This is a genomic window from Kangiella shandongensis, from assembly GCF_020005365.1.
Classification (GTDB): Bacteria; Pseudomonadota; Gammaproteobacteria; order Enterobacterales; family Kangiellaceae; genus Kangiella; species Kangiella shandongensis.
Genome location: NZ_JACNML010000003.1, coordinates 1 through 57,671, shown reverse-complemented (window position 1 = coordinate 57,671; position 57,671 = coordinate 1). Strand labels below are relative to the sequence as shown.

Genomic DNA, 57,671 nt, shown 5'->3' with positions numbered 1-57,671 from the left:
CTACGGCTTCTGGGTATTTCAGTTCTGTCACGGTTTTGCCTGCTGCGATTAGGAGTTCGCGCCGGTTTAGTAAATGCTGTAACTCGTCTTGAGCCCAGTCTGGGAGCTCCGAATGTAACGCACCAAATGCATGATACTTTTTAAGCTTGCCTCCGTCGTGCCACAGGCTATCAAACTGCAACGATTGGGAGCTGAGTAATGCATCCAAAATGGAACCAATACTCGGAGCTCTAAAGCCTATGGAGTAGGTTATACTGTTACCGATTGAAATCCCCCAGTGCGGTGTTGCTGGAGGAATATACAGAATATCACCAGGGTTGACGATAACATCAATGGTTGCCTCAAAAGGCTCAACTTGTGCTATGTGGGGGTGAGGGTTGATGCTACTAACATTCTGTCCCTGATAACCAATACGCCAGCGACGCTGTCCTTCCCCCTGTACCAGAAATACGTCATATTTATCGAGATGTGGGCCAACACCGCCATTATCGGTCGCAAAGGACACCATAATATCGTCCAGACGCCAGCGAGGCAGGAAGGAACAGGTTTTAGTTAGCTCCTGAAGAGGCGGGTGGAAGTAATCCAGTGATTGCACTAAAAGCGTCCAGTTGGCTTCTCCTAATTCCCGAAAAACTTTTTCGTCCAGAGGGCCGTGTGAGAGCTGCCACTGTTGCTGGTTATCATCGTGCTGAATTAATCGTGACTCGATATCATCATCCAGACTGTAGCCAGCCAGTTCTTCAGGGCTGATAAGCGCAGGATCGTCATCAAAACCACCACGAATCAGTAGCGGTTTCTTCTGCCAATACTCAGAAAGGAACTCTTCTGGACTGACTGAACCTAATATATTGGACTGATCTTGCGCCATAAGCTTTGTTTTACTAAATGGATTTTGCTTGTTCGACTGCATTACCAATATACGTCGCAGGCGTTAGCTGTTTCAAGCGCTCTTTTTCCTCTTCGGGAAGCTCTAAGCTATCAATAAAGACCTTCATGTCATCCTGAGTCACACGCTTACCACGTGTCAGCTCTTTTAGCTTCTCATAGGGATTTGCGATGCCGTAGCGGCGCATTACTGTTTGAATTGGTTCCGCCAGTAACTCCCAGTTGGAGTTCAGTTCATCAAGCAGTGATTGTTCGTTAACTTCCAGCTTGGAAACACCTTTTAATGTTGCCTGGTATGCGATCACGCTGTGAGCAAACCCAACCCCCAGGACGCGTTGAACCGTAGAGTCGGAAAGGTCGCGCTGCCAGCGAGAAATAGGTAATTTCATGGTCAGGTGACCAAATAAGGCATTGGCAATGCCTAAGTTACCTTCCGAGTTTTCGAAGTCGATAGGATTAACTTTATGTGGCATAGTCGAAGAGCCAATTTCGCCAGCAACAGTCTTCTGCTTAAAGTGACCCAGAGCTATGTAGCCCCAGACGTCGCGGTCAAAGTCGATAATGATCGTATTAAAACGCGCTACAGCATCAAACAGTTCGGCCATGTAGTCGTGCGGCTCAATCTGAGTTGTATAAGCATTCCAGGTTAAACCAAGCGAGGTGACAAATTTTTCAGCAAAGCCTTGCCAGTCAAACTCTGGATAAGCAGACAGGTGAGCATTGTAGTTACCTACTGCACCATTAATTTTGCCGAGGATTTCCTGGCCTTCAATCTGTTTCAATTGACGCTCAAGGCGGTAAACGACGTTGGCCATTTCTTTGCCCATTGTCGAAGGCGATGCTGGTTGGCCGTGAGTCCGAGACATCATTGGAACTTCAATAAACTGACCTGCCAGATCACGGATTGCAGTAACAACCTGCTTTTGGCTGTCTATCAAAGCTTCTGTTCCTTCCTTAAGCATCAGTGCATAAGACAGGTTATTGATATCTTCAGACGTGCAGGCAAAGTGGATAAATTCACTGACCTGATTTACTTCATTATTGTCAGCAACTTGTTCTTTCAGGAAGTACTCGACGGCTTTAACATCATGGTTGGTCGTACGCTCGATTTCTTTAATGCGTGCCGCGTTGTCTTCAGAGAAGTTTGCGACAATACTATCCAAAAGCTGGTTAGCTTCGGCAGAAAACTGGGGTACTTCTTTGATTTCAGAGGTTTGTGATAGAGCCTGTAACCAGCGTACTTCAACCGTGACGCGGTATTTTAATAGGCCGTATTCACTGAAAATAGGACGTAAATCGGCTGCTTTTGAACCGTAGCGGCCATCGACTGGAGAAATTGCAGTTAAAGCGGAAAGTTGCATCGTCATACCTTATCCGTGAAAGCTAATGATCAATTCTTTAAAGGGGCTGATCATACCTTATACTCGGTTTAAAAGTAAGCATAAGAAGATGGTGATGTAGGAATGAACGTAAGGTGGGCCGAGGCCCACCCTGTAGGAATAAAAAACAGGCGAAACTGGCTTTTTCTGTTGGAAGACTGCTAGAAGCCTATATCGAGAATGTCGATGATTTCTCGGGTGTTTTCCATCACACGAATAATTTTACCTTCAACCTCGATGATTTTGCTGCCTATCGGACCAATGGGTAACCGGCGACGCAGGTCGTAGGGGACTTCATGGCCGTGTCGGTAAATATCAATAGGAAGAACGTCGCCACGGTTTAACTTCTTAGCCCAGCCCGGAGGTAGCTGCCCTGTGCGTTCATACTTCTTCTGCAAGCCTGGCGGCAGGTTAGCGCGGTTAGCTTCGCGATAGTCACGATCATGGTAGTGACGGTCGTAATAGTCTGAAATGATGTTACGGTCACGATCATCGAAATAGCGTTCACGTCTATCGGGCTTAGGCTCCAAGCGATGTTGGGCGTCTTCGAGTCTGTCATCATAAGCTTCAGCAGCTTTTTCGTTTTGTTTTCCGGCGTGAGGGGGCTTTCCTTTGGCCAGTACTGCTGGGCCGCTTATAGCAAATGCCACTGCAATACCTATGAGCGTTACTCTTTGTTTATTCATCATTTATCCCCTAATTCTATATTAGTGTTGGTTTATAGCTTATTATAATCATGATGAATCACTCCTGAACAAGATACACCTCACATTCGTCGCATGCTGTGTTATAATCAGCCGCCAATTTTCAGGGGAGGTTGCTGAAAAGCGCCGGGAATGGCGTCGAAAAACCTTGAAATGCCTTGATTGATAGCTAAAGGCGGGTCATCGTAGCCTTCTTAGTAAAAACTGAATCGTAAAAGATTTGAATTTGCCAAAAATGAGGAATATAGCGTGTTAGAAGCATACAGAAAACATGTAGCAGAACGTGCTGAGCAAGGTATTCCACCTTTGCCTTTGAGCGCAGAGCAAGTGAATGAGCTTGTTGAATTACTGAAAAATCCACCAGCAGGTGAAGAAGAGTTCTTAGTTGAGCTTTTAACTGATCGTGTACCTCCAGGTGTCGATGAAGCAGCTTACGTTAAAGCAGGCTTTTTAGCTGCGATCGCTAAGGGTGAGGCAGAATCTCCGCTGGTTAATAAAGAGCACGCTGTTAAGCTTCTAGGCACTATGTTAGGCGGTTATAATATCGCAACATTGGTTGAGTTGCTTGATGATAAAGCATTGGGCGAGTTAGCTGGCGAACAGCTAAAGGACACCTTATTAATGTTCGACGCTTTCCACGATGTGGCAGAGAAAGCAGATAACGGAAACGAGATTGCAAAAGACGTGATTAAGTCTTGGGCAGAAGGTGAGTGGTTTACTAAAAAGCCAAAAATGGATGAAAAAATTACGCTAACCGTATTTAAAGTGCCGGGTGAGACCAATACTGATGATTTGTCTCCAGCACAGGATGCCTGGTCACGTCCAGATATCCCTCTTCACTCATTAGCAATGTTAAAAAATGCTCGTGAAGGTATCGACCCGGATAAAGAGGGTGAAATTGGCCCAATGAGCTTGATTGAAAAGCTTGAAGAGAAAGGCAACCCAATTGTTTACGTGGGTGACGTTGTGGGTACTGGCTCTTCACGTAAATCTGCAACGAACTCAGTATTATGGTTGATGGGTGACGATATTCCTCATGTACCAAACAAGCGTGCCGGTGGTTTCTGTTTCGGTAGTAAAATTGCTCCAATTTTCTATAACACGATGAAAGATGCGGGCGCTATGCCAGTAGAGCTTGACGTGTCAAAAATGGAAATGGGCGATGTTATCGATTTTTACCCGTATGAAGGTAAAGTGACTAAGAACGGCGAAGTCATCTCTGAGTTTGAATACGGCAGCAAGGTTATCTTTGATGAAGTCCAAGCGGGTGGTCGTATTCCTCTTATCATTGGTCGTGGCTTAACAGAGCGTGCTCGTGAATACTTAGGTTTGGACGCGACGGACTTATTCCGTAACGCAGAAGAGGTTACTGACTCTGGCAAAGGTTATACGCTGGCGCAGAAGATGGTTGGCCGTGCCTGTGGTGTTGAAGGTGTTCGTGCTGGTCAATACTGTGTCCCTAAAATGACGACGGTTGGCTCTCAGGATACAACTGGTCCTATGACGCGTGATGAGTTGAAAGATTTAGCGTGTCTGGGTTTCTCTGCTGACTTAGTCATGCAGTCATTCTGTCACACCGCGGCTTACCCGAAACCTGTCGATGTTGGTACGCAGCACACGCTTCCAGATTTCATCATGAACCGTGGCGGTGTTTCGCTTCGTCCTGGTGACGGTATTATTCACAGCTGGTTGAACCGTATGTTGCTTCCTGACACTGTGGGTACTGGTGGAGACTCGCATACACGTTTCCCATTGGGGATTTCGTTCCCGGCAGGTTCCGGTCTGGTTGCATTCGCCGCTGCGACAGGCGTTATGCCTTTGGATATGCCTGAGTCGGTATTGGTTCGCTTTAAAGGTAAGCGTCAGCCTGGTATCACGCTTCGTGATCTGGTCCATGCGATCCCTTATCAAGCGATCCAGGATGGTCACTTGACGGTAGAAAAAGCGGGTAAGAAGAATATTTTCTCTGGCCGTATTCTTGAGATTGAAGGTCTTGAAGACTTAACGGCCGAGCAGGCATTTGAGCTTTCGGATGCTTCAGCTGAGCGTTCAGCTGCGGGTTGTACCATTAAGTTAAGCGAAGAATCAGTGGCTGAATACTTAGAATCAAATATTGTATTGCTTAAGTGGATGATTTCTAACGGCTATGGTGATGAGCGTACGCTGTCACGTCGTATTGAGAAGATGCAGGAGTGGCTAGATAATCCAAGCTTGTTATCTGCAGATGCTGACGCAGAGTATACCGAAGTTATCGAAATTGACATGGATAATCTGAAAGAGCCAGTGTTGTGCGCTCCTAACGATCCAGATGACGCCCGTCTTCTAAGCGAAGTTGCTGGTGATAAGATTGATGAGGTGTTCATCGGTTCTTGTATGACTAATATTGGTCACTTCCGTGCAGCGGCCAAGCTGCTTGAAGATATCGAAGCTGGCACGTTAGAAACACGTTTATGGATTGCTCCGCCGACTAAAATGGACGAACACCAGTTGATGGAAGAGGGACACTATAATACCTTCGGCCGTTCAGGTGCTCGTTTAGAGATGCCAGGCTGCTCATTGTGTATGGGTAACCAGGCACGAGTTGCACCTAAATCAACGGTGGTTTCGACGTCGACGCGTAACTTCCCGAACCGTTTAGGACAGGGTGCTAACGTTTACCTGGCCTCTGCGGAGCTTGCTTCTGTTGCTGCGGTTATTGGTAAGTTGCCAACGGTTGAGGAGTACAAACAGTACGCCGATAAGATTGATTCCATGGCAGATGATATCTACGTTTATATGAACTTCCACCAGATGGAAGAATATAAGCAGCAGGCGAATAAAGTGACGATTCCTGTTTCCAATCAGGTAACCGTCGATGCTTAATTCGCATTGTTAATAAAAAGCCCGCTTCATGCGGGCTTTTTTGTAACTCTTCGATTTTATTTTTTCGAGTAGTCATTGAGGTTTATGACTGTACTACTGCTCTTGGCTTTTCGCTGAATTTCTGGAAAGTATTTTTCTTCAATTTGCTCCAAAGTGATTGGAGGATCAAAGTAGAAGCCCTGGAACATGCAACAGCGTTCCTTGCATAGATAATCCAGTTGCTCTTTAGTTTCTACTCCCTCGGCGATAACCTCTAAACCCAGGTCATGGCTCATGCCAATAACAGTACGGATGATGGTTTCGCTGTCGGGGTCGCCTGGAATATCTTTAATAAAGGAGCGATCTATTTTCAGCTTGTCCAGCGGTAGTTTTTTGAGGTAGGTAAGAGAAGAATAGCCTGTACCGAAGTCATCAATAGACAATCTAACCCCCAGCTTTTTAAGCTCCTGCAGAACATCAATAGAAATTCGAGCTTCATGCAATAATACGGTCTCCGTCACCTCGAGTTCAAGTAAATGCGGTGGAATTTGTGTTCTTTCCAGAAGCTCTTTAATGTAATTGACAAGATCCGAGTGACGAATTTGGACTGCTGAAAGATTCACCGTGATGAATGGTGATATGCCGTATTGTTCAAGCCAATGCTGTATTTGGAAGCAAACTTGTTTAAGTACCCATTCACCGATCGGAATAATTAAGTGGTTTTCTTCAGCGATAGGGATAAATTCTGCCGGGGATATAATGCCTTCGGTTGGGTGGTTCCAGCGTAGCAATGCTTCGGCGCCGATAAACTCATTATCGTCATTAGTAATTTGCGGCTGAAATCTCAGTAACAAACGAGACTCTACCAGCGACTTTCTTAACTCGCGTTCGAGCAGGTGGTTGCGAACCACAACCTTTTCCATTTCACGCTTAAACACAGCATAGCGATTGCGGCCCATTGATTTCGCGTAATACATAGCGGTATCGGCTCTTTGTATAATGGACTCTTCGGTATTGGCGTCGCGCGGGTAAATTACAATACCGATACTAGCTGTTGTAAATAGCTTATGACCATCAACATGGTATTCCTGAGCAAGTGTATAGTTTATATTCTCTGCGATTTTACAAGCTGCTTTTTCTGCTTCCAGCTGATCACTGTCTAGCTGGTTGAGTTGTATTATAAATTCATCGCCGCCAAGGCGGGCTACAGTATCACCTTCTCTAACGACATTCTTTAATCGAACCGCAACTTCTTGCAGAAGATTATCACCTGCCATATGACCCAGAGAGTCATTAATATTCTTAAAATAATCTAAATCAATGAATAGCACTGCGCCACTTTGATCATAGCGTTGCGTTAAGGCTAGCGATTGGTGGATGCGATCCTTGAGTAACAGGCGATTGGGTAGCTGGGTAAGTGAGTCATGTTGCGCCATGTGCTGAATTTGGCTTTCATACTCTTTTGATTCGGTGATGTCCACGCCGACAGTCACGACTGACGGTATGCGGCTATAGCGGGTGACAAAAGGGACTTTTGAAATCTTGAGCATGATTTTCTGGCCTTCAATGTTGTAGGCCTCTATTTCTTTTTGAATGGCGTGCGCGTCTCTTCTTAAGAGTAACTGTTCCTCCTCGAACAGACTTTTGGCTTTGGGCACGTGTGAAATTAAGTCCTTTTGGCGGTACCCTTCAATATCTTTCATATTAATACCAAAGAAATTGGCGGCGTAACGGTTTGCCAGAATAAGCTTACCGTTGGCATTACTGGCAAAAATCATGTGAGGCACTAAGTTGATGATCTGCCGAATTTGATCGCTTTTATCCTCCAGATCCTGGGTTTGTATTTTGACCTGCTTTCTTAAGATAAAAACGATTAGGGCTGCGAAGAGGAGCAAGCTGAGGATCACGAGTGACACATATAGCAGCCATGGAGGAAGAGGCTTTGTTTGAGCAATTTCAGTTAAGTATTTGTCTTTTAATTGATAATAGATGGATCTTTCGTCGAAACGCCAAAGCCGTGTATAGCGGTCAATCGTTTTCAGCAAATTGGTGTTGGTATTTTTTGCGGTGGCAAATAAAACCTTGCGTGGCTCGAATACAATAGGGGTTTTTCGTATTAACTCATTGTTATAACCATAACTGACCAAGTTACTGGTAACGATTCCGGCAACGGAGCGTTTTTCGAGTAGCTCGAATGCTTCCCGATAGGTCGCCACTTCAATGAAGTTGCACTCGATACTGAATAAGTCGCAGAGATTGGCTAGTTTTATACCATAGACTTCATTTTTGATAATGCCGAGCGTTCTTCCTGAAAGGCCGATGATGTTCTCCGGCATTTTTTCTTGATGGTGCACATAGACCTGTCCCCAACCTGTAAGGATGCCTTCTTCGTTAAAATCAAGAAGTTCGGCGCGGGCCTCGGAATAGGCGATAAATGGAATCAGGTCGATGTCATTATTGAGAGTTCTTGGAATTGCTTGAGGCCAGTCCATGTTGACCCATTCTATATCCCAGTCTTCTTCCCGAGCCATCTGCTCAAGAAGTTCAACCATAAAGCCTTGACGCTTGTTGTCTTCGGTAAGCTCCATAATAGGAGGAGCATTAAACATAGCTACTCGCAAAGAACGCTTAGGCTCTTTGGTCTGCTCGCTAGCCAGAATATCAGGTGTTAATAGCCCACAACATAAGAACACTGCTAAAAACACTAGGGTTCTTATCAAAAATTTATACAATTGGTTACCCCTCACTATGCATTTACCATAGTATTTTTCCGGGGTTTTGGCAATATAATTTGCTTAGCTAAGGTGATGACTGCCAGGTCTTGATGTTAACCACTCCAGAGCCTGTCCAGCGCTGGTAAATATACCGATAGGATAGAAGTTACTGCCGCTTGTTGGAGAGTTTTGTAGGTGGTTGGCGACCAGGTGTTCAAGATGATGCTGTTCAAGAACGGCCATATTACCTTGACTTAAGACATAGGCCACAGAGGAGTATAAAGCCTGATGGTGCTTGCTCTGGATATAGGAGGCTAGATCGCTGGAAACGTCTGAAATTCCATCTAACTTGATGAGTAGTTGGGGTAAGCGGTTATTCTGTTGATGGTAGCAGGACTGAATAAACTCGTCTTTTTGGCGCAGAAAAGCTTCGCAAAACATGACGTTATGAGGGTATTGCAGGGTAACCACGGGAACGTCAATTCTTGTGATAGTCAGCTCCTGGATAAGGGGTTTGTGAGCAGGTGCTTTCTGTTGTAACTGTTTTCCCGTACGCATTTAAACTATCCAGTTGTGTTAAGAGTTCAACACCATTATAAGGGAGTACTGGTCGGATGTTTGTCATATTGTTTAAAATCTATACAAAAAGAGCAGCGGTTAGGCTGCTCTTAAAGTTTTTACATTTTTAAATGAAAAGTTTTGTTAGCTCAATGGATTATCTGACAATTTTCATTTCTTTAATGAGGTTATCAGCGCCATCGACGTGCTCCATTACCCATAGCATATAAGCACTGCTGACATGGATAGAGCGATTTAGATCCGGATTGTAATCCCAGTCGCCAATAATCGACTCATAAACACCGTCAAATAATAAACCAACAAATTCGGCATTGGCATTCATGGTTGGTGAGCCTGAGTTGCCACCAGTCGTATCTACAGTAGATAAGAAGTTGACCTGGACACTGTTTAAAGCAGGATCTTTGTATTCACCAAACTCCTTACCTTTAATCAGCTCCAGTTGTTTCGCCGGTGAGATAAATGGGGCTTTGCCTGTATGTTTAGCTGCAAGACCTTCGAGCGTGGTAAAAGGTGTTGCATACATGCCATCCTTCGGTGAGTAACCTTTGACGTTACCATAAGTCACTCGAAGTGTACTGTTAGCATCAGCGTAAACCGCTTTGTCCTGTGACTTATAATAGTCGATGATTGCAGCCATGTATTGCGGGCGTAGTTTCTTGAACTTTCCCGACTGCTCTTTATCTTCCAGTTCTTTTTTGTGCTTCTCTTCATAGGTAGCAACGGCCAATTGGATAAATGGATCATTAGAGTTTTTAAACTCTTCGACCGAACGGCCAATCCAGCTCAGGCGAACCTGCTCATCTATAAGTTTTGTTTCGGCGAACATTCTATCGACTTTAGCATTGAACTGGTCAGCATTAAAATCAGACTCGATTCCCATGAACTTGTCATAGCTTTTAATGCGATCTTTTGCCGGAAGTTTGGCATATTCAGCAACGAAATGCTTGTAAAGTGCTTTTTCGACATCCGCGTCCCAGCGACGATTCATGCGTTTAAGGCTTTCCTTGATTCGTGTTATGTCACGCTCCTGGTAGCCTGGTTCACGCTGTGCATCAGGTTTTTCGCTTTCAATCGCTAAACGATATAACTTAGCAGCAGTACCCGTTAACGTATCACGACTCATGCCCCATCTTTTAAGCTCAATAGCCTGGTCTTTGAGAGCTTCTTTGATCAGGCTGTCTAGTTGAACTAGTGCATCACCGTGCTTCTCTTTCATTTCAGGGTTGTCTAGCAGCCATGCCTCTAAGTCAGCTTCAAGCTTTTGGCGGCGCTCCAGCAAATCACCTTTTCCATAGCTTTCGATCATGCTGCCCCAGTTTTTCTCCGCATTGTTAAGGCCGGCTAAAGTACTGGCATATTTAACACGCGCGTCGCTGCCCTCAGGCGCATTTTCTTTAATAATGTCGATGTATTTGTGCAAAATCCCGCGGAAAGTAGGGTAACGCCACTCGAACTCGTTTTCGACTTCGGCACTGGTGCGGTAACGGTTGGTACGCCCCGGGTAACCCGTAACCATAACGAAATCGCCTTTCGATACGCCGTTGGCGTTAACTTTTAGGAAATGCTCTGGCTCGTAAGGCACGTTATCTTTGGAGTAATCTGCTGGTTTGCCGTCTTTACCCACATAGGCACGGTAGAAAGAAAAGTCACCCGTATGACGTGGCCACATCCAGTTATCCACATCGCCGCCGTATTTACCGATATGTGATGATGGTGCATAGACCAGACGTACGTCGCGGATTTCCATTTGCTTGATTAAATAGTACTCAAGACCACCGTGGAAAGAATAGACGTTACAGCGATAGCCTTCTTCGGCTTCGCAGTCAGCGACCAGTTCTTTTTCTTTTGTCTCAACAGCTTTATAGCGCTCCATACCAGACATTTCACCGGTAAGGCCACTACTGATTGCATCAGTAACGTTTGTTAGTTCAGTGGTAACATAAACCCGAGACCCAGGAGCCGCCGGTAACTCTTCTGAGAAATCTTTAGCCAGGAAACCCTTCTCTAATAAGTTGTTTTCGGCTGTAGAGTTGAACTGAATGCTGCCGTAAGCGCAGTGGTGGTTGGTTGCAACCAAACCTTTCGGTGACAGGAAAGAGGCCGTGCAGCCACCGAGACTAATCACCGCGCCCATCGGGAACTCGGTTAGTTTGGCCAGATTATCCGGATCAATTTCCAGACCAGCATCTTCTAGCTGATCTTCGATTTGTGGGAGTTGACTTGGTTGCCACATACCTTCGTCTGCCATTAATGGCGACGCTGTAGCCGCTATTGAAATTGCCACGGCTGATAATACTTTCTTCATGGTTATCCCCTGAAATGTTCTGTCTTACTCGTATTAAAATTTTCCAGCAAACAATATAAAGGGATGGAAGACAATTTCTAGTGGAGGAGGGTAGTAAAATGTAAATAAGTGTTGCAGGGGGGGCTTGTCTTTGTTCCTTTTTTGTACCATGGGCATTCCCTAAGGTCGCTGAGAGAAAAGGAACCAAAAGAAAGGCTATACTGCGTATAACTTCCTTCGGATTTAATCAATCACTTAACGCAGGGTCTGCCCCATCGGGTACCGTGAAATACATCCCATCCATGGTCTGAATTTCGCTATTCAAAACGTCCTGTTTTAAATTGCTATTATTTTTGATACTCGAAAGGTCTTGTTTGGTAATTCTATATACTGAATTACTAGTTTTCATCAAACCTGGTAAGAAATGAAATTAGACTGCGACTCTCCGCACTTAGTAGAATATATAGATGGCATTTCACCATCATGGGGCTTTCCTACAATACCAGAATGTTGTTCTAGAGTAGCTTGGCTTTATAACGTTTTTTAATATTTCCATTATATTTAACGAAGCGAACGACGGTGTGACGAGGAAAAAACGTGACGAAAACGCGCAGTTTATAAGTTATAAATGAGCATTTCAGTCTGTTTTTAACAAAGTCACACCGAGTGCACCAAGTTAAACGTTCATTTCTGGAACGTTGTCTGGAATAACTAGATCCGCTTCTGTTTTTTCTTGTATTTCTTCTACCGATACGCCTGGTGCGCGTTCTACAAGGTGGAAGGCGCCGTCTTTTATTTCCATCAGTGCAAGTTCTGTAATTACTCGCTTAATGCACTGTGCACCGGTTAAAGGTAATGTACATTTTTTAAGGATTTTGGACTTGCCGTGCTTATTGGCGTGAGTCATGGTGACGATGATGTTTTCAGCGCCTGCCACTAGGTCCATTGCACCGCCCATGCCTTTGACCAGTTTGCCTGGAATCATCCACGAGGCAATATTACCTTCCTGATCCACTTCGAAAGCACCCAGTACGGTAAGGTCGACATGACCACCGCGAATCATGGCAAAGCTTTCTGCTGAAGAGAAGAAGGCTGCGCCTGTTGCGGCAGTTACCGTTTGCTTACCGGCGTTGATTAAGTCAGGGTCGATAGTTTCTTCGGTAGGAAATTCGCCCATACCCAGCAAACCATTTTCCGACTGCATCATCACTTCGACGCCTTTAGGAACATAGTTTGCGACCAGGGTAGGGATACCAATACCCAAGTTTACGTAGAAACCGTCTTCTAATTCTTGCGCCACTCGCATGGCGATTTGTTCACGTGATAGTGCCATGATTGCGCTCCTTATGATTGTTTAACAGTACGTTGTTCAATACGTTTTTCAAATTTGTCGCCTTTGATGACGCGTTGAACATAGATACCAGGCGTATGGATAAAGTTAGGATCCAGTTCACCCGGTTCAACGATTTCTTCAACTTCAGCTACGGTTATTTTACCGGCAGTCGCCATCATCGGGTTAAAGTTCATGGCAGTTTTGTTGAAGATCAAGTTACCCATGGTGTCCGCCTTCCACGCTTTAACCAGCGCAAAGTCAGCTGTCAACGAAGGTTCAAGGACATAGTCACGACCATCGATGTTACGAGTTTCCTTACCTTCGGCTACTTGAGTGCCGAAGCCTGTCGCAGTAAAGAAAGCTGGAATACCAGCACCGCCAGCACGGATTTTCTCAGCCAGCGTACCCTGTGGCGTTAGAATCACTTCCATCTCACCAGACAGTAGTAATTTTTCGAACAGCTCGTTCTCGCCAACATAAGAGCCGATCATGGTGCTGATTTGGCGCTTGTCTAACCATTTACCCAGACCAAAGCCATCAACACCGGCGTTGTTGGAAATCGCAGTTAGGCCTTTAGCGCCCAACTGGTGGACTTGCTCGATAAGGCCTTCCGGAATACCGCAAAGGCCAAAACCGCCAACCATGACGGTCATATCATCTTTGAAGCCTTCTAATGCTTCTTCGTAACTATTTACGACTTTATTAAAACCTGACATTTTAATTCCTCGTCATATTTTAAGAGTATTTTGTTTGACGCTAACGATATTGGTGCTGCTATTTTCTCTTTGCTAAAACAGCATTCGCCACGCGCGACACGGGTTTGCGTCCCAGTTGATCCGAAATATAAACCCCGGCATCAACCAGTTTGTCTAAATCGATACCTGTTTTGATACCTAAACCATTCAGCATGTAGATCACATCTTCAGTTGCAACATTGCCTGTTGCACCTGGTGCATAAGGGCAGCCGCCCAATCCTGCCACAGAGCTATCGATGGTTGAGACACCAAGCTCTAAGCAAGCATATAGATTTGCCAGCGCTTGTCCATAGGTATCGTGGAAATGACACGCTAATTTTTCCACGGGCACTACTGTAGTAACCGCTTCAATCATGGCTTTTGCTTTCGCTGGTGTGCCGACGCCGATGGTATCGCCCAATGATATTTCATAGCAACCCAGGTCGTATAAATCTTTGGCCACTTTGGCTACCTGCTCTGGGGCGATGTCACCATCGAAAGGGCAGCCGAGAACGCAGGAGACATAACCCCGGACTTTGATACCGTGTTCTTTTGCTGCCGCTACCACTGGCTTAAAACGCTCGATGGATTCTGCAATAGAACAATTGATATTTTCCTGTGAAAACCCTTCTGAAGCTGCTGCAAAAACCGCGACTTCCTCGGCATTACCCGCAAGTGCGCCTTCAAAACCTTTCAGATTTGGCGTCAGTACCGGGAACATGACTTCTGGATTCGCTTCTTTAAGCGGTGTAATCGCCTGCATCATCTCGTGATGATCGGCCATTTGTGGCACCCACTTAGGTGAGACAAATGCAGTGGCTTCGATATTTTTCTCACCAGCGTTAATTAGGCGCTTAATCAGCTCAACTTTAACATCAGTCGAAACGGGTTGCTTCTCGTTTTGCAGACCGTCGCGGGGACCCATCTCAACAATGCGCACCTCGCTTGGTAAGTTCTCAATATGATCGTCTACTAGAACCATTGGGTTCCTCCGGTATTTTAGTCTTCTCCAGCATCCAGTATCAATAACTCAGCACCATCATCAACCAAATCACCGGCTGAGTATAGGATTTCAGCAACGGTACCTGCCGTTGGCGCATTAATGGTGTGCTCCATTTTCATCGCCTCAAGGATGATCAGTGGTTGTCCGGCTTCGACCGTGTCGCCTTCTGAAACTTTCACTTCAATAACGGTACCCGGCATCGGTGCGGTTAAGCTACCACCGGCATCTTCGGAATCGCCAGCTAAACCACGTTCAACTTTCTCCAATACCTGATAGTTGCCATTCACGAATACATGGAGGCTTTTACCGTCATCTACCACTGTGGCATTGAATCGTTTGCCAGCTGCGTCTAAGCGTAAATTACTGCCGTTAAGTTCGGCAGCATGGATTTTTAATTCTCTCTCAGGCAACTCGAGTAAATACTCATCGCCACGGAAGTGGGTGGTAACCACAACATCGTTTGGAATACTATCAACGTAATCAATGTACTCAAACGCGTGGTGATTATCCGTATTCAATCTCCAGCCGCTGACTTGATTCCATGGTGAGTAAGGATCCGCACTTTGGCTGGCTGATTTTTTTGCTGCCTGCTCACGCTGTACCAGCTGGTAGACAGTGGCAGCAACTAAAGCGTCTTCATCCGCAGGCGCATCTTCCAGAATTAATTCATCACGGTAACGCTCAATAAAGTTTGTGTCTAAATCACAATCTTCGAAAGCTTGATTGCTCGCCAATGCAGACAGGAACTCTACATTGGTTGTCAATCCAACGACCTGATATTGAGCTAAGGCACCACGTAAGCGGGCGAGGGCAGCATTTCGGTCATGATCCCAAACAATAAGCTTGGCAATCATTGGATCATAGTGCACCGAAACGGTATCACCTTGGCGAACACCAGTATCAATACGGATATGGTTACTTTCTTCCGGTGTACTCAGATGCAGAAGAGAACCTGTTGCAGGCAAAAAGTCCTGTCGAGGATCTTCGGCATAAATACGAACTTCGAACGCATGACCGTTAATTCTCAGATCTTCCTGCTTTTCTGGTAACTCCTGACCAGCAGCCACTTTAAGCTGCCACTCGACCAGGTCCTGGCCCGTAATTTTCTCAGTAACTGGGTGCTCTACCTGTAGACGAGTATTCATTTCCATAAAGTAGAAAGAACCATCTTCGTCATACAGGAACTCAACCGTACCCGCACCAACATAACCGATCGCTTGAGCGGCACGAATAGCCACTTCACCCATCTTCTGACGGTTATCTTCAGCCATGCCTGGAGCAGGGGCTTCTTCGATCACTTTTTGGTGGCGGCGCTGCACTGAGCAATCACGCTCGAATAAGTGAACTGCGTTACCGTGCTTATCCGCGAACACCTGAATTTCGACATGACGCGGCTTGGTAATGTACTTTTCAACTAACACCTTATCATCACCGAATGAAGCCGCTGACTCGCGTTTACAGGAAGCTAAGTTTGATTCAAACTCTTCGGCCTTCCAGACAATACGCATGCCTTTACCACCGCCACCGGCAGTAGCTTTGATAATAACGGGATAACCGATATCGTCAGCTTGAGACTTTAAGAATTCTGGCTCCTGATTCTCGCCGTGATAACCTTTAACCAAAGGAACACCGGCTTCTTCCATGATTTCTTTTGCCGCTGACTTTGAACCCATGGCAATAATTGCTCCCTCCGGCGGACCAATGAATTCAATATCATTTTCGGCCAGCGCTTTGGCGAAGTCGGCATTCTCAGAAAGGAAACCATAGCCTGGATGGACTGCCTGTGAGCCAGTTTCTTTAGCTGCCTTAATGATCAACTCCGTTTTTAGATAAGAGTCTTTTGCCGGAGCAGGGCCTAGATAGATTGCTTCGTCAGCCATGGCCACGTGACGAGCGTTTTTATCGGCTTCGGAATAGACCGCTACCGTTCGAATGCCTAATTTTTGCGCGGTCTGAATCACACGACAGGCGATTTCACCACGGTTTGCAATTAATATTTTTGTAAACATAAATGCTTCCTTAACTGTCGCTGTTTTCAGAGTTATTGGAGCCGACTGACCAATCAGCAGGGCGCTTTTCTAAAAATGCATTCAGACCTTCTTTGCCTTGTTCGCTGGCTCGAATATCAGCGATACGCTTGGCTGTCTCATCCAATACGTCCTGCTCAATGGCTTTGCCAGCAACAGCTTTTATCAAATCTTTGGCTGCACGAACAGCTTCCGGACCATTGGCTAATAAGCCAGCAATCATTTCATCAGCTTTGTTGTGTAACTCATCTTCTGCGACGACTTCGTGGACCAGGCCGAACTCTTCTGCTTGAGGAGCTTTAAAGCGCTCGGCGGATAAGAAGTAGCGTTGTGCCTGGCGTTCACCGATTGCTTTAACCACATACGGGCTGATTACTGCTGGTATCAGTCCGAGCTTAACTTCTGACAAGCAGAAGCTTGCACGTTCTGATGCGACAACAATATCACAACAGGCGACTAAACCAACGCCGCCCCCAAATGCTGCGCCCTGGACTACTGCAACAGTCGGTTTTTTTAGCGTATAAATCGTATGCATCAGCTCAGCCAAACCCTGAGAGTCTTTATAGTTTTCTTCCCAGGTGTAATCTGCCATACGGCGCATCCAGTTCAAATCTGCGCCAGCTGAGAAGCTTTTTCCTTCCGCCTGTAGAACAACGACCTCTACGCTTGGATTCGCTTCCAGTCGACGAAAAGCATTGGTTAAATCTTCAATCAACTGATCATCAAAGGCATTATGGATCTCGCCGCGAGTTAGCGTAATTCTACCAACTCCACGACCTTCGGAACCTAGTTCTTTAGTATCAATTGAGATGTTCAGTGCTTCACTCATAGACTTAGTCATATTAAAAGGTCCACCTTACATTCTGAAGACGCCGAATTTAGTTTCTTCGGCTTCTTTGTTCATTGCTGCGGATAAACCAAGACCTAGGACCATACGAGTATCGGCTGGATCAATGATGCCATCATCCCATAAGCGTGCGCTTGAGTAATAGGGATGGCCCTGTTTTTCGTACTGGTCTTCAATCGGTTTCTTAAAGGCTTTCTCTTCTTCGTCTGACCACATGTCTTCACCACGGCGTTCGAAGTTATCACGCTTAATTTGCGCTAATACATTTGCCGCCTGTTCGCCGCCCATCACAGAGATCCGAGCATTTGGCCACATCCACAAGAATTTAGGACTATAAGCCCGACCACACATACCATAGTTACCAGCGCCAAAACTACCACCGACAATAACGGTGAACTTGGGTACTTTGGCGCAGGCTACAGCTGTCACCATTTTGGCACCGTGTTTGGCAATACCTTCGTTTTCGTACTTTCGCCCAACCATAAAACCAGTAATATTCTGCAGGAATACGAGAGGAATACCGCGCTGAGAACATAGCTCGATAAAGTGTGCGCCTTTTTGTGCAGACTCTGAAAATAAAATACCGTTATTAGCAACGATACCGACAGGGTAGCCGTGAATTCGCGCGAAACCACAGATGAGCGTGGTGCCGTACATCGCTTTAAATTCATCCAACTCTGAACCATCAACAACACGAGCAATAATTTCACGAATATCGAATGGCTTACGCGGATCTTTATTGATCACACCGTATAGCTCTTCTGTGGGGTACAGAGGCTCGATTGGTTTCTTAACCGTGACAAAAGGCTCTTTTTTCCTGTTTAGGTTGGACACCACCTGGCGTGCTAATTTTAGAGCATGTTCGTCGTTAACCGCATAGTGATCCGTTACGCCGGATGTTTTACAGTGAACATCAGCACCGCCTAAGTCTTCGCTCGATACCACTTCACCGGTTGCTGCTTTCACCAGAGGTGGGCCACCTAAGAAGATAGTGCCTTGTTCTTTAACGATGATAGATTCGTCGGCCATGGCTGGAACGTAAGCGCCACCGGCTGTACAGGAGCCCATCACTACCGCAATTTGAGGAATGCCTTTTGCCGACATGTTGGCCTGATTATAGAAAATGCGGCCAAAGTGATCTTTGTCCGGGAATACTTCGTCCTGCTGCGGCAGGTTTGCACCACCAGAATCAACCAGGTAAATACAGGGCAGGTTATTTTCTTCAGCAATCTCCTGGGCACGAAGGTGTTTTTTTACTGTTTCCGGGAAATAGGTACCACCTTTAACCGTGGCATCATTTGCCACGATCATGCACTCAACACCAGAGACACGACCAATACCAGCAATCAAGCCTGCTGCTGGAACCTTGTTGTCATACATGTCCCATGCCGCCATTTGTGAAATCTCCAGAAATGGAGAGCCCACATCCAATAGTTTACGTACACGGTCACGCGGTAACAGCTTGCCACGTGAAAGGTGTTTTTCCTGATACTTAGGACCACCACCTTGTGTGATGTATTCCATCTTATCGCGTAAGTCATCGACCAAAGCGCTCATCGCTTCGGAGTTTTCAATAAATGACGCGCTACGCGAATTAATTGAAGATTTAATTACTGGCATATTGAATCCTTAGTATGAAATCTTTTCAGCCGTAGTTCTAACGACACCGTTTATTCAGAGCCAATAGCTCGAGCGATAACCATTTTCTGGACTTCGCTGGTGCCTTCGTAGATTTGCGAAATACGAACGTCGCGATAAATTCTTTCGACAGGGTAGTCTTTTAAGTAGCCGTAGCCACCTAGAACCTGAATCGCTTCTGAGCAAACTTTTTCCGCTGTTTCAGAAGCGAATAATTTCGCCATACAGGCTTCTTTCAGGCATGGCTTCCCGGCATCGCGCAGTTCGGCGGCGTTTAGCACCATATTACGCGCGGCATTCACCTGAGTCGCCATTTCGGCGAGTTTGAATTGAATAGCCTGATGCTGAAAAATGGGCTTGCCGAAAGAAGTACGATCTTTGGAGTACTCCAATGCGTATTCATATGCTGCACGCGCCATACCGACTGACTGTGCCGCAATACCAATACGACCACCTTCAAGGCCGGAAAGGGCAATTTTATAGCCTTCGCCTTCCTTGCCCAGCAGGTTTTCAGCCGGGACTTTGCAGTCTTCAAAAACGATTTGAGCTGTATCGGAAGCGTTTTGTCCCATCTTATCTTCGATATTAGCGACAACATACCCCGGTGTGTCTGTTGGTACGATAAAGGCACTAATACCTTTTTTACCGGCGCTGGGATCGGTTATTGCAAATACGATAGCGATGTCACCGTTTTTACCTGAAGTAATAAACTGTTTTACGCCATTAAGGACGAAATGGTCGCCTTCTTTCACAGCCTTGGTTTTAAGGTCCGCAGCATCAGAGCCGGCATGCGGCTCGGTCAGGCAGAAAGCACCTAAAGCTTGGCCTGAAGCCATTGGTTTTAAGAACTTTTCTTTTTGCTCGTCGGTACCGTAATTTAAGATTGGCATACAGCCTACGGAATTAGTTACGGAAATTATCGTCGAACAGGCGCCATCACCGGCGGCAATTTCTTCCAGCACTAGAGCCGCGGCGGTATAACCAATTTCACTGCCGCCCCATTGCTCGGGCACTAGCATGCCGTAAAAACCCAGCTCGCCCAAGCCTTGTAAGGCCTCGGCCGGAAAGGTTTTGTTTTTGTCCCACTCTTCAGAAAACGGGGCAATACGTTCCTGGACATAGCCACGGGCCATGTCCTGAATCATTGTTTGTTCTTCTGTCAGAATCATACTGTCAAATCGCTTATGTTTTATCCAGTCATTCCAAACCGAGGCTTGCCTCGGATTTGGAATCTAAGATCCTGATTGTTATCAGGATGACAGGTTTAAAATAATTACTTTATATCAACTCAATCGCTAGTGCCGTCGCTTCGCCGCCACCAATACACAATGAAGCAACACCTTTCGATTTGCCATATTTACGCAGTGCTTCAAGCAAGGTCACAACGATACGTGTACCTGAACAACCGATAGGATGACCCAGTGCACAGGCACCACCGTGGACGTTAACCTTGGCGTGATCAAGCTTAAGATCTTTCATGGCAGCCATAGTGACAACGGCGAAAGCTTCGTTAATTTCAAACAAATCAACATCGTCTTTTGTCCAGCCCGCTGATTCCAGTACTTTCTCAATGGCACCAACTGGTGCAATAGTAAATTCAGCAGGAATACGAGCGTTCGTTGCATGAGCATGAATTTTCGCAATAGGCTTTAGACCACGTTTTTCAGCTTCAGACTGACGCATCATGACCACTGCTGCTGCACCGTCTGAAATTGAGCTGGAGTTGGCTGCTGTTACGGTACCGTCTTTTTTGAAAGCAGGGCGTAGCGAAGGAATTTTGTCCGGACGCGCTTTTAGTGGCTGCTCATCGGTATCAACAACCGTCTCACCCTTACGAGACTTGACTGTAACCGGCGCGATTTCGTTTTTAAATGAACCGTCTTCAATCGCTTTGTTCGCGCGAGCTAGTGACTCAATAGCGAAGTTGTCCTGTTCTTCACGAGTGAAGTCGTACTTTTCGACGGTCTGTTCGGCATAAATACCCATGGCCTGACCTTCGTAGGCATCTTCAAGACCGTCGAAAGCCATATGGTCTAGAGTTTTTCCGTGGCCAAAGCGCTGACCATAGCGACCTGTCGGTAGCAAGTATGGTGCCAAGCTCATACTTTCCATACCGCCAGCAACCATCACATCATTGGTACCAGCTTTAAGTAGGTCGTGTGCAAACATGATAGTTTTCATGCCAGAGCCACACACTTTATTTACTGTAGTAGCTCCTGTGGATTTTGGAATACCAGCACCTAAAGAAGCTTGGCGTGCCGGAGCTTGACCAACGCCAGCTGGCAATACGCAACCCATAATGACTTCTTGAATATCTTCTGGTTTCAATGTTGCGCGCTCAACTGCTGCCGCGATGGCATTTGCACCTAGCTCCGTTGATTTTACGGTTGATAGTGAACCGCCGAAGCCACCCATAGGTGTACGGGCCGCGCTTACAATTACAATTGGATCTGACATATTTTCATTCCTTTTCGAAGTGGTTGTGCTTGCTAATACTGCGTTAAAAAGTTTCTCAAATGTGCTCATGTACTTTTTGTACACTGCGCATTCTCGAAACTTTTTGCCTTGTCTTAGCTACGCTCACTCACTCACTTCTCTTAACAGGTGAATTTCAAACTAAAACTTAAATATTAACGGAGACTTATGTTCTCCAGTTAAATTCTGATTCATAAAATACCTAGAAGTTCTTTGAGTGAAGTCTAGGCTAGGCAAAAACTGCTGCAGAGAAGGGAGTTTACTTAAGAGGTAAACGACCTGATTGAAGCAGTTTTTAACAACGCATAGAAAAACTCAATAAGTTCTAGGCGGTTTCATTAAACAACTCGCGGCCGATCAGCATACGACGAATCTCTGACGTACCTGCGCCAATTTCGTACAACTTAGCATCACGAAGCAGGCGGCCCGTTGGGTATTCGTTAATGTAGCCATTGCCACCCAGGACCTGAATCGCTTCCAGAGCTAGCTTAGTGGCGTTTTCTGCCGCATATAGAATCGCTGCTGCTGCATCTTTACGTGTCGTTTCTTTACGATCACACGCTTTAGCCACGGCATAAACATAAGAACGGCTTGCGTTCATAATGGTGTACATGTCCGCAACTTTACCTTGCATCAACTGGAATGTGCCAATTGGCTTACCGAATTGTTTGCGCTCGTGGATATAAGGAACAACAACGTCCATACAGGCTTGCATAATACCTAACGGACCTGCAGACAGTACGGCGCGCTCATAGTCCAGACCACTCATCAAGATTTTAACACCTTCATTGACTTCACCCATGACGTTTTCGACAGGAACTTCACAATCTTCGAAAACTAATTCACAGGTATTTGAGCCACGCATGCCCAGCTTGTCCAGCTTTTGTGCGGTACGGAAGCCTTTCATGCCTTTCTCAATAATGAAGGCAGTAATACCTTTTGAATGCGCTTCCATGTCCGTTTTGGCGTAAACGACTAATACGTCAGCTTCTGGACCATTGGTAATCCACATTTTATTACCATTTAGAATATAGTGATCACCTTTCAGCTCAGCCTTTAGCTTCATACCAACGACGTCAGAACCAGCTCCTGGCTCAGACATAGCTAGTGCACCCACGTGTTCACCAGAGCAAAGCTTTGGAAGGTATTTTTTCTTCTGTTCTTCAGAAGCGTTTCGACGAATCTGATTCACACATAAGTTAGAGTGTGCGCCATAGCTTAATCCGATAGATGCGCTGGCACGGCTGATTTCTTCCATCGCCACAACGTGCTCCAGGTAACCCATACCAGAACCACCGTACTCTTCTTCAACGGTGATACCCAACAGGCCTAGATCACCAAGTTTTTTCCACATTTCATGAGGGAAGAGGTTCTCTTCATCCGTCTTTTCAGCGATAGGTGCGATTTCTTTCTGTGCAAAATTGCTGACCATTTCACGGATCATGTCAGCAGTTTCACCTAAATCGAAGTTGAGTGATGGATACATGTTAATTCCTCTGTTAAATCTCTAATAATGATTACTTCTCTGCATTAAGCTTCGCTTCTAGAACATCGAATTCTTTCAGCAAGTATTTGATATCTTTCAATTGTTGATTCAATGACTCACGACGGACAGTTATTAGCTCTAACAAACGCTTGGTCTGTTTTTCTTCGCCTTCCATGCCATATAAGTCAATGATTTCCTTGATTTCAGCCAATGAAAAACCTAAACGTTTCCCTCGCAGGATCAGCTGCAAACGTACGCGATCACGGTTATTGTAAATTCGATGAACACCGCGACGAGTAGGTGTTATGAGCTTTTCATCTTCGTAATGGCGTATTGAGCGAGAGGTAATCCCGAACTCCTTGGCCAAGTCGCTGATACTGTATTCTGTTTTTTCCTCAGTCATGAGTTAATTCTCTTGAAAATAACCCGATTATTTTACCTTACCTTTACGCAAACGTAAACTTCGCAGATGTTTTGCAAAGAGTCATAAGAACACCTTGGCCTGCCTGGGTATAATTTACAGAGTCATGCCATCACTTATTCAATGACTTAGGTAGGCTATCTAATAAAAGACTTAAACAATAAATGGCAAGCTTTTCATGTATGATTTTTATTACTTTTCTGTGAACTTTTACTGGCGACTATTCCTCTAAAAGGTGTAAGCTGGTTGAAAGTTGAGCAAAACGATCGGGTATGGAACAACATAAGTTGAAACAATCACAGTTGAAAATATTCTTACTACTTAAAAGCCGATGACTCGTGTGAGTGCTCGGCTTTTTTTATGCTCGACTTTTGAAAGTGCTTATAGTTCTAACTAAAATTTTAAAAAGCACGTTGTTGTAAATGTACGTTGTAAATACACTAAGATCAGAAGGGTAAATATTCATGAAAAGACAAAAGCGAGATAAGCTTCAAAGAGCTCACGCAAAAGGTTTCCACGCAGCAATGCAGGGGCAGTCCAAAGAGGTGTGTCCCCATGAAGATGTAAATGCCAAAGAGGAGTGGTTAGGCGGCTGGAGAGAAGGTAGAGAGGCTTTTAGCCAGAATGGCATGAAGAATTATTTATAAAACCTATTAATTTTGAAAGCCCAGCTCTGCTGGGCTTTTTTGTTTTCTTTAACTGGATCCGGTATATTCTCAGCCGTTTCAAAACCTAAAATTATAATTCAATAAAGGATTAAGGATGAAGTTAAATAAGTTTCTTTCACTAATACTTCTATTATTTCCATTAACTTCTGTTGCTAGCTTTAGAGATGCTACCACCCTGTATGAAAAGGGGCTGTATGAGGAAGCTTTTAACGAATATTATCAATTAGCAAAAATCGGTCATAAGGACTCCCAATTTAACGTCGGAGTGATGTACTTTGAAGGTGTTGGGGTTGATAAAGATCCACTTAAAGCATATGCCTGGGTTAAGTTATCGGATGAAGATAAACTCGCAGAAAAGGTTTTTCTGGAAGAAATTCGTCAGGAAATCACAAAGGAACAACCGTTGATAGATGAGTTTTACGAGTCATTAAAGTCAAAGTATGGTAATGATGCTATAGCTGAAGCTTATCAGCCAGTAATTGTTGATGACAAAAAAGAAACTGTTTCACCTAAAGCCATAAAGCAGAAGCCAGCAAAGTATCCTATAAATGCACGGGTAAAAGGGTATACAGGCTGGGTACTATTTGATTTTAATCTTAGCCCTGGCGGTTATCCTACTGATATAAAAGTCGTCGATTCATTTCCAAAAGATCTGTTTGTGAAAAGCGCTTTCAAGGCCGTAAAAAACTGGAGGTTTGAGCCACTGAACACGAGTGAACGTTTCACGTATAAAATGGAGTTTATGCTTCTTGACGGAAATAGTGATTATAAAGCAAAGTATAAGAGTTTGATGGAGATTAAAGAAAAAGCATTAAAAGGGGACCCGAGCTCGCAGTATCTGCATGCTCGCTATGGTGATTATAATATCGAAGACAATAAAAACTTTAGCTCTTCTTCCTGGTACTATGAAGCGGCGAGAAATGGTGTTTTAAATGCCCAGTTTGAGCTTGCAGAGAGGCTGTTGGATGGTGATGGTTGTGAAAAAGATCCTGACAAAGCCATTAACTGGCTCAAAGCATCGGCCAATAGTGGTTTTGCGTTATCTCAATTTGAGCTGGCTAAAATGTCTTTTACAAATGGAGATGCTGAAAAAGGGGAGTTGTTGCTCAAAAAAGCAATAACCAATAGTCTTGAGGTGTCGAGCCTGGATGCAGAAACGACACGATACGATATCGTTGATTACATATATAACAATCAACTTAATAATATTAAGCCTGAACTTATTCTTCAGTTGTTAGAGCATATTGGCAGATATACTATTAAAAACCCGGTTAATTATTACCAATATTATTCTAATGTATACAAATCATTAGGGGATTATGAGGAAGCTCTGGACTATCAGGAAGATGCGATAGAAGAGCTGGAGGACTTGGGTGAAGAGAATATTCCTCAGTATATGCTTGAAAACTTGGCATATCTAGAAAGTAAAGTCGATTAATTTTAGCCAGTAATATCAAAGGCCTCCATGACGAGGCCTTTAATTTAGAATTCCTATAAATATTATCTTATAGCTGGTCTATCGACTAACTCTTTGAAATAATACCGTATCAGTTTTACATAATTCGCCATAGTTTTAACGCGATTTGGTTATAGCTGCGTTCTTATAATACAGACTAAAAATAGTTACAGGGGAGTTCCATGTCTTATCGTTTTCTGGTTATTGGGTTATGTTTAGTGTTAACGCTAGTGGGCTGCGGTGATGATACTGCTAGTGAGGATGATGCTCAAGTAGGTGTTGAGCAGTCGACTAATGCAAAGACGACTCAACCTGCCAAAGTTTCTAAGCCTGATAAGTTAACACCATTTAAAGTATTGAGTGTCTATCAGGGAAGCTACGACAATGCACCGGCAATACAGGTAAATTTCAGCCGTCCAATTAAGCGCAACCAAGATTTAGCGCAACTCATTCAGATTTATATTAAACATAACCGCCAGGAAGGTGGATGGGTTATTAGTGATGATAACCGTAGAATTTATTACCCGTATATTGAGCCGGAAGTCACTTATTCCATCAGGTTCTCTAATCAGTTGCTTGCTGATAACGGTACCGCATTGAGTCAGGAGATAAAAAAGGAAGTAAAGACAAGGGCGCTGAAACAGCAGGTACGCTTTTTAAGTCAGGGCTCGACTATTTTGCGTGACAGTGGTGTTTTGCCAGTAGAGGCAGTGAATGTTGATGCGGTCGATGTTAAGTTTTGGCGCCTGGACTCAGCTCATTACGATAGTTTCTTTTCTAATACTAGCTATCGTCGCTATTATCAACTGCAAAATTTGAAGGAAATGGCGGAGCTGGTTCATACTGGACGCTTCGAGTTGGAGGCTAAAGATAATCAGCGCTTAACCCACCAGATCCAATTAAAAGACATTAAGGCGCTTAAAGAAAATGGTGTTTATGCTGTTACCATGCAGCCAGCTGATGATTATCCGTATCAGTACGAGTTTAGCTGGTTTGTCATTAGCGATATAGGTCTTCACACCCGCCAGTATCAGGATACTTTTGTGGCCTTTGCACACCAGCTGCCTTCAACTGAGCCTTATAACAATGTCGAGCTAGCTCTGCTCGACAAAAAAGGAGAGCGCATAAAATCTGCAAAGACAGACAAAGATGGTTTTGCACAGTTTAATGCTTCACTATTGAACCGAGCACGTTTTCTGGTCGCTTCACAGGGTTCGAACACTAACCTTATTCGTCTGCAAAGCCCAAAACTGGACTTGTCTGAGTTTAAGCTGACCAAACGTCAGCAGTATCCTCTTGAGCTATTTCTATATGGGCCAAGAGACTTATATCGGCCAGGTGAGATGGTTCGAATTCAGGGGATCTTGCGTGACTCTCAGGCTAATTGGCTAGAGCCGACACCGGTTTCTGTTCGTATTCTTCGTCCGGATAATAAAGTTTATAAAACGCTGCAATGGCAAGGTGATGAACTGGGTTATTATCAAACGGATTTCAAGCTGCCTGATGATGCTATGCGTGGTCAGTGGATCTTCGAAGCAACGTTGGGTAATAAGACTGACTTTAAGTATGAGCTGGCGGTTGAAGACTTTTTACCTGAACGTTTAAAGCTTGAATTGCGGTCGAATAAAAAACAATCGTTGGGCGTAAAAGATGAACCATTGATCGATATCCAGTCCGATTATCTTTACGGTGCGCCTGCAGGCGGTAATCGGTTTGATGGCACACTAACCGTGTCGAGCGCAAAGAACCCTTTTGGTGACTACGAAGGCTTTTATTTCGGCTCTAATAAATACCGTGACTTCGATCAGGTGATTGATATCCCCGCGGGTACCCTAGACGATAAAGGCCATACAAAGCTGACACTGAAAAACCAGTGGGCAGGCAGCCGCTTCCCTGTTCGACTGCTGAGTAGCATTAATGTTTATGAAAGTGGTGGCAGACCGATTACACGCCGCTTGACCCAGTATGCATTTCCTCATGATGAGTTAGTGGGAGTCAGGCCTTTATGGATTTCCGAGCGCGAGTTTGCTGCGCCCAATGAGCATAATGCGGTAGAGTTGGTAGCCGTTAATTCACAGGGGAGCGCATTAAGCTCGGGGCAGGAATACGAGGCGACGCTGGTTCGTGAAGACAGTCGCCGTTATTGGCAGTATGGTCGTAGTGGCTGGGAATATAGAACATCAGCGGCTAATGTGCCCGTGTATACCAAAACCGTTAAGTTCGACTCAAGCGAAAGACAACAACTTTCTTTGCCGTTGGAGTATGGTAATTATCGTTTAGAGGTTCGCAATAAAAACAACCAACTGCTCACCAGCTATCACTTTTTTGCTGGCTGGTACTGGACAGCGAACACCCAACAAAGCGGTGAGCGTCCGGATCAGGTTCAACTATCCATCGAGCAGGATTTTGTGCAATTGGGGGAGGATTTAGAGGTAAGCATTAAGGCTCCTTATGCTGGGCAGGCTCTGGTCACTATAGAAAGCGATGAACTGTTATGGAGGAAAGCCGTCAAACTGGATGCTGCAGAATCTTCGGTGACGATTCCGGTCAGCAAGCAGTGGGATACACATAATCTGTACGTTTCGGCGATGGTGTTAAAACCGGGTGACGTTGAGCGTAAGCATTTGCCAAATCGCGCATTTGGAGTGCTGCACTTGCCTTTAGATCGTCAGGCAAGAGAATTAGAGCTTTCAGTAAACCATGATAAAAAGTTGCGTCCACAACAAACGGTTGATGTTGAAATTGAAGCCAGTAATAAACAGAACGATGAAACGGTGTATACAACGCTGGCTCTGGTCGACAGCGGTATCCTCAGTATCAGTGATTTTGAATCGCCGAAACCATTGGACTGGTTCTATGGGCAGCGTGCGTATGAAGCAGCGTTGAAAGATAATTATGGCAGTCTGGTCGAGCTGGTGGATGGCAAGTTTGCCAGACAGCGTTTCGGTGGTGATGCCGATTTAAGTCGAGGTGGTGATGCACCCGTTTCTGATGTGCAGATTGTCTCTATTGTTAAGGACAAGGTCGAACTCGACGAGAATGGTAAAGCTAAGCTGAGTGTCGAATTACCTTATTTTAACGGTGAACTGCGACTGATGGCAGTTGCCTTCAGTAAAAAGCGCTACGGTTCGGCTGAGTCGAAAGCAAAAGTGGCTGCACCACTGGTGGTTCAGGCTTCTATGCCACGGTTTTTAGCGAAAGGCGATCAGTCTGAAATTTTGCTCGATGTTAAAAACATGGAAGAAACAGAGCAGACGTTTACAGTCAGCCTGGCTGCTGACGATGCTCTGGGCGGAACCTCTGTCGCTAAAACATTGACGCTAGAACCTAAAGCAAAAGCTCTGGTTCCATTGAGGGTCACTGCTTCACGGTTCACCGGTGCCGGGACGGTTTCACTGACAGTAGAAAGTGATAATGATGAACTTAATATGAATCGCAGCTGGTCGTTAGGCTTGCGTCCTGCTTATGCTGCTTCGGTTATCTCCAAACAGGCAGCGGTAAAGCCGGGTAGTCAGTTCAGCGTTGATAAAGCCTTTGCCAGACGCTATGACAGTTTTGGTTTGAAGTCAGTATTATCAGCCTCCACGACGCCACCGCTAGACGCTGGTGCCTATATCGATGGGTTACTACATTATCCGTATGGCTGTCTGGAACAAACGACGTCGCGCGCCTGGCCCTGGCTTAGTGTAGAGCAGGGTGATCTGTCTTCGCTTGAAAGCAAAAAAGTTAAGGAATTATTTGGTCGCCGTCAGGAGCTGGTGGACTCTGCTATTAGCCGTGTCATATCCATGCAGCGGTATGACGGCAGTTTCGGCTTGTGGTCAAATGACAGCCCGGAAGAACCCTGGTTAACGGCCTATGTAACCGACTTCCTTCTTGCTGCAAAGCAATTAGGCTATCAGGTGCCAGAGAATAACCTTAATCGAGCAGTTAAACGTCTGCAGCGTTATGTTCGCTCGAGTGCTTTCAGAACTAAAAACTGGAGCTACTACGATGACCGAGAACATTTCGAACTCGCGTACCGTTCTTATTCCGCTTATGTCTTATCTAAGATAGGGCGGGCTAAGCTACAAGATGTGCGCGCACTATTTGATGATAAGGCATCTGATGCCGAGCGCTCTTTACCATTGGCGCACCTGGCGTTTGCTCTGGAAAAGATGGGTGATCAGCGCCGTGCAAAACTGGCATGGGGCAAAGCCTTTACCAGTAAGTTTAGCTATAAACCTTATTGGTATTATGGCGATTATGGCTCACCAATCCGTGATATGAGTCAGGTGGCGAGCCTAAGTTTAGAAAGTAAAGTTGTCGATAACTTGGATGTTGATGGTCTGGATCTTGTGTTTGATTTAAAAGGAGAGCTGCAGACGAGACGTTGGTTGTCGACACAAGAAAAGGGTGCATTAGCTCGTCTGGCAAAACAGTTGAGTGATGTCAGTGTCGAGGGTGCGGAGTTAAGTCTATCGATTCAACAGGCGAATGAAGAGCAAAGCTTCAAACAAACTTCCGACTATGTCGGTGTTGAAAAAGGTAATCCCGTACAACAGCCTTTAACCTTAAGCAATAAAGGCGATAAAACGGTTTTTGTTGACTACAAAGTACAGGGCTATCCGAAGGCAGCTCCTGATGGGTTGTTTAAAGATATTGCGATTAAGCGTCGCTACTTTAACCTTCAGGGTGAGCCTATTGCTATCAAAGATATAGCTGCTGGCGACCGCGTGATCGTTGGCATTACTGTTGAGCTAGATAGAAAGCATAACTATTTACGCCATGCCATGCTGATCGATTTATTACCGGCCGGTTTTGAGCTGGAGAATCAAAATCTGGAGCACTCTTTCAAAATCGATGACATCAAGCTCGATGGTAAAACGATTAAAGACTTGACCAAGAGCACCAAGGTTGTTCATCAGGAGTTCTGGGATGATCGTTTTATGGCAGCGTTGGAATTACGAAGTTATCGTTCGGCTCATGTATTCTATATGGTGCGTGCAGTAACGCCGGGTACCTATACGGTTCCATCGAGCTTTGTAGAAGATATGTACCGTCCTGAGATCCGCGGCATCAGCGAGCCAGAAGAGGCTATTACCATCAGTAAACCAACGACTGACTGATAGTAGCAGGTTATGCCTAAAGTAAAACGAATCCTGAGCAGACACTTTTGGTTTAAAAGCCTCAAGCGTCTGCTCATATTGGCCGTGATTTGCTTTTGTTCTTTCTGGCTACTGGATAAACTTTTCCCTTTACCCATTAAAGACTTTGAGCAACGTAGCTTTGCCCAGTTAGTCGTTGACTCCGAGGGAAAGCCACTACGAGCTTTTCCTGATGAACAGGGCGTGTGGCGTTATCCGGTAACAATTGATGACGTTTCTCCGTTGTACCTCGAGGCTTTGATTAACTACGAAGACCAGTACTTCTATCAGCACCCAGGGATCAATCCTTTAGCTTTAACTCGGGCCGTTGGGCAGGCTATTTACCACGGAGAAGTGATCTCCGGGGCTTCGACCTTAACCATGCAGGTTGCTCGTATTCTGGAGCCACACGAAAAGAGTATCGGCGGTAAGCTTCAGCAAATGTTCCGGGCGTTACAGCTTGAGTGGCATTACTCGAAAGATGAGATCCTGACTTATTACCTAAACTATGCGCCTTTTGGGGGAACGATTGAAGGTGTAGAAGCTGCCAGCTTTACCTACTTAGGCAAACCCTCCAAAGATTTAACAGCGTCAGAGGCTGCGTTGCTGGCCATTTTACCGCAAGCGCCGTCCTGGAACCGGCCTGATTTACACCCTCAGCGCGCAAAGGCCCAACGAGATAAGTTGCTGGATCGATTAGCGGAATTTGAGGTGTGGCCACAAAATGTGGTCAATGAAATAAAACAGGAGGATGTGTGGGCCGAGTACAATACACAACCTTTTTTAGCGCCGCTATTCAGTCGAGAGCTTGTTAACCGTTATCCACATAGTCGTTTGGTCAATACATCCATTGACAGAGTGCTGCAAACGGATATTCAGTTAACCGTTGCCGACTATATTCGTGGTAAGGAACAGGGCTTATCGGCGGCGGTAATTGTGATGGACAATGCTTCCGCCTTGCCGTTGGCTTATATCGGCAGTGCCGATTTTGCTAATGCTAAGCGCTCCGGTTACGTAGACATGACTCAGGCGACGCGTTCGCCTGGCTCAACTTTGAAGCCGTTTATTTACGGATTAGCGCTTGATCAGGGACTGATTCACTCGGAGTCGTTGCTTTTTGATGTGCCGCAGTCTTTTGAGGGCTATAAGCCGAAAAATTTTAGTGAGCACTTCAATGGGGCGGTTAGTGTGTCGCAGGCTCTAGGTCGTTCCCTGAACATGCCAGCGGTGCAGATTCTCAATGAGTTATCACCGAAATATTTTTATGCGAAGCTCACTAATGCCGGTTTAAAATTATCTTTACCTCAGTCTGCTTCGCCAAACCTGAGCCTGGCTCTTGGTGGCGGTGGTGCTAACCTGCAGCAACTGGTGGGCCTGTTTTCATCTCTGGGTAGTGAAGGTCATGCTGTTCGGCTACGCTTGCATAGCGATGAACCTTATCAAAAACTGCCGCTGATGAGCGAAGAAGCAAGTTGGATTATTCAGCATATTTTATGGCAGGTGCCATTAAACAATCAGATGAGTCATCGTTATTTCCGAACAAGCAACCAGATTGCCTACAAAACGGGAACCAGTTACGGCGCAAGGGATGCCTGGGTATTGGCCTCAAATCAAAAAGTGACCATTGGTGTCTGGGTGGGTATGCCGGATGGTTCCTTTAGTGTGAATAACAGTGGGCGAACCACGGCAGTACCGCTTCTGGAACGGATTTTGAATATTCTGCCGCAGGACTGGATACAGCCCATTCGTCGCCCAGGGAATGTCGCTATGGAAGATATTTGCTGGCCACTGGGAACGATTGCATCTCTACAGTCAAAAGAAAATTGTCATAAGAAACGCTCTGCCTTTTTAGTTGACGATACTGCCCCGGTGACCTTGGCAGACCCTTTGAGCGGTGACTGGAGTCATGGCCTGGTTCAAGTTCAAGTGGATCCAACGACTGGGAAGCGGGTTAACCATCAGTGTTTTGACGGTGCGACGACGATTAAAGAGTTTGCACTATGGCCTAAGAGTTTGGAACCATGGATCGCGAAGCCATACCGTAGTGAGAGTCTACTGCCTGAGTATTTAAGAGGCTGTATCGAGAGTGTGGGCTCGAGCAAGCCACGTATTACTGGTGTCGATCCAGATTCAACCCTCTATGCCGAGCCGAACCACGAAACCCTTCCTGAGGTACAGCTACGGGTAGATGGAGCCACGGGGGAGCCGTATTGGTTTTTGAATGGACAGTTAATCGACACCTTATCGTCTAATACTATGGTTTCATTAAAGAACCTGTCTCACGGCGATTATGAGGTGATAGTAGTTGATGCGACCGGGGCTTTCGCTGAGCTGCAGTTCCGAGTTGAGCCTTAGTGCGGCAAACGATAATTTGCGCGCTAGCCCTTGCGTTTTAAGCTTTTACCGATAAACTAGGCGCATTATTTTGTCATGACCCCGTAAGGTCAGCACTTTATGCAATTAAGAGACTTCCATTTCGAGCTTCCTGATGAGCTCATTGCCCGTTATCCTACGGAGCAGCGTACCGCCAGCCGCTTATTGCGCCTCGACGGTGAAAACGGTGATATTCAGCATAATAAATTTTTCCAACTGGTTGATTTTCTTCAGCCTGATGATCTACTGGTGTTCAATAATACGCGAGTTTTACCCGCGCGTTTATTTGGTAAAAAGGCAAGCGGCGGGCAGGTTGAGATCTTAATAGAGCGGGTTGAGTCTGATAATGAAGCCATTGCCCATGTTCGCGCTAACCGTAGTCCGAAACCCGGTACCAGACTGGTTTTAGAGGAAGGGACGGAGCTGGAAGTTATTAGCAAAGATGGCGCTTTGTATCAGTTGAAGCTGTTATCCGGTGACTGGCATTCAGTGATGCAGGCGGTGGGACATATGCCGCTGCCGCCGTATATTGATCGTGAGGATGAGCTGTCGGATAAAGAGCGGTACCAAACGGTTTATAGCGAAGTCGAAGGTGCGGTTGCAGCACCAACGGCTGGTTTGCACTTTGATGACGACCTGCTGGCTAAAATTGCGGATAAAGGTGTTGATACGGCTTTTGTCACGCTCCATGTTGGTGCTGGTACTTTTTCGCCGGTTCGTGTGGACAATATTCTCGAACACAAGATGCACTCGGAGTGGTACGAGGTTGGGCAGGAAGTCTGTGATAAAGTCAAAGCAACGAGAGATAGTGGTGGTCGGGTTATTGCTGTAGGAACAACTTCAGTGCGCTGTCTGGAGTCGGCCTCTTCGCAAGATGAAGGCATACAACCTGGCTCTGGCGAGACCGATATTTTTATTTATCCGGGTTATCAGTTTCAATCGGTGGATGCCTTAATTACTAATTTCCATTTGCCAGAGTCTACTCTGATGATGCTGGTGAGTGCTTTTGCCAGCAAAAAGCATATATTTGATGCTTATGCTGCGGCAGTAAAAGAACAATATCGCTTCTTCAGCTATGGTGACTCCATGTTTATAACTTGCCCATACAGTGGCAAACATCCAGAAATAGAAGGCTAGTGTATAAAGATTATGAAGTTTGACTTGAATACGACAGACGGTCAGGCCCGTCGGGGACAATTAACCTTTAAGCGTGGCACCATCCAGACACCAGCTTTTATGCCAGTGGGAACTTATGGCACGGTAAAAGGTTTGACGCCAGAAGAACTCAAAACTCTCGGCGCTGAAATTATACTGGGTAACACGTTTCACCTGATGCTGCGTCCCGGAACGGATATTATCGAGCAGCATGGTGATTTACACGACTTTATGAATTGGGATAAGCCGATTCTGACCGATTCGGGCGGTTTTCAGGTCTTTAGTTTGGGTAAGATGCGTAAGATTACCGAGAAAGGCGTTGAGTTTCGCTCACCTGTGAATGGCTCAAAAGTCTTTTTAGGGCCAGAGGAAGCGATGGACGTTCAGCGCAAGCTAGGCTCTGATATTGTCATGATCTTCGATGAATGTACGCCTTATCCAGCGACTGAAGAAGAGGCAAGAGCATCCATGGAGCTATCGTTACGCTGGGCTAAGCGCAGTAAAGAGGCTCATGGCGACAATCCTTCAGCTTTATTTGGTATTGTCCAGGGCGGTATGTACCCGCATTTACGTAAAGAATCATTGGCTGGTCTGATGGAGATTGGTTACGACGGTTATGCTATTGGTGGCTTATCGGTGGGCGAACCGAAGGATGAGATGCTGAAGGTATTGGACAGCTTAACGCCAGATATGCCTCAAGAAAAGCCGCGTTACTTAATGGGCGTTGGTAAGCCAGAGGATATCGTTGAAGCCGTAAGGCGTGGTGTCGACATGTTTGACTGTGTGATGCCGACCAGAAACGCACGCAACGGACATCTTTTTACCAGTAAAGGGGTTGTAAAGCTGCGCAATAGCCACAATAAAACATTCACTGGGCCGTTGGACGAGGCCTGTGATTGCTATACCTGTGAAAATTATAGTCGAGCCTATTTACACCACTTAGATAAGTGTAATGAGATGCTCGGAGCAAAACTTAATACTATCCATAACTTACATTACTATCAGAATTTAATGGATGGATTGCGAAAGGCTATAGAAACAGGTAAATTGTCCGACTTCGTAAAAGAATTTTATGAGGGACAGGGTAAGCCTGTGCCTCCACTCTAATTATTTGATTTATAAGTTATTTAATTATTAAAAACAGAGGTAACTATCAATGTTATTAGCAACAGCAGCTGGTGCGTCAGGTCAAAGCGGCGGTTTAATGAGCTTCTTGGTCATGTTTGTACCGTTAATTTTAATCATGTACTTCATGATGATTCGTCCACAACAAAAGAAAATGAAGCAACATAAAGAAATGATGGGCGCTTTGGAGAAGGGCGACGAAGTGATGACTACTGGTGGTATCATTGGCAAAATCAGCAAAATTAAAGATGATTATGTGGTTTTGAGCTTATCAGAAGGCATGGATATTAAATTCCAGAAAGCATCGATTGCTCAAACGCTGCCAAAAGGCACCATTAAATCTATCGAAGAATAATGCGTGAAGCCCAACTCAGGTTGGGCTTTGTCTTATAAAAAACAGGTTAAATTATGTTCGTCAATCAACCAAACCAACAACAATTACCGATCAATACCTACCCAAAATGGAAGTATGTATTGATTATCATTGTATTGGCTCTGGCATTTTTATATGCCGCGCCCAATATTTTCGGTGAAGATCCAGCTGTTCAGCTCTCTGGGTTACGAGATACTAAAATCACGCAAAGCCAGTTAGAGCAAATTGAGCAGGCCTGGGAAGAGAAAGGTGTCGAACCTATCAGTGTTAAGCCATCTTCTATTGGGGAAGAGGGTGTACAAAAGGTTATCGCACGCTTTTCAAAACCCGCAGATCAGTTAAAAGCGCGTGAGGCTGCTAGTGATGTCTTGAACCCAACTTTGGAGAATCAGAATTACGTTACGGCTTTAAACCTGGCGCCAGCTACTCCTCAGTGGTTAGCAGATATTGGTGGGGCACCGATGAAGCTTGGTTTGGACTTAAGAGGTGGTATTCACTTCTTAATGCAGGTTGATATGGAGCAGGCGCTGAAGCGCCAGCAAGATCAGTTGCGTCGCGATTTTATTGATACTCTGACTGATCAGGAACCATCAATTCGTGGTCGTGTTGAGCCAATTGAAAATGGCATGTTATTGAGTTTCCGTAATCAGGAAGACGCTGAACGTGCGTATAAGGCTTTGTATCAGGATCATGCTAATCGAATTGAACTAAGCCTTGAAGAAAAAGGTGGGCGTCCGGTTATTCGAGGTACTTTGAATAAACAGAAGTTACAGGAAATTCGTGACAATGCGATTGAACAGAACCGTTTAATTTTGAGTACACGAGTCAACTCGCTAGGTGTCGCAGAGCCGTTGATTCAACGTCAGGGTGCTGACCGTATCGTTGTTCAATTACCCGGAGTCCAAGACTCGGCGCTGGCCAAGCAAATCCTTGGTGCTACCGCGAGCTTAGAGTTTCGTTTAGTTAATCATGAAGGCGATGTGGTTGCGGCCCGTAACGGTCGCGTGCCATCGGATAGTAAGTTATTTGACTCTGAATATGGTCCGATTCTGGTGTATAACGATGTAGAAGTTTCAGGTGACCACCTGACGAATGCTACTGCAACCTTTGACCCTCAAACCAACGAGCCTATCGTCTCTGTTCGCCTTGATAGTGAGGGAGGCTCCAAAATGTCACGCACTACAGCTGAAAATGTTAATAATCAGCTGGCGATGATCTTAAAAGAGTCTCGACCTATTTTTGATATTAAAGATGGTAAGCGTGTACTGGTTGGCTCTAAGCTTGAAGAGCGTTTAATTAGTGCTCCGAATATTAATGGTCCTTTCGGTAGTCGGTTCCAGATTACGGGGCGCTTCACGCAAGCTGAAACACAAGATTTAGCTAGAAAGCTGCGCTCGGGTGCTTTGATTGCACCGACGTTTATTGTCGAAGAAAGAACCATTGGTGCAACGCTGGGTGAAGAGAATATCGAAAAAGGGGTGACCTCTGTCATCATCGGTTTTGCTTTGGTTTTGGCCTTCATGCTACTTTACTACAAGCTGTTCGGTCTGGTGGCAAATGTTGCACTTAGTTTGAACCTTGTCTTGATTGTTTGCGTGATGTCGCTGATGGGAGCAACACTAACGTTGCCGGGCATTGCCGGTATCGTATTAACCGTTGGTATGGCGGTAGATGCTAACGTGCTTATCTTTGAGCGTATTCGTGAAGAACTGCGTGCTGGCACGCGTCCGGCCCAAGCAATTGATAAAGGTTACGCGCAGGCACTTTCAACCATTGCCGATGCTAACATCACCACGGCGATTGCCGCGATTATTCTGTTCGCGATTGGTACCGGTCCAGTGAAAGGCTTTGCGATTACCTTATTCATTGGTATTTTGACGTCTATGTTTACAGCCATTTTCGTCAGTCGAGGCGTTGTGAATCTGATGTATGGCGGCAGAACTGTCAAAAAGTTATCAATATAGGTAGGAGTAAGTTATGCAAATATTAAATAAAGACACCAATATTGATTTCTTGAAATTGCGTAAGTTCGCAATGGCATTATCGTTATTATTGATCATTGGTTCGATTACGTCATTTTTCACAAAAGGCCTAAATTATGGCTTAGATTTTACTGGCGGTACTTTGATCGAAGTTGGTTATGAGCAAGATGCTGATATCCCTAAAATTCATGAACAATTGGATGGTATTCAGATTAAAGGTGCCGTTGTGCAAAACTTTGGTTCGGCTAAAGTGGTGCAGATTCGTATGCCTCAGCAGGACCATATTGAGAATGCAAAAGTGGGTGACGAAGTGCTACAGGCGTTACGAGCCGATGGTGCAGAAGTTACCAAGCGGGACCAGTCATTTGTAGGCCCGGTCATCGGCGAAGAGCTTAAGGAAAAGGGCGGGTTAGCTATGCTGGTGGCCCTGATCTGTATCATGATTTATGTGGCATTACGCTTTGAGTGGAAGTTCTCTGTTGGCTCTGTTGTAGCCTTAGCACACGATGTCATCATTATTGTTGGTTTCTTCTCGGTAACGGCCGTAGAGTTTGATTTGACCGTACTTGCTGCATTATTAGCGATTATCGGTTACTCACTGAACGATACCATCGTTGTTTTTGATCGTATTCGTGAGAACTTTTTGAGAATACGAAAAGGAACGTCTGATGACATCGTTAATACTTCTTTAAATCAGACCTTGTCTCGTACATTAATGACATCGATTACGACCTTGCTGGTGTTATTGGCGTTGTTCTTCTACGGCGGCCAAACGATCCATTCGTTTGCTGAGGCTCTGATTGTGGGTGTGTTTATTGGTACCTATTCGTCTATTTATGTAGCAAGCCCTGTAGCACTGTTACTAGGCGTTAAGAAAGAAGACTTGATGCCACCTGAAATTGAGAAGGAAGGCGAGGAGTTCGACACACCTTAAATAGTTGAACGATTTGTATTTCTTTAAAAACGGCTTAGAATGAAAAGTTCTAGGCCGTTTTTTATGGGGAATAAAAAGGAATAGCATATGGCAGAAAAAGGTTCTGATAAGCAGTCTGTTGATACCGATAATCAGGTCGCGGAGGAAATGTTGAGCGATATTAAGTCAACATTGCCCGACGCGGTTGCGCCATTATGGGAAAGCTTAGAATCCAACCCTTGGTTATTGGCAGCTGTCGTTATTGCTCTGGGTTTTATTCTTGCCAAGTTGGCACAATGGCTGTTTCGTAGTGTTCTCGGCAAGTTTGCCGATAAAACATCGGGGCAATTCGATGACCAATTATTTGCTGTTCTGGCTAAAGCCATCTATTCCATTATTTTCTTCCTGTCTTTGTTATTAGCTATTGAAGCCTTGCAGTTTTCACAGAGTATTGATGCGTTTTTGAAGCGCTTTGTTGCGACATTGTTAATACTGTCTTTGATGATCAAGCTGTTGAAGATTACCCGCATTGCTCTCGAGGCATTCTCTAATAATAAACATCGTTTTAAGTTTATTGAAGAACGTACCATCCCCATTTTGGATATTACGACAAAATTACTCATCGTCGGTGCGGGTTTATATGTATTAATACTATCGTGGGGAATTGATCCGACTGCCTGGTTAGCCTCAGCCGGTATTGTTGGTATCGCGGTAGGTTTTGCCGCCAAAGATACTCTGGCCAACCTCTTTTCGGGCTTTTTCATTGTTGCAGACTCCCCTTATAAGCTCGGCGATTATATTCTTTTGGACACTGGTGAAAGAGGACGAGTGACTCACGTCGGTATTCGAAGCACACGGCTATTGACTCGGGATGATGTCGAGGTAACAATCCCTAACTCAGTGATGGGGAATGCTAAGATTGTTAATGAGAGTGGCGGGCCCTGGGAAAAGACGCGTATTCGTATTGATGTCGGGGTTTCCTATGATAGTGACTTGCAGCAAGTGCATGATGTGCTGCTTGAAATGGCTGAAGAGCGGGATGATTTATGCAAAAGTCCTGAACCACGGGTAAGGTTCCGAGCTTTTGGTGGCTCCAGCATTGATCTGCAGTTTATGGCATGGATCGAACGGCCTGAGCAAAAAGGACTGATATCGCATCAGCTGATCATGCAAATTCATCGGTTGTTTAATGAAAAGGGTATTGAAATACCCTATAGCAAGCAGGACTTATATGTTAAAGAGTGGCCTGGGAATATTTCTAACAGCTAGTTTAAGTGTTTCTCTTCATGCATCAGAAGTAAAGCAAGATAACAATGATAATTATGAAGAGTGTGGTCTCAATGAGCAGGCAAGGGAGTTAGCAAAGTTAGTTGTACAAGATCAGGATCAGTTAAGAAGTGAGCTACATTGCCACAATCTATTGACTAAAATTGCTCAGGCAAAAGCTGAAGAAATGGCTAATAGCGGAAAAGTGACTCACTATGGAGAGGGGGGAACGCCAGACCAGCGGCTTATTGATGCAGGTTATAGCCTATACGTTCCGACCGGAGCTGTTGGGCTGAACCATGTAGAAGCAGTGCAAGGGGGCTACTCAAGAGCCTCTGAGGTACTGGATAACTTTAAAAACTCTTACCATCACCGCGTTCATTTATTTGGCGAGCACGACTTTTTCTTACAGCAAAACGATATTGGTGTTGGTTATGCTTATAATTGGAATAGCCCACACGTTGACTATTGGGTCGTTTATATCGCAGCCGAAAAGGAGGAGGTTCAGGTTGATCCTGAAGCCTATGACGAAGACGATATGAACACTATCAGCAAACCTATGAAGTGAGTTTGGTGCCAGCTATTATTTCTGACTGGCCACTTCTCTTAAACTGGCAAGTGCTCTTTTGCGCCCTCGGGTTTTAAGACTTTATAGCAAGGGACATAGCTCTCCGCATTTAATTTCATGCGTTTTTGGCTTACAAAAGCTTCTAATAACGAGTCCAGTTGGTCCATGACATCAATGTCTCCTTTTATATGGTAAGGCCCATGTTTGGCAACTTCACAGATACCTTTTTCTTTGATATTGCCTGCGACAATACCAGAAAATGCTTTTCTGAGATTGGCCGCTAATAAATGGATGGGTTGTTCGGCGCTTAGGTTTAGTTTTGCCATATTGTCATGGGTCGGTACAAATGCCTCCTGAAAGTCCCACAAAATCTGCAGCTGCCAGTTAAAATGGAATGCGTCGTGGGTACTTTTTCGATATTCCCGGACAGCGCGTATTCCTTTCTGTACTGAACGAGAAACGGCAACCGGGTCATCAATGATTATTTCATACTTTGACTGCGCTTCAGGCCCCAGCGTGTCGCCGATGAAGCGATCAATTCTTTCAAAGTAAGGTGAGGACTCCTTTGGGCCAGTGAAGATGAGCGGAAAGGGAGTGTCTTTGTTATCAGGGTGGAGCAGAATACCCAGAATATAAAGTATCTCTTCAGCTGTTCCAACACCCCCTGGAAAGACGACGAAGCTATGCCCCAGTCGAACAAAGGTTTCCAGGCGTTTCTCAATATCTGGCATGATGATGAGTTCGTTGACAATGGGGTTGGGGGACTCTGCAGCGATAATACCGGGTTCGGTTATGCCAATATAGCGACCATCGTTGATGCGTTGTTTAGAATGGCCTATCAGAGCCCCTTTCATTGGACCTTTCATGGCACCGATACCACAGCCAGTGATGATGTCTAAGCCTCTTAATCCCAGTCGATAACCAACTTCTTTGGTATACTGATATTCAAATTCAGGTATGGCATGACCTCCCCAGCAAACGACCATATTGGGATCAACTCCGGGTTTTAGCGCTTTGGCATTCCGCAGGATGTGAAAAATCGCATTGGTACAACCGTTACTCGAATTAAAGTCAATTCGAGAGTTTGATTCCAACTCTTGTTTTAGGAACACTATGTCTCTTAAAACACTAAAGACCTGCTCTTTTAAACCCTGAATCATTGCGCCGTCAACCAAGGCAGTGCTAGGAGCATTCTTTAGCTTTAGTTTAACGCCTTTATTGAGCTGTAGAACTTCAACGTCAAAGTACTTTAATTGCTCTTCATACAGAGTAAGTTCGTCCGTAATTTGTGTGCTATTGAGCACGGCGAGAATGCACTTCTTAAATAACTCATGATCGCCGCCTTGAGAGTGTTCACTAAGGCGAGCAATCTCATCATTCGTTAAAAGTTCTAAGCCGGATTCAGCTGTGATTTCAATATCAGTGTAATTCATTTAGGCGAAAGTTTATTATCCTTTCTTTTACTTTAGATTATTCGCACACGGCTAGCAACCATCATCTCAAGCATTAACCACATCTGCTCTGTAGTTTACTTGAGTCCTGCTTAACCGATGTTTTGCCTGATTTACTTACGACTACAGCTCTGTGCAGGCTAGGGTAGAGATTATGGCAAAGATACAAGGTTCCATTTTGGTGATGAGTAAATCCTTTGGTATTTATGGTTAGGCCGGGTTTGTGTTGGAATGCTGACCAGTGCACATGTTTATAGTCAGATTGCAAGGTCAGGGTGTGCAGGACTGTTTTTTGGTTGATCGCTGTAACTTTTAGTTTACGCCAGTTACTGCTGCAGGTATCAGTTGTGGTATAACCACAAATCTTTAATGGCTCTCTTAACGTAATTGACTTATTACGAGCAGTATTTATCGTATTAATAATAAGTCTTACGTCGGCAATAACGCTTTGTTGAGCAATAAACCTTTTCATCGGTGGAATGGATAGAGCACTAATGATGCTAAGTATAGCCAGCGTTATGATGAGCTCTATCAGGGAAATTCCTTTTTCCATGTACAGTCTCCTTATCTGTTACCTGAAGACTGTACGGTACCTTATCCCAGACTATGAAACATTAGGACATGCTAGTGTTGATGTGTAGGAAATGTCTCAGTTTTAACTAAGTCTTTTATTCAATATTGAGTTTTTTCATTTTGTAGCGAATCGTTCTAAAGCTGATTTTAAGAAGTTTCGCTGCTTCAGTCCTATTCCAACGGGTTTTTTCCAGTGCCTTTTCAATTTCTTTCTTTTCGATAGCTTCAAGGTACTCATCGAGTGCCATGTCGCCACGTTCATTATTAGGGACTGGCGCTATTTTTTTAGTTGGAGCACCGGGACTTACTATGATGAGATCATCGATTTTAATGGTGTCGCCATCTGCAAGAGTTGCAGCCTTAGATAATACGTTCTCAAGTTCACGATAATTGTATGGAAATTTATGCTGTAGCAGTTTTTCCATGGCTTCCTGAGTGATGGTTTTATCTGGAGCAAACTCTTCAAGGTAAGAATTGACGATTAATTCAAAATCATCCTGCCTGTCGTGGAGGTTGGGTATTTCTAAACTAATTACATTGAGCCGAAAGTAGAGATCTTCACGAAGCAATCCGTGTTCAACATAACTGCTCAGCAGGTGTTCACTACAAACGATTACGCGAATGTCAAGATGACTCGGTTCGTCAAGGTTCTCTACCAGAAATTGCTTCTCTTCGATAGCTTGCAGAAACCTTTTCTGTAAAGGATTGCTAAGCATTTGAATGTTGTTGAGAACAAGGGTGCCATGGTTAGCTTTGGACAGGTAACTGCTGTGTTCATCGTTGTTTAAGAATAATACATCTTCGTGGTTATCTTGATGGTAGGCCTCGAAATCCAAAAAAACAATTGGCGATTCAGAGCGTGAGCTTTGTTTATGGATAATTTGTGCGAGAGCTTCTTTTCCTGTGCCTGCCTCTCCAGTAATAACAACTGGGGCCTGGGAGCTTTTTACTTTACCAATTTTTTGTCTCAATTCTGAGACAAGCTGATCATTGCCCGTTAGGACTTTGTAAATCGTATCTTTTTGATAGCTTTGTTCGCTTTGATTAAATTTAAATGCATGTTTAAGAAGCTGTCGCAAGTGATTCAAATCAATAGGTTTGGAAAGGAAATCGAAAGCTCCGAGCTTCATTGCCTCAATGGCTTTTTCCGTGGTGCTATAAGCGGTTATGACGGCGATTGGCATATTGGGGTAATGCGCTTTACAGTAACTTACCATATCCAAGCCATTACCATCTGGAAGCTTTAAATCAGTCAGGCAAAAGTCAAAGGTTTGTTCCTTTAATACTTCTTTCGCCTCAGTTAGATCCTTACAGCTCACTACATCCAGTTTCATTTGAATGAGAGTCATCGTGAGCAGGTGACGGATATCTGCTTCATCGTCAATGAGTAAGACTTTTGACTGAGACGGTGTCATAGTGTAGTGATGTCCTTATTGATAGTTATCAAAACTGATCCGGAAGCAAGCACCTCCAAAAGCCACAGGGATACAGTCTAGCCTAGCCTGATTAGCTTCACACAATTCTTTTGAAATGTATAGACCCAAGCCTGTGCCATCATGAGCTGTGGTATAAAAGGGTTCAAAGATTTTATCCTTGTCTTCCAGGCTGACACCGGGCCCCTCATCAATAACATCTAGAAACAGGTCACCACTGATAGGGTCTTGCCCAGCTACAATATGCAGTCGATACTCTTTGGTATTTTGATAACTGTATTTCAGACCATTATCAAAAAGATTAGCAAGGATCTGCTTCAGTTGGCTTTTGTCAAAGTGGACGGTTAGTGAGTCTTCAATGTTTTCAACGGTCATGGATGGTTGAAAATTGAGCCCCTGCTGATACTCCTGGGTAAAGCTTTTAATAAAATCATGCAGTAAGAACTGTTGTCTTTTAGGTGGCTTACTTTTAGAGGCTTTTTGTACATTTTCAATAATTTCATTAATTCGTTTTGATTGGCGCTGGATAATAGCTGTTAGCTCTTTTTCTTCCTGAGAGAGATTTTCCGTCTCCGCCAGGAGTTGAGATGCCTGGTTAATAGCACTTAATGGATTTTTAACTTCATGCGCAATGTTCGCCGTCAGCTGTCCCAGCGAGGCCAGCTTAAGCTGGTGCGCCCGTTTTAAGACTTCGGAGTAGTTATCCAGCGTTATCAGGATCTTCTCGCCCTTGACCAGAGGTATGAAGTGGGGCAGTAATTGCGGGCCTGTATTGGTTGCTCTAAATGGCAGCCCTTCTCGTGTTAAATCACCCTGTACTGGGGTGGAAGTTTCCAGTTGGTAAGCCAGTTCATCCGCTATGGTTTTCAGTGGCTTACCAACCGGGTTTTCAGGAAGCCCCAGGCCATACCAGGCTGTCTGGTTGATGTGCTGAACCTTGTAGTCTCTGTCGACAACGATGACACCACGGTTCATTTTATCAATAATCTGTTTGTTTAATGTATGAAGGTTATGTATTGAGTGCTGTTGCTCAATGGTTTCAACTTCATAATCTGTCATGCGCCGTGCGAGCGTGTTTGCCAGAACGGAAACGGCTAAGATTGCCGCTATCTGTAAGCTGACATCAGAGAAGTCTGTGATGCTGATATCGTCCAGTCGATAATTCCGGATAACAATAATCGCACCACAGGCAAGTAATCCGTAAAGTAAGCCACCTCTGTGGCGGGTAAGGAAAATGCCGACGATGGCAACCAGGGACATGATCAAGATGTACACCGAAGTACTTTGGTATCCGGCATAGGCCAGTAGCCCAATGAAAAAGATATCAAGGATCGGCGGTATAATGCTTTGTATTCTAAACTGATGCTCGACAAAAGCCATGAAAAGCAACAGGCTCGCTACAATTAAATAGCTGATGGCCGCTGTTGTATAGGTATCCGCATCATAAAGTTTGTCCTGCGCCTGAAAAAGAAAAGGCAGCAATAACAGTAGCAGACATAGTATCAGCCTCGTAACGGCGTAGTACCGCAGAAATTGCCACCCAAACTCAATTTTCTTATTGTTATTTCGCACTTTTGATCCTTCGTAACTCATTGTCATAACAAAGATTAAGTGTTGTGTCGTTTCTTTTCAAGTTTTACCGCTTTAAGACTTTGAAAAATGACGTAATTATTAGACAATATACCGATAATTTGACGTTGAGAATCAATATGCGTATCGCCCTTGCGCAAAACAACTACATTGTAGGGGATATAAAATATAACCTGCAGCTTATAAAAAACTCTGTTATTCAGGCAGAAGAAAGAAATGCCGACATTGTCGTATTTTCTGAACTGGCATTATGTGGTTATCCCCCCGAGGATTTACTTCTTCGCCCAGATCTCTACCTGATTGTTGACAAGGCGTTGGAAGAGATTAAGTCGATCGATACCCGTGTCGCAATGGTCATTGGTCACCCAAGGAGGCAGGGGACTGAGATTTATAACTCGGCCAGCTTTATACACAATGGCGAGTGCCTGCTATGTTATGACAAGCAACTCCTGCCTAATTATGAAGTATTTGATGAAAAACGTTATTTCACTGCCGGTAGTCAATGCCCGGTTGTTGAGTTTAAAGGGGTTAAGATAAGTCTTCTTATATGTGAAGACCTATGGTTTAAAGAGCCAGCCAAGGTAGCCAAACTTGCAGGAGCCGAGCTTATTCTGAGCCCGAATGCTTCACCGTATTATCATGGCAAAGCAGAAGTCAGAGGTCAGGAAATGGCCAGTCGAGCCAGCGAAAATAATATTCCTGTAGTTTATGTTAATCAGATCGGTGGGCAGGATGAGCTCATTTTCGACGGCTGCTCCAGCGCCTATAACTCCAATGGGGAGTGCGTTTTTATGGCCGCTGAGATGGCTGAGGACTTTGCCTGTATCGATTTTGATAAAGCAACCGACCGCCTGACTTCTCTGGAGCAAAGTTATAAGCAGTGGGACGATGAAGAGGAAATCTGGCAGGCCCTAGTGCTTGGCGTTAAAGATTATGTCCGTAAAAACGGTTTCCCTGGAGCTTTATTAGGACTTTCCGGGGGAATTGACTCTGCGGTAACTCTTGCTGTTGCCGTGGATGCCTTGGGTAAAGAGAACGTTAATGCGGTCATGATGCCGTATCGCTATACTGCGAGTATGAGTGTTGAAGATGCACAGGCAGAGTCAGAGGCTTTAGGAGTGGAGTTCGATATTATTTCCATTGAGCCAATATGTGATGCCTTCATGCAGCAGATGCAGCCTCAGTTAGAGGGCACAGAGCCCGGTGTGACAGAACAGAATATTCAGGCACGCTGCCGCGGTACCATTTTGATGGGACTTTCAAACAAGTTTGGTCGTTTAGTGCTCACCACTGGAAACAAGTCTGAAGTTGCGGTTGGCTACTGTACTTTGTATGGTGACATGGCTGGCGGACTCGATGTGTTAAAGGATGTTCCTAAGACCATGGTTTATCAGTTGGCGCGTTATAGAAATACGGTATCGCCGGTTATCCCTGAAAGGGTTATCACCCGACCGCCGAGCGCTGAGCTGGCTCCCGAACAGGTTGATGAGGATAATCTACCGCCATACGAAGTGCTGGATGAGATACTTGAGGCGTATGTTGAGCATGATAAGAGCATTTCTGATATTGTGTCGTTAGGTCATGATGAAGAGACGGTTCGTAAAGTCATCCGTCTGGTGGATATTAATGAACACAAGCGTCGTCAGGCTCCTATAGGCATAAGAATCAGTTCACGAGCCTTTGGTCGTGACCGACGTTACCCGATTACTTCGGGCTTTGGAAGACAGTTTAAATAAAGCTTTAGGGGAAGCAGAATGAAAAAGATCGAAGCGATTATCAAACCATTCAAATTGGACGATATTCGAGAGGCATTAACGGATTTAGGTATCAATGGTATGACTGTTACTGAAGTCAAAGGGTTTGGCCGCCAGAAAGGACATACCGAGCTTTATCGCGGTGCTGAGTACATGGTTGATTTTCTGCCTAAAGCTAAAGTGGAAGTTGTCATTAAAGATGACTTAGTCGATAAATGTGTTGAGACCATCATTGAAGTAGCTCGCACTGGAAAAATTGGTGATGGTAAAATTTTTGTGACTAATGTTGAGCGGGCCGTACGTATTCGAACCGGTGAAGAGGGCAGTGAAGCGATTTAGCGTCTTGTATTGGTAAAAAAGCGGCAATTGCCGCTTTTTTCGTTTTCAAATCGATACTTCATAGATCAGCAAAGTCATAATCCGGGTAATTGAGTAGCAGTGTCTTTCTATATTGCTCAGCCAGCTCGGGTAGCTCTAAGATATTGTAAGCCTTGACCAGCATATCGAGAGCGTAAGGGACTGCAGGGGTTTGGGGATAGTTCTCCACTATGTATTTTGCTCGATTAGCCGCGGCGACATAAGTGTCTCGTTCCATGTAAAATTGAGCAATATGAAGCTGATTTTCTGCAAGCAGGTTACGAATTTGAATCATGCGTTTACGGGCATCTGGAGCGTACTTGCTTTTCGGATAGACTTCAACCAGCGCTCTAAAGTTATCGAAAGCCGCTTCTAAATTGGTGGTATCTCGAGTTTCCAGATCGGCTTGGAAGGTTTCCTTAAAAAAGCCAACCTCTGATTCAAAATGCATCACCCCTTTCATGTAGTACACATAATCAGCATTCTCATGTTGTGGGTGTTGACGAAGGAAGCGATCGGCTAGAGCCTGTCCTGCTTCATAGTCTGCTTTTTTAAAGTAAGCATAAATAAGATCCAGCTTTGCCTGCTCAGAAATGCTGCCAAACGGGTAGCGGGTATCAATTTCTTCAAGCAATTCGACAGCACGAGTATAGTTCCCCGATAGCGTTGCACTTTTAGCTCGATCAAATAACTGCTGAGCTGTCATGACTTCAAGCTTGGTATCTTCCAGATCTGTATCCTTGTCAGGAGTGCTGGAACAGCCGGCTAAAGTGAATAAAATGCCAGCAAGTATCACTAAAATGTTTTTTTGCATATTAATTCTTTCTGTTTATATTAACCCTGATACAATGAGAGCCATTCTAACTGACAGCTTGTCATACGCCAATCTTTTTACGCGAATTTACAATGACTACCCAATCTATAGAACTCAGACATACATTTGATGAAAAAGTTTACGGAAAAAGGCTCGACTTAGCGCTTTCTGAAACTTTTGAGGATTATTCTCGCTCCCGCATACAGGACTGGGTCAAGCAAGGCTTTGTTCAGGTTAATGGGGAAGTTGTAAAGTCAAACAAGCATAAAATGGCCGGTTTTGAGCTGGTTGAGATCAATGCTGAAATCGAAGTTGCAGGCGACTGGCAGCCCGAAGCGATTGATTTGGATATTGTGTTTGAGGATGACGATCTGCTTGTAGTGAATAAACCGGCAGGGTTAGTCGTTCATCCAGGAGCTGGCAACCAGGAGGGTACCATGGTGAATGCTTTATTGTACCATTGCCCACAACTGTCTAATTTGCCCAGGGCCGGAATTATTCATCGATTGGATAAAGACACCACAGGTCTATTGGTTGTTGCCAAAACTATTGCTGCTCATACTAGTCTGGTTGAACAATTACAGAATCGCGCTTTTACTCGTGAGTATGATGCCATTGTCAATCGGGTGATGGTTTCTGGAAGTTCGATTGATGCTCCAATTGGGCGTCACCCTACAAAGCGAACCGCAATGGCTGTCGTGGCTGATGGTCGCCGAGCCATTACCCATTACCGGGTAGCAGAGAAATTTCTGGATCACTCTCATTTAAAGTTACGACTAGAGACAGGGCGAACTCACCAGATTCGTGTTCATATGAGTTATTTAAAGTTTCCAATTGTTGGCGATCCGCTGTATAGCGGTCGCTATCGGGTGCCTACTAAAATTACGCCGGCGCTTAAAGAAAAGCTAAGTGGTTTTAAACGTCAGGCTTTGCATGCCAGTTTATTAGGATTAAAGCACCCAGTGACTGGTGAGTATATCGAGTGGCGAGCACCGATGCCAAAGGACATGCAGGAGTTGCGAGATGAGCTGGTGGCGAATAGAGAGTTTTTTGCACAACAAGAGGGCTAGCAGTGTCTCTTTCAGTTATTCGCCCAGAATGGCCTGTGCCATCGTTTGTTCAAGCTTTCACCACAACGCGTCAGGGCGGTGTCAGTGACGAGCCCTTTGATACTCTTAATCTAGCGTTACACGTTGGTGATCATCCGTCGAAAGTAGCGGAAAATCGTGAGCGCCTTGGTCGAAGTGAATCCATACCCCATCCTTGCTGGTTAACTCAAGTTCATAGTACTAGAGTGATCCCACACGGGCAGCCCCTGACTGAAGCCGATGGCTGTTTTACTCATTCGCCAGGGCATACTTGCCTGGTCATGACAGCAGACTGTTTACCTGTGTTATTGGCGAACAAAGCTGGCAATTGGGTAGCTGCGATCCATGCCGGTTGGCGAGGTCTGGCGAAAGGGGTTCTGCTAGAGGCTGTACAGAAGTACCACGGAACCTCAGAGTTGATGGCCTGGATAGGCCCGGCAATTTGTCAAAAACACTTTGAAGTTGGAGACGACGTCAGAGAGAGCTTTGTGAACGTTGATTCCACTTATGAGCAATATTTTAAAAGCAGTAATAACAAATGGTTGTGTGATCTGCCTGCAATCGCAGAGCATCAATTGAGTGGTAAGAATATTGACGTGTACCAGAGCAATATGTGTACTTACGAACAAGAGGTACAGTTTTTCTCACACCGTCGGGCTAGCCATAACCAGAAAAATCATTCAGCCGCTCAAACAGGTCGCATGGTGACGGCTATCTGGATTGAACATACCGAGGAAGATTAGTTATGGGAGATTGGCTTCAAACGCACTGGGAGCTTGTTATCGCAGCCATGGCTCTACTGGCGTCTGTTTTATTTGTTGTTTATTTGCGAGCCAAAGCCAGAAAGTATAACCATGTTGACTGGGGCTCTCGTAAGCTCAACTTTATCGACGGGCTATGTCGCGCTTACTGTGTGAAGTTTCATCGGTTACGGCTAGAAAAATTCGACTTGCCTGAAGATGGCGGGGCAATCCTTATATCAAATCATGTTTCGGGCGTTGATCCTTTGTTACTGATCGCTGCCTGCGACCGTCCCATTCGTTTTATGATTGCTAAAGAAGAATACGAACGTTTTGGTTTAAAGTGGATATTTAAAGGCGCCGGTTGTATTCCTGTTGATCGCACAGGGCGTGCTGATATTGCTTTTCGTCAGGCGAAGCGGGCCCTGGATTCGGGAGAAATCCTTGCACTTTTCCCCCACGGAAAGATTCACCAGGATCATATCAAACCGTATCGAGTAAAGCCTGGAATCAAGCGCCTGGCACAGCTCAGTCAAAAGCGGATTTTGGTAGCACGAATCGTTGGCGTTAAAGGGCAAGGGAGTGTCTTTAAACCGCTATTTCTTCGCTCCAAAAGCAAAGTCTTAAGGTTTCCCGACTTGTCCCACGAATTCTTTCATCGCGAAGAGGCATTGCATCATCTGGGAGAGTTGCTGCTCGGCCACCGCGACTCAATTGATTAATTTTTAGACTTGAAAATTTAAAATATACCCACATTTTGTAAGACAACTGTTTTTGATTTTATTTTAGGTAAGTAACCCTTAAACAAGGGGGATTTACGAAGAGGGCTTACAAATGAGAATGGATAAACTGACCAGTAAATTTCAAGCAGCCTTGGCTGATGCTCAGTCATTGGCTGTGGGGCGTGATCAGCAATATATTGAACCACTTCATCTCATGCTCGCCATGCTGCAACAGCAGGGCAATAGTGTGTCGGCTATTTTGAATCAGATTGGAGCCGCTCCGTCAGCACTGGCGCAGGCAGTGGAAGCGGAACTTGAAAAGCTTCCTCAGGTTTCAGGGAATGCTGGAGAGGTTCACCTGTCGCAAGACTTGGGTAAGCTGCTTAATGTGTGCGACAAAATCGCTCAACAACGACAGGATCAGTATATCGCTTCTGAGTTGTTCTTATTAGCAGCATTAGAGGTCAAATCTACGTTAAGTAAATTGCTCAATGAACAGGGCATCACCAAAGAAATGGTGGAAGAGGCCATAAGTAAAATTCGTGGCGGACAAGGTGTTGATGATCCGAACGCTGAAGAAAATCGTCAGGCTCTGGAAAAGTACACCATTGATCTGAATGAACGCGCTGAGAGCGGCAAGCTGGATCCGGTTATTGGTCGTGACGATGAAATTCGGCGGTGTATCCAAGTGTTACAAAGACGTAGTAAAAATAACCCCGTATTGATTGGTGCACCAGGTGTTGGTAAAACTGCTATCGTTGAAGGTTTAGCTCAGCGTATTGTAAACGGTGAAGTCCCTGAAGGGTTAAAAGAAAAGCGTGTTTTATCCCTTGATATGGGGTTGCTGATTGCTGGTGCTAAGTTCCGGGGTGAGTTTGAGGAGCGTTTAAAGGCTTTACTCAGTGACCTCTCGAAGCAGGAAGGCAAGATCATTCTATTCATTGATGAGCTGCATACCATGGTTGGCGCCGGTAAAGCCGACGGTGCGATGGATGCCAGTAATATGTTGAAACCCGCGTTAGCGCGTGGTGAGCTTCACTGTGTTGGCGCGACAACACTGGATGAGTATCGACAGCATATTGAGAAAGATGCGGCTTTAGAGCGTCGCTTCCAAAAGGTACTGGTGGATGAACCGAGTACTGAAGATACCATTGCAATCCTGCGTGGCCTGAAAGAACGTTATGAAGTACACCATGGCGTTGAGATTACCGATCCGGCAATTGTTGCCGCAACGACGCTTTCCCAGCGCTATATTACGGATCGACAGCTACCCGATAAAGCGATTGATTTGATCGATGAAGCGGCCAGCCGTATTCGTATGGAGATTGATTCCAAGCCGGAGGCTATGGATAAGCTGGAGCGCCGCTTAATTCAGTTAAAGATTCAGCGTGAAGCACTTAAGAAGGAAACCGACCAAAGTTCAGTGAAAAGGCTTGAAGATCTTGAAGGGCAGATTGATCTGCTGGAAAAAGAATATGCTGAGCTGGATGAAATATGGAGCTCTGAGAAGGCCTCGGTTCATGGTGCTCAAAATATAAAGGCCGAACTGGATAAGGCTCGCGTCGAATTGGAAGCTGCTCAGAGGGCGGGTGATTTAACCAAAATGTCAGAGCTACAGTATGGCAAGATCCCTGAACTGGAAGCCAAACTGGAGCAGGTGTCCGAAGAAGATTCGCAGGAGATGCAACTGCTGCGCAATAAAGTCTCGGATGTAGAAATTGCAGAAGTCGTGTCTAAATGGACGGGTATCCCAGTTGCAAAAATGCTCGAAGGAGAGAGAGAGAAATTATTGCAAATGGAAACCGCTCTGCATGAGCGAGTCATTGGTCAGGACGAGGCTGTTTCTGCTGTGTCGAATGCAATACGTCGTTCGAGAGCGGGGTTAGCGGATCCGAATCGTCCTAATGGCTCTTTCCTGTTCTTAGGACCAACGGGTGTCGGTAAGACCGAACTCTGTAAAACCTTGGCCAGCTTTTTGTTTGATACGGAAGATGCCATAATTCGTATTGATATGTCGGAGTTTATGGAGAAGCATGCGGTTGCACGCTTAATCGGGGCGCCTCCGGGTTATGTTGGATATGAGCAAGGTGGCTATCTAACGGAAGCGGTACGCCGTAAGCCTTATTCAGTCATCCTGTTTGATGAAGTTGAAAAAGCCCACCCAGATGTTTTTAACGTCCTGCTTCAAGTGTTAGAGGATGGTCGTCTAACCGATAGTCAGGGGAGAACGGTTGATTTTAAAAATACCGTTATTGTCATGACCTCGAATATGGGCTCGGATCTCATACAGCAGCACAGCAGCGCCGCAGGCTCTGACTCTGAAAAGAGCTATGATGAAATGAAGAATATGCTGATGGATGTGATCGGTAACCACTTCCGTCCTGAGTTTATTAACCGGATCGATGAGATCGTTGTCTTCCACCCATTAGCTAAAGAACAAATTAAAGCTATTGCGGCGATCCAGGTAGAGCGTTTACTTCAGCGATTAAGGGATAATGGCTTTGAAGTGAAGGTTAGCGATGCTCTGCTGGAGAACCTGGCTGAGGCAGGTTTTGACCCGGTATTCGGCGCCAGACCTTTAAAACGGGCGATTCAAAATCGTTTGGAAGATCCCCTGTCGAAAGCCATATTATCGGGTGACATTCAGCCTGCAGAGCCAATAGCTCTCGACATCAGTAATGGTGAGTTACAAATTAACCAGTAAGCTTGGTGCCCGTAGTCTATATAGGCTACGGGCATTTTTCTAGCCGGGTCGACCGTCAATTCGTGGCTGGGTTAAAACTGGGCAGTAGATAATGACAAAAGCAAGATAAGCTATAATCCATAACACAGCGCTCAATTGGTACATTTCTGTCAGGAACGGTGGCAGGAATATAGGTCCTAGCGAACGTAACGCTGCGGCGATTATGACAAGTGCAAAAGCGGCAACCATGAGTTTCTTCGGTTCAAGGCTTCGGCCGGAGTGGCCCAGCGATACACGGGCTATCATACCCAGTACGATGCAGCCCAAAGCTCCGACAGTGAGAAAGTGACTTGCAGCAGAAATGGTCAACAATTGCTGACTCAGAGATAAAGCAAAAGCTACAAGCCCCAATGGAATAAATAGATAACCAATATGCAGTATCCATAACAGCGACACTTTGAGACTTGGGATATTGTTCCAACGCAGCATTCGTATCAGATGGGCGATTGCCGTAATAATGCTGACCAGAGCCAGAAGTTGGTAAGAAGTGGTTGTGTGCGGAGTTAGCAACCAGGTTAGTGCTAACAGCCATATACCGCCTAAGGCTATAATCTCTAATAACATGATTGGTTGTGGCTTTTCCGTGCCGGTTGCTCTGGCTGTAAAGAAAGGGATGACTCGGCCCCCCATGACAGCAATCAATGCCGTTATCAACAATACGCTACCGACAAATACACGCTCGGATAATAGCCAGTCATCATTGTAGGCAGCGTAATAACTGAGTGCGTTGAGTACCGTAAAGATGAGCAGTACTGGGACAAAAAATAGGTTTCTCCACTGTTTTATCTGGAGTATTGGGCGAGCTAAAAAGTAAGTAACCAGCGGTAACCACAGTATATCTAATACGGCTACCAGCCAATGAGTTTCGCCTAGTAGTGGCAATAAGAGTCTTGGTAGTAGCCAGAAAAGCGCTGCTATACCCAGTGGCCATCCCCTAACTCCTGGAATCCCGGTCCAATTCTGGATGGCCGTTAAAACGAAGCCTGCAATGATGGCCAGGGTAAAGCCAAAAATCATTTCATGGGCATGCCACCAAATGGGGTTGTTAACAGCGCCTAGGAAGTTTACTCCGCTCAACGACAGAACCCAAAGTAACATGGCTATCACCGATATTAGTGCCCCTCCCAAGAAGAAGACGCGAAAACCTAACCGGAATAAAGGCCAGATGGCCCTCTCTTTTTCGGCATCTAGTATTTGCATTCTGTTACTACCATTCCAAAGTTAATGTGGGTTATAGACATTTTACAACTTAAAGATGTAAAGTAAATGCATCTTTTGGTGTCTTGTTGCTTTAAGTCATGTCGTTGAACTCTTCAAGGAGAGCTGTTATTGAGGGAAGGGGTAATAAGGGAAGATTCGGCTAATAAAAAGCCCTCGAAAGAGGGCTCTTAGCATATTTTAAGGGCTACTGGTTGCAGAATTTATCGACATTGGCCTTGGCTTTTTCAAGTTTATCGGCTCTCTCCTGGTCGGTCAGCATGCGGCGTTGTCCGTTCTCCTCTACCTGTACGCGAGTTCTGCTTTGTAGTACCTCTAAGTTGTTTTTGGCAATAGTGCAGTTTTTACGCGCTATCTCAGCATTTTTCTGAGCTACTACATCTTTTTGTTTATTTTGTTTTGCTATAACGTCATCAAGAGAATCATTCGCTTCAGCTGAATCAGCCTGTGAGTTCTCAGACTGAGCTTTGGTTGCTGTTGACGTTCTTTGATAAATGGTTTCGTAGTCAGTACCGCGAGGTGGTTTAGACTGTGTATATTTGATATTACCCTGACTATCTTTCCATTTGTATATAGGTTTATCAGCTACTGCTGAGAAAGAAACCGCTAATGCTAGCAGCGCTGTAATAATAAGCGATCTTTTGGAAATCATATAATAAATACTCTCTCGTGTTGTCCATAAAAGCCTATGCAATGGCTTCTTCTTTAACTACCAATTTATTCGTTTTAGCAAATTCCATCAACTCTTGGTAGAGGGAGGGGTGCTTTATTGATAACTGGTTGGAAATAATAACGGCTTTTATGCCTTCCCGGATGGCTGGGCGTAGTAGTGGGGAGTAGATCATTCTTCGGTTTCGAAAGGTGCATAAATTGCCGCACATGCGTTCGGCCCAGTCGCTTGGACGAAACTTCTTTCCGGACTCGGTTACGCCCATAATAATGATTCGGCTTTCGGTTTGTTCATCACTCATATAAATTAACTGAAATTATTTTTACTATGGTTAGCGCCTGTTGATCTTTCATAAACCATCTCTGCTGGGAGCTATTTTTTGTTCAACTAGACATCAAAAGTAATGAATAGTTTTCATATTTTCACCTTTGGATAACAACGCTGGGCGAAAATAGTCCCCGCCCCTTGGGTTGTGGCTAAAATATCGTCACTCTTTGTTGGAAGCTGTTGATTTACGACTGCACGATGCAGGAGTTAGAGCGACTCTCGGAGACAAAGCCGAGAATGGCTAAATTTTAACACCTTCCGTCGCGATTGACGATATTTTAGACACAACAGAGACGATTTATGAAAGATCAACAGACCCTGGTTATGATAAGATGCACTCCATTGATTATAACGTGTTTTTAATAGGTAATACCATTCTATGAAAGTGAAGAAATCATTGGCTAATCGACGTGGTATTTATTTACTACCCAACTTATTAACGACGGCGGGCCTATTTGCAGGCTTTTATGCTGTTGTTGCCTCGATGCAGGGCCATTTTGAAAATGCAGCTATCGCCATCTTTATTGCCATGATCATGGATGGTCTCGATGGACGGATGGCTCGAATGACCAATACGCAAAGTGATTTTGGTGCTGAATATGATTCGATGGCCGATATGGTGTCATTTGGTATTGCTCCATCTCTAGTTGTCTACAACTGGGCCTTAACCGATATCGGTAAATTTGGCTGGCTGGCATCGTTTGTTTATGTCATCGGTGCTGCCTTGAGATTGGCCCGTTTTAACACTCAGGTTGGTACCGCGGATAAGCGTTACTTCCAGGGGCTTGCTAGTCCATCGGCCGCAGCGATTTTGGCAGGACTGGTATGGTTAGGCTCAGAGTATCAGTGGGATGTTCGGCCCTGGGGCGTGTATGTCGGTATCCTTACTTTAGTCACAGGCCTGTTAATGGTGAGTAACTTTAGATATTCCAGTTTTAAAGAAGTTGACTGGAAAGGGAAGATCCCATTTATAGGCGTTTTAATTATCGTTCTGGTCTTTATATTCATTGCCATGGATCCGCCTTCAGTATTATTTGCTGGTTTTGCATTATATGCGTTATCGGGCCCGGTCATGACTTTATGGCGTTTAAAGGACATTAAAGAAGAAAGACGTCAGCGTAAAAGCCAGGAAAAGGAAGTGTTAGAACCTGAAATCGTTGACGGCCAAGAAGAGACTGAAGAAGAGGCCAGTAAAGAAGACAAAAAAGACTAATATATTGTTCTACGATCCACCCTCAATCAGGGTGGATTACCCCACCTAATCTTCCCCTATAATTAAATCTTATAAAAACACTGAAAAGTGCTTAAGTTTTAAGCAAGTTGGCGCTATACTAAGCAGTTCCCCTTGATGAAAAATTTATTTTTAAAAAAGTTTCATAAAAGGGTTGCGTGGTGTGAATTAGGGTCTATAATGCGCACCACTTTCGAGGCAAACGAAACATTCGAAACGCCACGAAGGAAGCTCAGGAAGAGCGTTTTTAAATGGTTGAAAAACAATTTAAAAAGTTAGTTGACAGGAGGTTGAGGCGCTATATAATGCGCACCTCTTTTGAGGCAATCGGCGAGGCCGGGAGCAGCGAAAGAAAGTCCAGGAAGGGCGGTTTTTAAAGCGGTTTAAAAAGTTTTAAAAAATGTGTTGACAGGGAGTGTGAGCGCTTTATAATGCGCGCCGCTCTGAAGCGAAAAGCTGGGGCGATTTAAGGCAGGAGGCCGGCAGATAATTGTTAAGTTTAACAAGAGCTTAAAAAAATTATCAAAATGTATTGACAGGAGGTTGGGGCGATATATAATGTGCGCCCACTTGAGTGAAGCGAGTTCTTCACCAAGACGTTCTTT

At 45.0% G+C, this 57,671-nt stretch carries 44 protein-coding genes (1 of these 44 running past the window's edge); 19 read left to right on the top strand and 25 right to left on the bottom strand.

Annotation, left to right across the window (positions count from 1 at the left end; all coding sequences use genetic code 11):
* The 3 genes from H7708_RS03695 to H7708_RS03685 form a co-directional block, all read right to left on the bottom strand.
* Positions 1–868, bottom strand: the 5' portion of a protein-coding gene (locus tag H7708_RS03695; RefSeq protein ID WP_223669128.1) for a cupin domain-containing protein. 287 nt of this gene lie to the left of the window's left edge; only the first 868 of its 1,155 coding nucleotides appear in the window; its start codon is at positions 866–868; its stop codon lies off the left edge, out of view.
* Positions 869–881: 13 nt separating this feature from the next.
* Positions 882–2,246 carry an adenylosuccinate lyase gene (purB, locus tag H7708_RS03690; RefSeq protein ID WP_223669388.1) on the bottom strand — a complete coding sequence of 455 codons (1,365 nt, stop codon included), beginning with the start codon at positions 2,244–2,246 and terminating at the stop codon, positions 882–884.
* A 179-nt stretch (positions 2,247–2,425) separates the two neighbouring features.
* Positions 2,426–2,953: a hypothetical protein gene (locus tag H7708_RS03685; protein WP_223669127.1), complete on the bottom strand. Its 528-nt coding sequence runs from the start codon at positions 2,951–2,953 to the stop codon at positions 2,426–2,428.
* Between the two features lie 264 nt (positions 2,954–3,217).
* Between H7708_RS03685 and acnB the strand changes: the two genes are divergently transcribed.
* Positions 3,218–5,830 carry a bifunctional aconitate hydratase 2/2-methylisocitrate dehydratase gene (gene acnB, locus H7708_RS03680; RefSeq protein WP_223669126.1) on the top strand — a complete coding sequence of 871 codons (2,613 nt, stop codon included), beginning with the start codon at positions 3,218–3,220 and terminating at the stop codon, positions 5,828–5,830.
* Between the two features lie 56 nt (positions 5,831–5,886).
* Here the strand turns inward: acnB and H7708_RS03675 are convergent, their stop codons facing one another.
* The 13 genes from H7708_RS03675 to H7708_RS03615 form a co-directional block, all read right to left on the bottom strand.
* Positions 5,887–8,514, bottom strand: a complete 2,628-nt coding sequence (locus H7708_RS03675) for an EAL domain-containing protein (RefSeq protein ID WP_223669125.1) — start codon at positions 8,512–8,514, stop codon at positions 5,887–5,889.
* 90 nt (positions 8,515–8,604) lie between these two features.
* On the bottom strand, positions 8,605–9,081 hold the full coding sequence (locus H7708_RS03670) for a hypothetical protein (protein WP_223669124.1): 477 nt from the start codon (positions 9,079–9,081) through the stop codon (positions 8,605–8,607).
* A gap of 157 nt (positions 9,082–9,238) precedes the next feature.
* On the bottom strand, positions 9,239–11,407 hold the full coding sequence (locus tag H7708_RS03665; protein WP_223669123.1) for a S46 family peptidase: 2,169 nt from the start codon (positions 11,405–11,407) through the stop codon (positions 9,239–9,241).
* 655 nt (positions 11,408–12,062) lie between these two features.
* The gene (locus H7708_RS03660; RefSeq protein WP_223669122.1) at positions 12,063–12,719 is read right to left on the bottom strand and encodes a CoA transferase subunit B; all 657 of its coding nucleotides are present in this window, start codon (positions 12,717–12,719) and stop codon (positions 12,063–12,065) included.
* Positions 12,720–12,730: 11 nt separating this feature from the next.
* Positions 12,731–13,435: a CoA transferase subunit A gene (locus tag H7708_RS03655; protein WP_223669121.1), complete on the bottom strand. Its 705-nt coding sequence runs from the start codon at positions 13,433–13,435 to the stop codon at positions 12,731–12,733.
* A gap of 58 nt (positions 13,436–13,493) precedes the next feature.
* Positions 13,494–14,435 (bottom strand): hydroxymethylglutaryl-CoA lyase, encoded by a 942-nt coding sequence (locus H7708_RS03650; RefSeq protein WP_223669120.1) that lies wholly within the window; start codon positions 14,433–14,435, stop codon positions 13,494–13,496.
* A 17-nt stretch (positions 14,436–14,452) separates the two neighbouring features.
* A complete protein-coding gene (locus H7708_RS03645; protein WP_223669119.1) occupies positions 14,453–16,465 on the bottom strand; it encodes an acetyl-CoA carboxylase biotin carboxylase subunit in 2,013 nt (670 codons plus the stop codon).
* Between the two features lie 10 nt (positions 16,466–16,475).
* On the bottom strand, positions 16,476–17,324 hold the full coding sequence (locus H7708_RS03640) for an enoyl-CoA hydratase/isomerase family protein (protein WP_235727501.1): 849 nt from the start codon (positions 17,322–17,324) through the stop codon (positions 16,476–16,478).
* A 15-nt stretch (positions 17,325–17,339) separates the two neighbouring features.
* Complete coding sequence (locus H7708_RS03635) at positions 17,340–18,950, bottom strand: carboxyl transferase domain-containing protein (protein ID WP_223669118.1); 1,611 nt, start codon at positions 18,948–18,950, stop codon at positions 17,340–17,342.
* A gap of 50 nt (positions 18,951–19,000) precedes the next feature.
* On the bottom strand, positions 19,001–20,137 hold the full coding sequence (locus H7708_RS03630; protein ID WP_223669117.1) for an acyl-CoA dehydrogenase family protein: 1,137 nt from the start codon (positions 20,135–20,137) through the stop codon (positions 19,001–19,003).
* 109 nt (positions 20,138–20,246) lie between these two features.
* On the bottom strand, positions 20,247–21,425 hold the full coding sequence (locus H7708_RS03625; RefSeq protein WP_223669116.1) for an acetyl-CoA C-acyltransferase: 1,179 nt from the start codon (positions 21,423–21,425) through the stop codon (positions 20,247–20,249).
* 343 nt (positions 21,426–21,768) lie between these two features.
* On the bottom strand, positions 21,769–22,929 hold the full coding sequence (locus H7708_RS03620; RefSeq protein WP_223669115.1) for an isovaleryl-CoA dehydrogenase: 1,161 nt from the start codon (positions 22,927–22,929) through the stop codon (positions 21,769–21,771).
* A 31-nt stretch (positions 22,930–22,960) separates the two neighbouring features.
* Complete coding sequence (locus H7708_RS03615) at positions 22,961–23,332, bottom strand: MerR family transcriptional regulator (protein ID WP_223669114.1); 372 nt, start codon at positions 23,330–23,332, stop codon at positions 22,961–22,963.
* Between the two features lie 482 nt (positions 23,333–23,814).
* On the opposite strand from H7708_RS03615, the gene rmf reads away from it, so the two are divergent.
* The 11 genes from rmf (at position 23,815) to H7708_RS03560 (ending at position 40,355) form a co-directional block, all read left to right on the top strand.
* Positions 23,815–23,997 carry a ribosome modulation factor gene (gene rmf / locus H7708_RS03610; protein WP_223669113.1) on the top strand — a complete coding sequence of 61 codons (183 nt, stop codon included), beginning with the start codon at positions 23,815–23,817 and terminating at the stop codon, positions 23,995–23,997.
* Between the two features lie 115 nt (positions 23,998–24,112).
* Positions 24,113–25,456: a TonB family protein gene (locus tag H7708_RS03605; protein ID WP_223669112.1), complete on the top strand. Its 1,344-nt coding sequence runs from the start codon at positions 24,113–24,115 to the stop codon at positions 25,454–25,456.
* A gap of 200 nt (positions 25,457–25,656) precedes the next feature.
* Complete coding sequence (locus H7708_RS03600; RefSeq protein ID WP_223669111.1) at positions 25,657–30,582, top strand: alpha-2-macroglobulin family protein; 4,926 nt, start codon at positions 25,657–25,659, stop codon at positions 30,580–30,582.
* A gap of 12 nt (positions 30,583–30,594) precedes the next feature.
* Positions 30,595–32,955 (top strand): penicillin-binding protein 1C, encoded by a 2,361-nt coding sequence (gene pbpC / locus H7708_RS03595; protein ID WP_223669110.1) that lies wholly within the window; start codon positions 30,595–30,597, stop codon positions 32,953–32,955.
* Positions 32,956–33,054: 99 nt separating this feature from the next.
* Complete coding sequence (gene queA, locus H7708_RS03590; RefSeq protein WP_223669109.1) at positions 33,055–34,110, top strand: tRNA preQ1(34) S-adenosylmethionine ribosyltransferase-isomerase QueA; 1,056 nt, start codon at positions 33,055–33,057, stop codon at positions 34,108–34,110.
* 12 nt (positions 34,111–34,122) lie between these two features.
* Positions 34,123–35,235, top strand: a complete 1,113-nt coding sequence (tgt, locus tag H7708_RS03585) for a tRNA guanosine(34) transglycosylase Tgt (protein ID WP_223669108.1) — start codon at positions 34,123–34,125, stop codon at positions 35,233–35,235.
* A gap of 49 nt (positions 35,236–35,284) precedes the next feature.
* Positions 35,285–35,608: a preprotein translocase subunit YajC gene (gene yajC / locus H7708_RS03580; protein ID WP_223669107.1), complete on the top strand. Its 324-nt coding sequence runs from the start codon at positions 35,285–35,287 to the stop codon at positions 35,606–35,608.
* Positions 35,609–35,661: 53 nt separating this feature from the next.
* A complete protein-coding gene (secD, locus tag H7708_RS03575; protein WP_223669106.1) occupies positions 35,662–37,590 on the top strand; it encodes a protein translocase subunit SecD in 1,929 nt (642 codons plus the stop codon).
* A gap of 13 nt (positions 37,591–37,603) precedes the next feature.
* Complete coding sequence (secF, locus tag H7708_RS03570; protein ID WP_223669105.1) at positions 37,604–38,542, top strand: protein translocase subunit SecF; 939 nt, start codon at positions 37,604–37,606, stop codon at positions 38,540–38,542.
* Positions 38,543–38,629: 87 nt separating this feature from the next.
* Entirely contained in the window at positions 38,630–39,790 is a 1,161-nt protein-coding gene (locus H7708_RS03565; protein ID WP_223669104.1) for a mechanosensitive ion channel family protein, read from the top strand.
* Positions 39,753–40,355, top strand: a complete 603-nt coding sequence (locus H7708_RS03560; RefSeq protein ID WP_223669103.1) for a CAP domain-containing protein — start codon at positions 39,753–39,755, stop codon at positions 40,353–40,355. Before H7708_RS03565 ends, H7708_RS03560 begins: the two co-directional genes overlap by 38 nt.
* A 38-nt stretch (positions 40,356–40,393) precedes the next feature.
* Here H7708_RS03560 and ppnN read toward each other — a convergent pair whose 3' ends face one another.
* From ppnN to H7708_RS03540, 4 genes are all read right to left on the bottom strand, one after another.
* The gene (ppnN, locus tag H7708_RS03555; protein ID WP_223669102.1) at positions 40,394–41,788 is read right to left on the bottom strand and encodes a nucleotide 5'-monophosphate nucleosidase PpnN; all 1,395 of its coding nucleotides are present in this window, start codon (positions 41,786–41,788) and stop codon (positions 40,394–40,396) included.
* 73 nt (positions 41,789–41,861) lie between these two features.
* A complete protein-coding gene (locus H7708_RS03550) occupies positions 41,862–42,359 on the bottom strand; it encodes a pilus assembly FimT family protein (protein WP_223669101.1) in 498 nt (165 codons plus the stop codon).
* Positions 42,360–42,474: 115 nt separating this feature from the next.
* Complete coding sequence (locus H7708_RS03545) at positions 42,475–43,794, bottom strand: sigma-54-dependent transcriptional regulator (protein ID WP_223669100.1); 1,320 nt, start codon at positions 43,792–43,794, stop codon at positions 42,475–42,477.
* Between the two features lie 15 nt (positions 43,795–43,809).
* Positions 43,810–45,384 carry a sensor histidine kinase gene (locus H7708_RS03540; RefSeq protein ID WP_223669099.1) on the bottom strand — a complete coding sequence of 525 codons (1,575 nt, stop codon included), beginning with the start codon at positions 45,382–45,384 and terminating at the stop codon, positions 43,810–43,812.
* A 125-nt stretch (positions 45,385–45,509) separates the two neighbouring features.
* On the opposite strand from H7708_RS03540, the gene H7708_RS03535 reads away from it, so the two are divergent.
* The gene (locus H7708_RS03535; protein WP_407929719.1) at positions 45,510–47,138 is read left to right on the top strand and encodes an NAD+ synthase; all 1,629 of its coding nucleotides are present in this window, start codon (positions 45,510–45,512) and stop codon (positions 47,136–47,138) included.
* An 18-nt stretch (positions 47,139–47,156) separates the two neighbouring features.
* On the top strand, positions 47,157–47,495 hold the full coding sequence (locus H7708_RS03530) for a P-II family nitrogen regulator (RefSeq protein WP_223669097.1): 339 nt from the start codon (positions 47,157–47,159) through the stop codon (positions 47,493–47,495).
* 58 nt (positions 47,496–47,553) lie between these two features.
* Here H7708_RS03530 and H7708_RS03525 read toward each other — a convergent pair whose 3' ends face one another.
* Complete coding sequence (locus H7708_RS03525) at positions 47,554–48,327, bottom strand: outer membrane protein assembly factor BamD (RefSeq protein WP_223669096.1); 774 nt, start codon at positions 48,325–48,327, stop codon at positions 47,554–47,556.
* Between the two features lie 92 nt (positions 48,328–48,419).
* Here H7708_RS03525 and rluD point away from each other — a divergent pair, with 92 nt between their 5' ends.
* The 4 genes from rluD to clpB all read left to right on the top strand — a co-directional run bounded on the left by rluD (position 48,420) and on the right by clpB (position 53,581).
* Positions 48,420–49,397 carry a 23S rRNA pseudouridine(1911/1915/1917) synthase RluD gene (gene rluD, locus H7708_RS03520; RefSeq protein WP_223669095.1) on the top strand — a complete coding sequence of 326 codons (978 nt, stop codon included), beginning with the start codon at positions 48,420–48,422 and terminating at the stop codon, positions 49,395–49,397.
* Between the two features lie 2 nt (positions 49,398–49,399).
* Positions 49,400–50,158: a peptidoglycan editing factor PgeF gene (gene pgeF, locus H7708_RS03515; RefSeq protein WP_223669094.1), complete on the top strand. Its 759-nt coding sequence runs from the start codon at positions 49,400–49,402 to the stop codon at positions 50,156–50,158.
* Between the two features lie 2 nt (positions 50,159–50,160).
* Entirely contained in the window at positions 50,161–50,877 is a 717-nt protein-coding gene (locus H7708_RS03510; RefSeq protein ID WP_223669093.1) for a lysophospholipid acyltransferase family protein, read from the top strand.
* Positions 50,878–50,989: 112 nt separating this feature from the next.
* Positions 50,990–53,581 (top strand): ATP-dependent chaperone ClpB, encoded by a 2,592-nt coding sequence (clpB, locus tag H7708_RS03505; RefSeq protein WP_223669092.1) that lies wholly within the window; start codon positions 50,990–50,992, stop codon positions 53,579–53,581.
* A gap of 39 nt (positions 53,582–53,620) precedes the next feature.
* Here the strand turns inward: clpB and H7708_RS03500 are convergent, their stop codons facing one another.
* The 3 genes from H7708_RS03500 to H7708_RS03490 all read right to left on the bottom strand — a co-directional run bounded on the left by H7708_RS03500 (position 53,621) and on the right by H7708_RS03490 (position 55,809).
* The gene (locus tag H7708_RS03500) at positions 53,621–54,820 is read right to left on the bottom strand and encodes an NnrS family protein (RefSeq protein WP_223669091.1); all 1,200 of its coding nucleotides are present in this window, start codon (positions 54,818–54,820) and stop codon (positions 53,621–53,623) included.
* Between the two features lie 205 nt (positions 54,821–55,025).
* Entirely contained in the window at positions 55,026–55,490 is a 465-nt protein-coding gene (locus H7708_RS03495; protein WP_223669090.1) for a DUF4124 domain-containing protein, read from the bottom strand.
* 34 nt (positions 55,491–55,524) lie between these two features.
* A complete protein-coding gene (locus H7708_RS03490) occupies positions 55,525–55,809 on the bottom strand; it encodes a DUF3579 domain-containing protein (RefSeq protein WP_223669089.1) in 285 nt (94 codons plus the stop codon).
* A 405-nt stretch (positions 55,810–56,214) separates the two neighbouring features.
* Here H7708_RS03490 and pssA point away from each other — a divergent pair, with 405 nt between their 5' ends.
* Positions 56,215–57,048 (top strand): CDP-diacylglycerol--serine O-phosphatidyltransferase, encoded by an 834-nt coding sequence (pssA, locus tag H7708_RS03485; protein ID WP_223669088.1) that lies wholly within the window; start codon positions 56,215–56,217, stop codon positions 57,046–57,048.
* A gap of 401 nt (positions 57,049–57,449) precedes the next feature.
* Here pssA and H7708_RS03480 read toward each other — a convergent pair.
* Positions 57,450–57,671 (bottom strand): hypothetical protein (locus H7708_RS03480; protein ID WP_223669087.1); only part of this gene is annotated, 222 nt, incomplete at its 5' end.

Excerpts from the sequence above, each read along its gene's own strand:
- H7708_RS03550 (WP_223669101.1), bottom strand. The coding sequence starts at position 42,359 with ATGGAAAAAGGAATTTCCCTGATAGAGCTCATCATAACGCTGGCTATA.
- secF (WP_223669105.1), top strand. The coding sequence starts at position 37,604 with ATGCAAATATTAAATAAAGACACCAATATTGATTTCTTGAAATTGCGT.
- purB (WP_223669388.1), bottom strand. The coding sequence starts at position 2,246 with ATGCAACTTTCCGCTTTAACTGCAATTTCTCCAGTCGATGGCCGCTAC.
- clpB (WP_223669092.1), top strand. The coding sequence starts at position 50,990 with ATGAGAATGGATAAACTGACCAGTAAATTTCAAGCAGCCTTGGCTGAT.
- H7708_RS03685 (WP_223669127.1), bottom strand. The coding sequence starts at position 2,953 with ATGATGAATAAACAAAGAGTAACGCTCATAGGTATTGCAGTGGCATTT.
- H7708_RS03560 (WP_223669103.1), top strand. The coding sequence starts at position 39,753 with ATGTTAAAGAGTGGCCTGGGAATATTTCTAACAGCTAGTTTAAGTGTT.
- H7708_RS03625 (WP_223669116.1), bottom strand. The coding sequence starts at position 21,425 with ATGTCAGATCCAATTGTAATTGTAAGCGCGGCCCGTACACCTATGGGT.
- H7708_RS03565 (WP_223669104.1), top strand. The coding sequence starts at position 38,630 with ATGGCAGAAAAAGGTTCTGATAAGCAGTCTGTTGATACCGATAATCAG.
- H7708_RS03600 (WP_223669111.1), top strand. The coding sequence starts at position 25,657 with ATGTCTTATCGTTTTCTGGTTATTGGGTTATGTTTAGTGTTAACGCTA.
- H7708_RS03490 (WP_223669089.1), bottom strand. The coding sequence starts at position 55,809 with ATGAGTGATGAACAAACCGAAAGCCGAATCATTATTATGGGCGTAACC.
- H7708_RS03545 (WP_223669100.1), bottom strand. The coding sequence starts at position 43,794 with ATGACACCGTCTCAGTCAAAAGTCTTACTCATTGACGATGAAGCAGAT.
- ppnN (WP_223669102.1), bottom strand. The coding sequence starts at position 41,788 with ATGAATTACACTGATATTGAAATCACAGCTGAATCCGGCTTAGAACTT.
- H7708_RS03655 (WP_223669121.1), bottom strand. The coding sequence starts at position 13,435 with ATGTCAGGTTTTAATAAAGTCGTAAATAGTTACGAAGAAGCATTAGAA.
- H7708_RS03615 (WP_223669114.1), bottom strand. The coding sequence starts at position 23,332 with ATGACTGAGGAAAAAACAGAATACAGTATCAGCGACTTGGCCAAGGAG.
- H7708_RS03630 (WP_223669117.1), bottom strand. The coding sequence starts at position 20,137 with ATGATTCTGACAGAAGAACAAACAATGATTCAGGACATGGCCCGTGGC.
- H7708_RS03495 (WP_223669090.1), bottom strand. The coding sequence starts at position 55,490 with ATGATTTCCAAAAGATCGCTTATTATTACAGCGCTGCTAGCATTAGCG.
- H7708_RS03665 (WP_223669123.1), bottom strand. The coding sequence starts at position 11,407 with ATGAAGAAAGTATTATCAGCCGTGGCAATTTCAATAGCGGCTACAGCG.
- H7708_RS03605 (WP_223669112.1), top strand. The coding sequence starts at position 24,113 with ATGAAGTTAAATAAGTTTCTTTCACTAATACTTCTATTATTTCCATTA.
- H7708_RS03620 (WP_223669115.1), bottom strand. The coding sequence starts at position 22,929 with ATGTATCCATCACTCAACTTCGATTTAGGTGAAACTGCTGACATGATC.
- H7708_RS03510 (WP_223669093.1), top strand. The coding sequence starts at position 50,161 with ATGGGAGATTGGCTTCAAACGCACTGGGAGCTTGTTATCGCAGCCATG.
- H7708_RS03525 (WP_223669096.1), bottom strand. The coding sequence starts at position 48,327 with ATGCAAAAAAACATTTTAGTGATACTTGCTGGCATTTTATTCACTTTA.
- H7708_RS03500 (WP_223669091.1), bottom strand. The coding sequence starts at position 54,820 with ATGCAAATACTAGATGCCGAAAAAGAGAGGGCCATCTGGCCTTTATTC.
- secD (WP_223669106.1), top strand. The coding sequence starts at position 35,662 with ATGTTCGTCAATCAACCAAACCAACAACAATTACCGATCAATACCTAC.
- pbpC (WP_223669110.1), top strand. The coding sequence starts at position 30,595 with ATGCCTAAAGTAAAACGAATCCTGAGCAGACACTTTTGGTTTAAAAGC.
- H7708_RS03530 (WP_223669097.1), top strand. The coding sequence starts at position 47,157 with ATGAAAAAGATCGAAGCGATTATCAAACCATTCAAATTGGACGATATT.
- queA (WP_223669109.1), top strand. The coding sequence starts at position 33,055 with ATGCAATTAAGAGACTTCCATTTCGAGCTTCCTGATGAGCTCATTGCC.
- H7708_RS03650 (WP_223669120.1), bottom strand. The coding sequence starts at position 14,435 with ATGGTTCTAGTAGACGATCATATTGAGAACTTACCAAGCGAGGTGCGC.
- H7708_RS03635 (WP_223669118.1), bottom strand. The coding sequence starts at position 18,950 with ATGCCAGTAATTAAATCTTCAATTAATTCGCGTAGCGCGTCATTTATT.
- yajC (WP_223669107.1), top strand. The coding sequence starts at position 35,285 with ATGTTATTAGCAACAGCAGCTGGTGCGTCAGGTCAAAGCGGCGGTTTA.
- rluD (WP_223669095.1), top strand. The coding sequence starts at position 48,420 with ATGACTACCCAATCTATAGAACTCAGACATACATTTGATGAAAAAGTT.
- H7708_RS03645 (WP_223669119.1), bottom strand. The coding sequence starts at position 16,465 with ATGTTTACAAAAATATTAATTGCAAACCGTGGTGAAATCGCCTGTCGT.
- H7708_RS03670 (WP_223669124.1), bottom strand. The coding sequence starts at position 9,081 with ATGCGTACGGGAAAACAGTTACAACAGAAAGCACCTGCTCACAAACCC.
- tgt (WP_223669108.1), top strand. The coding sequence starts at position 34,123 with ATGAAGTTTGACTTGAATACGACAGACGGTCAGGCCCGTCGGGGACAA.
- rmf (WP_223669113.1), top strand. The coding sequence starts at position 23,815 with ATGAAAAGACAAAAGCGAGATAAGCTTCAAAGAGCTCACGCAAAAGGT.
- pssA (WP_223669088.1), top strand. The coding sequence starts at position 56,215 with ATGAAAGTGAAGAAATCATTGGCTAATCGACGTGGTATTTATTTACTA.
- H7708_RS03640 (WP_235727501.1), bottom strand. The coding sequence starts at position 17,324 with ATGACTAAGTCTATGAGTGAAGCACTGAACATCTCAATTGATACTAAA.
- H7708_RS03660 (WP_223669122.1), bottom strand. The coding sequence starts at position 12,719 with ATGGCACTATCACGTGAACAAATCGCCATGCGAGTGGCGCAAGAATTA.